This window comes from Enterococcus sp. AZ091, assembly GCF_051714805.1.
Lineage (GTDB): Bacteria > Bacillota > Bacilli > Lactobacillales > Enterococcaceae > Enterococcus_D > Enterococcus_D gallinarum.
On the sequence record NZ_JBIOSO010000001.1, the window covers coordinates 550,344 to 608,014 of the forward strand.

At 41.8% G+C, this 57,671-nt stretch carries 61 protein-coding genes (2 of these 61 cut by a window edge); 56 read left to right on the plus strand and 5 right to left on the minus strand.

Annotated elements, in window-relative coordinates; genetic code table 11:
• Window positions 1–268 carry the 3' portion of a methyl-accepting chemotaxis protein gene (locus tag IGJ28_RS02810; RefSeq protein ID WP_438845121.1) on the plus strand. It extends 1,775 nt beyond the left edge of the window, so the window shows 268 of its 2,043 coding nt (coding positions 1,776–2,043); the start codon falls outside the window, past its left edge; the stop codon is at window positions 266–268.
• Window positions 269–451: 183 nt separating this feature from the next.
• Here IGJ28_RS02810 and IGJ28_RS02815 read toward each other — a convergent pair whose 3' ends face one another.
• Both IGJ28_RS02815 and motA read right to left on the minus strand, forming a co-directional pair.
• Window positions 452–1,222 (minus strand): OmpA/MotB family protein, encoded by a 771-nt coding sequence (locus IGJ28_RS02815; RefSeq protein ID WP_113848985.1) that lies wholly within the window; start codon window positions 1,220–1,222, stop codon window positions 452–454.
• 13 nt (window positions 1,223–1,235) lie between these two features.
• Window positions 1,236–2,000: a flagellar motor stator protein MotA gene (motA, locus tag IGJ28_RS02820; RefSeq protein WP_060813697.1), complete on the minus strand. Its 765-nt coding sequence runs from the start codon at window positions 1,998–2,000 to the stop codon at window positions 1,236–1,238.
• Between the two features lie 608 nt (window positions 2,001–2,608).
• Between motA and flgB the strand changes: the two genes are divergently transcribed.
• The 50 genes from flgB (at window position 2,609) to IGJ28_RS03070 (ending at window position 48,895) form a co-directional block, all read left to right on the plus strand.
• Window positions 2,609–2,968, plus strand: coding sequence for a flagellar basal body rod protein FlgB (gene flgB, locus IGJ28_RS02825; RefSeq protein ID WP_060813696.1), 360 nt, complete (start codon window positions 2,609–2,611; stop codon window positions 2,966–2,968).
• Window positions 2,969–2,986: 18 nt separating this feature from the next.
• The gene (gene flgC, locus IGJ28_RS02830) at window positions 2,987–3,403 is read left to right on the plus strand and encodes a flagellar basal body rod protein FlgC (protein ID WP_081131844.1); all 417 of its coding nucleotides are present in this window, start codon (window positions 2,987–2,989) and stop codon (window positions 3,401–3,403) included.
• 6 nt (window positions 3,404–3,409) lie between these two features.
• Window positions 3,410–3,733: a flagellar hook-basal body complex protein FliE gene (fliE, locus tag IGJ28_RS02835; protein WP_060813694.1), complete on the plus strand. Its 324-nt coding sequence runs from the start codon at window positions 3,410–3,412 to the stop codon at window positions 3,731–3,733.
• Window positions 3,734–3,760: 27 nt separating this feature from the next.
• On the plus strand, window positions 3,761–5,359 hold the full coding sequence (fliF, locus tag IGJ28_RS02840) for a flagellar basal-body MS-ring/collar protein FliF (RefSeq protein WP_219645397.1): 1,599 nt from the start codon (window positions 3,761–3,763) through the stop codon (window positions 5,357–5,359).
• Window positions 5,360–5,373: 14 nt separating this feature from the next.
• Window positions 5,374–6,378, plus strand: coding sequence for a flagellar motor switch protein FliG (fliG, locus tag IGJ28_RS02845; protein WP_438845122.1), 1,005 nt, complete (start codon window positions 5,374–5,376; stop codon window positions 6,376–6,378).
• Window positions 6,362–7,153 (plus strand): FliH/SctL family protein, encoded by a 792-nt coding sequence (locus tag IGJ28_RS02850; RefSeq protein WP_171917813.1) that lies wholly within the window; start codon window positions 6,362–6,364, stop codon window positions 7,151–7,153. Before fliG ends, IGJ28_RS02850 begins: the two co-directional genes overlap by 17 nt.
• A 2-nt stretch (window positions 7,154–7,155) precedes the next feature.
• Window positions 7,156–8,511 carry a flagellar protein export ATPase FliI gene (gene fliI, locus IGJ28_RS02855; RefSeq protein WP_081131841.1) on the plus strand — a complete coding sequence of 452 codons (1,356 nt, stop codon included), beginning with the start codon at window positions 7,156–7,158 and terminating at the stop codon, window positions 8,509–8,511.
• A gap of 18 nt (window positions 8,512–8,529) precedes the next feature.
• Window positions 8,530–8,952, plus strand: coding sequence for a flagellar export protein FliJ (gene fliJ / locus IGJ28_RS02860; RefSeq protein WP_060813690.1), 423 nt, complete (start codon window positions 8,530–8,532; stop codon window positions 8,950–8,952).
• Between the two features lie 43 nt (window positions 8,953–8,995).
• Complete coding sequence (locus tag IGJ28_RS02865) at window positions 8,996–10,321, plus strand: flagellar hook-length control protein FliK (RefSeq protein ID WP_438845123.1); 1,326 nt, start codon at window positions 8,996–8,998, stop codon at window positions 10,319–10,321.
• Between the two features lie 18 nt (window positions 10,322–10,339).
• Window positions 10,340–10,819, plus strand: coding sequence for a flagellar hook capping FlgD N-terminal domain-containing protein (locus IGJ28_RS02870; RefSeq protein ID WP_060813688.1), 480 nt, complete (start codon window positions 10,340–10,342; stop codon window positions 10,817–10,819).
• The gene (locus IGJ28_RS02875) at window positions 10,816–11,184 is read left to right on the plus strand and encodes a flagellar protein (RefSeq protein WP_071870112.1); all 369 of its coding nucleotides are present in this window, start codon (window positions 10,816–10,818) and stop codon (window positions 11,182–11,184) included. Before IGJ28_RS02870 ends, IGJ28_RS02875 begins: the two co-directional genes overlap by 4 nt.
• Before the next feature lie 75 nt (window positions 11,185–11,259).
• Entirely contained in the window at window positions 11,260–12,156 is an 897-nt protein-coding gene (locus IGJ28_RS02880; protein ID WP_060813687.1) for a flagellar hook-basal body complex protein, read from the plus strand.
• Between the two features lie 32 nt (window positions 12,157–12,188).
• Entirely contained in the window at window positions 12,189–12,386 is a 198-nt protein-coding gene (locus tag IGJ28_RS02885) for a flagellar FlbD family protein (protein ID WP_060813686.1), read from the plus strand.
• 12 nt (window positions 12,387–12,398) lie between these two features.
• The gene (locus IGJ28_RS02890) at window positions 12,399–12,911 is read left to right on the plus strand and encodes a flagellar basal body-associated FliL family protein (protein ID WP_060813685.1); all 513 of its coding nucleotides are present in this window, start codon (window positions 12,399–12,401) and stop codon (window positions 12,909–12,911) included.
• Window positions 12,912–12,925: 14 nt separating this feature from the next.
• Window positions 12,926–13,291 carry a flagellar biosynthetic protein FliO gene (locus IGJ28_RS02895; protein WP_060813684.1) on the plus strand — a complete coding sequence of 122 codons (366 nt, stop codon included), beginning with the start codon at window positions 12,926–12,928 and terminating at the stop codon, window positions 13,289–13,291.
• Window positions 13,288–14,049 carry a flagellar type III secretion system pore protein FliP gene (gene fliP, locus IGJ28_RS02900; RefSeq protein WP_060813683.1) on the plus strand — a complete coding sequence of 254 codons (762 nt, stop codon included), beginning with the start codon at window positions 13,288–13,290 and terminating at the stop codon, window positions 14,047–14,049. The genes IGJ28_RS02895 and fliP overlap by 4 nt, the downstream gene beginning before the upstream one ends.
• 25 nt (window positions 14,050–14,074) lie before the next feature.
• Window positions 14,075–14,338 carry a flagellar biosynthesis protein FliQ gene (fliQ, locus tag IGJ28_RS02905; RefSeq protein ID WP_060813682.1) on the plus strand — a complete coding sequence of 88 codons (264 nt, stop codon included), beginning with the start codon at window positions 14,075–14,077 and terminating at the stop codon, window positions 14,336–14,338.
• Window positions 14,339–14,349: 11 nt separating this feature from the next.
• Entirely contained in the window at window positions 14,350–15,102 is a 753-nt protein-coding gene (gene fliR, locus IGJ28_RS02910; RefSeq protein ID WP_279282597.1) for a flagellar biosynthetic protein FliR, read from the plus strand.
• Window positions 15,103–15,115: 13 nt separating this feature from the next.
• Entirely contained in the window at window positions 15,116–16,183 is a 1,068-nt protein-coding gene (gene flhB / locus IGJ28_RS02915) for a flagellar biosynthesis protein FlhB (RefSeq protein ID WP_060813680.1), read from the plus strand.
• 15 nt (window positions 16,184–16,198) lie between these two features.
• The gene (gene flhA, locus IGJ28_RS02920) at window positions 16,199–18,274 is read left to right on the plus strand and encodes a flagellar biosynthesis protein FlhA (RefSeq protein WP_103300692.1); all 2,076 of its coding nucleotides are present in this window, start codon (window positions 16,199–16,201) and stop codon (window positions 18,272–18,274) included.
• A gap of 32 nt (window positions 18,275–18,306) precedes the next feature.
• Complete coding sequence (locus IGJ28_RS02925; RefSeq protein ID WP_081131836.1) at window positions 18,307–19,017, plus strand: sigma-70 family RNA polymerase sigma factor; 711 nt, start codon at window positions 18,307–18,309, stop codon at window positions 19,015–19,017.
• Entirely contained in the window at window positions 19,014–19,715 is a 702-nt protein-coding gene (locus tag IGJ28_RS02930; protein ID WP_113848983.1) for a flagellar hook-basal body protein, read from the plus strand. Before IGJ28_RS02925 ends, IGJ28_RS02930 begins: the two co-directional genes overlap by 4 nt.
• A 10-nt stretch (window positions 19,716–19,725) precedes the next feature.
• Window positions 19,726–20,508, plus strand: a complete 783-nt coding sequence (locus IGJ28_RS02935; RefSeq protein ID WP_081131834.1) for a flagellar hook-basal body protein — start codon at window positions 19,726–19,728, stop codon at window positions 20,506–20,508.
• 11 nt (window positions 20,509–20,519) lie between these two features.
• Complete coding sequence (locus IGJ28_RS02940) at window positions 20,520–21,230, plus strand: cell division ATP-binding protein FtsE (protein WP_081131833.1); 711 nt, start codon at window positions 20,520–20,522, stop codon at window positions 21,228–21,230.
• 153 nt (window positions 21,231–21,383) lie between these two features.
• Window positions 21,384–22,676 carry a methyl-accepting chemotaxis protein gene (locus tag IGJ28_RS02945; RefSeq protein WP_081131832.1) on the plus strand — a complete coding sequence of 431 codons (1,293 nt, stop codon included), beginning with the start codon at window positions 21,384–21,386 and terminating at the stop codon, window positions 22,674–22,676.
• Window positions 22,677–22,694: 18 nt separating this feature from the next.
• Entirely contained in the window at window positions 22,695–23,147 is a 453-nt protein-coding gene (locus IGJ28_RS02950) for a chemotaxis protein CheW (RefSeq protein WP_060813673.1), read from the plus strand.
• The gene (locus IGJ28_RS02955) at window positions 23,117–23,650 is read left to right on the plus strand and encodes a chemotaxis protein CheD (RefSeq protein ID WP_156248252.1); all 534 of its coding nucleotides are present in this window, start codon (window positions 23,117–23,119) and stop codon (window positions 23,648–23,650) included. The genes IGJ28_RS02950 and IGJ28_RS02955 overlap by 31 nt, the downstream gene beginning before the upstream one ends.
• A 15-nt stretch (window positions 23,651–23,665) precedes the next feature.
• Window positions 23,666–24,670: a chemotaxis-specific protein-glutamate methyltransferase CheB gene (gene cheB / locus IGJ28_RS02960; RefSeq protein ID WP_438845124.1), complete on the plus strand. Its 1,005-nt coding sequence runs from the start codon at window positions 23,666–23,668 to the stop codon at window positions 24,668–24,670.
• Window positions 24,671–24,674: 4 nt separating this feature from the next.
• The gene (locus tag IGJ28_RS02965; RefSeq protein WP_438845125.1) at window positions 24,675–25,448 is read left to right on the plus strand and encodes a CheR family methyltransferase; all 774 of its coding nucleotides are present in this window, start codon (window positions 24,675–24,677) and stop codon (window positions 25,446–25,448) included.
• 21 nt (window positions 25,449–25,469) lie between these two features.
• Window positions 25,470–27,494 carry a chemotaxis protein CheW gene (locus IGJ28_RS02970; RefSeq protein WP_438845126.1) on the plus strand — a complete coding sequence of 675 codons (2,025 nt, stop codon included), beginning with the start codon at window positions 25,470–25,472 and terminating at the stop codon, window positions 27,492–27,494.
• Window positions 27,491–28,072 (plus strand): chemotaxis protein CheC, encoded by a 582-nt coding sequence (locus IGJ28_RS02975; RefSeq protein WP_438845127.1) that lies wholly within the window; start codon window positions 27,491–27,493, stop codon window positions 28,070–28,072. Before IGJ28_RS02970 ends, IGJ28_RS02975 begins: the two co-directional genes overlap by 4 nt.
• A 14-nt stretch (window positions 28,073–28,086) precedes the next feature.
• A complete protein-coding gene (locus IGJ28_RS02980; protein ID WP_060813667.1) occupies window positions 28,087–28,449 on the plus strand; it encodes a response regulator in 363 nt (120 codons plus the stop codon).
• 20 nt (window positions 28,450–28,469) lie between these two features.
• On the plus strand, window positions 28,470–28,862 hold the full coding sequence (locus IGJ28_RS02985) for a chemotaxis protein CheW (protein ID WP_438845128.1): 393 nt from the start codon (window positions 28,470–28,472) through the stop codon (window positions 28,860–28,862).
• Window positions 28,863–28,880: 18 nt separating this feature from the next.
• Window positions 28,881–29,891: a flagellar motor switch protein FliM gene (gene fliM / locus IGJ28_RS02990; protein ID WP_311828353.1), complete on the plus strand. Its 1,011-nt coding sequence runs from the start codon at window positions 28,881–28,883 to the stop codon at window positions 29,889–29,891.
• Window positions 29,888–30,931 carry a flagellar motor switch phosphatase FliY gene (fliY, locus tag IGJ28_RS02995; protein WP_438845129.1) on the plus strand — a complete coding sequence of 348 codons (1,044 nt, stop codon included), beginning with the start codon at window positions 29,888–29,890 and terminating at the stop codon, window positions 30,929–30,931. The genes fliM and fliY overlap by 4 nt, the downstream gene beginning before the upstream one ends.
• 99 nt (window positions 30,932–31,030) lie before the next feature.
• Window positions 31,031–31,306 (plus strand): flagellar biosynthesis anti-sigma factor FlgM, encoded by a 276-nt coding sequence (gene flgM, locus IGJ28_RS03000; protein WP_060813663.1) that lies wholly within the window; start codon window positions 31,031–31,033, stop codon window positions 31,304–31,306.
• On the plus strand, window positions 31,307–31,663 hold the full coding sequence (locus IGJ28_RS03005; protein ID WP_081131823.1) for a hypothetical protein: 357 nt from the start codon (window positions 31,307–31,309) through the stop codon (window positions 31,661–31,663).
• Window positions 31,664–31,674: 11 nt separating this feature from the next.
• Window positions 31,675–33,189 (plus strand): flagellar hook-associated protein FlgK, encoded by a 1,515-nt coding sequence (gene flgK / locus IGJ28_RS03010; protein ID WP_081131822.1) that lies wholly within the window; start codon window positions 31,675–31,677, stop codon window positions 33,187–33,189.
• A 4-nt stretch (window positions 33,190–33,193) separates the two neighbouring features.
• The gene (gene flgL, locus IGJ28_RS03015) at window positions 33,194–34,114 is read left to right on the plus strand and encodes a flagellar hook-associated protein FlgL (protein ID WP_081131821.1); all 921 of its coding nucleotides are present in this window, start codon (window positions 33,194–33,196) and stop codon (window positions 34,112–34,114) included.
• A gap of 399 nt (window positions 34,115–34,513) precedes the next feature.
• A complete protein-coding gene (locus IGJ28_RS03020) occupies window positions 34,514–35,599 on the plus strand; it encodes a flagellin N-terminal helical domain-containing protein (protein ID WP_103300682.1) in 1,086 nt (361 codons plus the stop codon).
• A 338-nt stretch (window positions 35,600–35,937) separates the two neighbouring features.
• Window positions 35,938–37,353 carry a flagellar filament capping protein FliD gene (fliD, locus tag IGJ28_RS03025; RefSeq protein ID WP_081131819.1) on the plus strand — a complete coding sequence of 472 codons (1,416 nt, stop codon included), beginning with the start codon at window positions 35,938–35,940 and terminating at the stop codon, window positions 37,351–37,353.
• Between the two features lie 34 nt (window positions 37,354–37,387).
• Window positions 37,388–37,717, plus strand: coding sequence for a hypothetical protein (locus IGJ28_RS03030; protein ID WP_103300681.1), 330 nt, complete (start codon window positions 37,388–37,390; stop codon window positions 37,715–37,717).
• Window positions 37,718–37,730: 13 nt separating this feature from the next.
• On the plus strand, window positions 37,731–38,105 hold the full coding sequence (gene fliS / locus IGJ28_RS03035) for a flagellar export chaperone FliS (RefSeq protein WP_113848979.1): 375 nt from the start codon (window positions 37,731–37,733) through the stop codon (window positions 38,103–38,105).
• Between the two features lie 334 nt (window positions 38,106–38,439).
• Window positions 38,440–40,158: a hypothetical protein gene (locus IGJ28_RS03040; protein WP_438845130.1), complete on the plus strand. Its 1,719-nt coding sequence runs from the start codon at window positions 38,440–38,442 to the stop codon at window positions 40,156–40,158.
• A 221-nt stretch (window positions 40,159–40,379) separates the two neighbouring features.
• Window positions 40,380–40,820 (plus strand): MarR family winged helix-turn-helix transcriptional regulator, encoded by a 441-nt coding sequence (locus IGJ28_RS03045; RefSeq protein ID WP_438845131.1) that lies wholly within the window; start codon window positions 40,380–40,382, stop codon window positions 40,818–40,820.
• The gene (locus IGJ28_RS03050) at window positions 40,817–42,532 is read left to right on the plus strand and encodes an ABC transporter ATP-binding protein (RefSeq protein ID WP_252712070.1); all 1,716 of its coding nucleotides are present in this window, start codon (window positions 40,817–40,819) and stop codon (window positions 42,530–42,532) included. The genes IGJ28_RS03045 and IGJ28_RS03050 overlap by 4 nt, the downstream gene beginning before the upstream one ends.
• Complete coding sequence (locus tag IGJ28_RS03055; RefSeq protein ID WP_287036358.1) at window positions 42,525–44,294, plus strand: ABC transporter ATP-binding protein; 1,770 nt, start codon at window positions 42,525–42,527, stop codon at window positions 44,292–44,294. Before IGJ28_RS03050 ends, IGJ28_RS03055 begins: the two co-directional genes overlap by 8 nt.
• A 288-nt stretch (window positions 44,295–44,582) precedes the next feature.
• Window positions 44,583–46,019: a glycoside hydrolase family 1 protein gene (locus tag IGJ28_RS03060; protein WP_060813651.1), complete on the plus strand. Its 1,437-nt coding sequence runs from the start codon at window positions 44,583–44,585 to the stop codon at window positions 46,017–46,019.
• Window positions 46,020–46,204: 185 nt separating this feature from the next.
• Window positions 46,205–48,667 carry a heavy metal translocating P-type ATPase gene (locus IGJ28_RS03065; protein WP_438845132.1) on the plus strand — a complete coding sequence of 821 codons (2,463 nt, stop codon included), beginning with the start codon at window positions 46,205–46,207 and terminating at the stop codon, window positions 48,665–48,667.
• Window positions 48,668–48,694: 27 nt separating this feature from the next.
• Window positions 48,695–48,895 (plus strand): heavy-metal-associated domain-containing protein, encoded by a 201-nt coding sequence (locus IGJ28_RS03070; RefSeq protein WP_103300656.1) that lies wholly within the window; start codon window positions 48,695–48,697, stop codon window positions 48,893–48,895.
• A 157-nt stretch (window positions 48,896–49,052) separates the two neighbouring features.
• Here IGJ28_RS03070 and IGJ28_RS03075 read toward each other — a convergent pair whose 3' ends face one another.
• Both IGJ28_RS03075 and celB read right to left on the minus strand, forming a co-directional pair.
• On the minus strand, window positions 49,053–49,769 hold the full coding sequence (locus tag IGJ28_RS03075; protein WP_060813648.1) for a GntR family transcriptional regulator: 717 nt from the start codon (window positions 49,767–49,769) through the stop codon (window positions 49,053–49,055).
• Window positions 49,770–49,882: 113 nt separating this feature from the next.
• Entirely contained in the window at window positions 49,883–51,154 is a 1,272-nt protein-coding gene (gene celB, locus IGJ28_RS03080) for a PTS cellobiose transporter subunit IIC (protein ID WP_103300655.1), read from the minus strand.
• Between the two features lie 157 nt (window positions 51,155–51,311).
• On the opposite strand from celB, the gene IGJ28_RS03085 reads away from it, so the two are divergent.
• From IGJ28_RS03085 to IGJ28_RS03105, 5 genes are all read left to right on the plus strand, one after another.
• Window positions 51,312–52,700 (plus strand): glycoside hydrolase family 1 protein, encoded by a 1,389-nt coding sequence (locus tag IGJ28_RS03085; protein ID WP_103300654.1) that lies wholly within the window; start codon window positions 51,312–51,314, stop codon window positions 52,698–52,700.
• A gap of 198 nt (window positions 52,701–52,898) precedes the next feature.
• The gene (locus IGJ28_RS03090; protein ID WP_060815438.1) at window positions 52,899–54,179 is read left to right on the plus strand and encodes a PTS sugar transporter subunit IIC; all 1,281 of its coding nucleotides are present in this window, start codon (window positions 52,899–52,901) and stop codon (window positions 54,177–54,179) included.
• 175 nt (window positions 54,180–54,354) lie between these two features.
• Window positions 54,355–55,095: a GntR family transcriptional regulator gene (locus IGJ28_RS03095; RefSeq protein ID WP_003129115.1), complete on the plus strand. Its 741-nt coding sequence runs from the start codon at window positions 54,355–54,357 to the stop codon at window positions 55,093–55,095.
• 145 nt (window positions 55,096–55,240) lie between these two features.
• Entirely contained in the window at window positions 55,241–56,077 is an 837-nt protein-coding gene (locus tag IGJ28_RS03100) for a glycosyltransferase family 8 protein (RefSeq protein WP_438845133.1), read from the plus strand.
• A gap of 165 nt (window positions 56,078–56,242) precedes the next feature.
• The gene (locus IGJ28_RS03105) at window positions 56,243–56,710 is read left to right on the plus strand and encodes a TspO/MBR family protein (protein ID WP_060815440.1); all 468 of its coding nucleotides are present in this window, start codon (window positions 56,243–56,245) and stop codon (window positions 56,708–56,710) included.
• Between the two features lie 42 nt (window positions 56,711–56,752).
• Here the strand turns inward: IGJ28_RS03105 and IGJ28_RS03110 are convergent, their stop codons facing one another.
• On the minus strand, window positions 56,753–57,671 hold the 3' portion of the coding sequence (locus IGJ28_RS03110) for a M3 family oligoendopeptidase (RefSeq protein ID WP_438845134.1). 887 nt of this gene lie beyond the right edge of the window; 919 of the gene's 1,806 nt are visible here — the last part of the coding sequence; its start codon lies beyond the right edge, outside the window — the gene reads right to left on this strand; the stop codon is at window positions 56,753–56,755.

Here is a 57,671-nt window from a genome sequence, read left to right on the forward strand (position 1 = left end):
AGTCTATAAACGCAGTATGTTCATGATTGATGGCATTCGTGATGTAGAAGAAGCAAGTAAGCGGATCGAACAGATCCAAGGAAATGTTTTAGTTGATCTTGAAAACATCTCTGCTTCGACAGAGGAAAATGCGGCTGGTACACAAGAAGTTTCCGCTAATTCAGAAGAAGTTCTAGCGACAATGGATGAATTTACCAACCATGTTTCTGATCTTAGAGATATCTCAAAAGTATTGAAAAAATTGACCGATCAATTTGAATTGAAATAAATGAAAAAAACACCGCGACAGTCTTCGTCAGCAGAAGAACTGTGTGGTGTTTTTTGCGAGGGATCGCTTTTATAGAAAGACAAAAAACGAAGACTGTTTTCCTGTTTTTCACTGATCCAGGATAGTCAGTCTTCGTTTTTTTGTAGTAAATCACTTATCAATTTATTTTGGTTTGAACATGGCTTATTCATCTATTTGCGAGCGCTGGATGATCATTTCTACCCGTCGATTTTCAGAACGTCCGGCTGCGGTGTCATTGCTTGCTTTAGGTTGCGTATCAGCATAGGCTTGGATAGCAGCATTTTGTTCGGAGATAATCTTCTTGTCGATTAAATAGTTCATCACTGTGATTGCACGAGCCGCACTCAAGTCCCAGTTAGATTCATAAAGACCTGTGCCTTTCTCCGGTACGTTGTCAGTATGACCAGCAATAATAATTTTATGTGCTTTCAACTTTTTTAAAGCAGAAGCAAGGGTATCCAGAGACTGGCTGGTTTGGGAAGTGATCCCAGCACTACCAGAAGCAAATAGGATACTGCTGTCTAATGTGATGTGAAGACCGTCCGCTTCTAAACTGACCTCGCTTTGTCCGTCTAAAGCAGATTCGGCTAAGTCTTTTTGTAATTGTTCACTGATCTTTTCCAGTTGTTGGTTTTCTAGTTGCATGCGAGTTGCTTCTTCTTGTGCCTGTGCTTCAGAAGCATTGGTTGCAGCGCTGTTGCCTGTTTTACCAGAGGCGCCCATATCGATGACAGAACCAATGACTGGGGAGCCACTATGATGATTGGAAAGAATTGATCCAAATTCACTACGAATCTCCTGAAACTTCTCATCATCGACCTTCGCCATGGCAAACATAACGATAAAAAGGGCCAAAAGCAGTGTCAGCATATCAGAGTAGGGCAGAAGCCATGCTTCATCAACGTGTTCTTCCTTTTTCTTTTTTCTTTTCATGTTGAGTTAACCTCTAGGATCTTTCTTCTCGTTTGTTTGGTTCAATCAAACTATAGAGTTTCTTTTCAATACTCTTAGGAGATTGTCCTGCTTGGATCGCCAATACACCTTCAACAATAATCGACATCACTTGTACTTCTTGTTCCGATTTCAAATTCAGTCGAGAACTGAAAGGAATAAACAAGACATAGCCAAAAAAGATTCCGTACAGTGTTGCCACAAAGGCAGCTGAAATCATATGCCCCAATGCTTCGACATCTTCTAAGTTGCCGAGAGCACCAATCAGACCAATAACAGCCCCTAGAACTCCTAGTGTCGGTGCACTTGTTCCGGCTGTTTTAAAAATATTAGCGCCAACGTGATGCCGCTCTTCGATACCGTAGATCTCATTTTCCATGATTTCTTTGATCTGATCTTCAGGAATTCCATCTACTACCATTTCCAATCCTTTTTTTAAGAATGGTTCTTCCAAGTTTTGAATGGCATTTTCTAAAGACAGTAATCCATCGCGCCGTGCTTGGTTGGCCATATCTACGATACTATTGATCGTTTTTTTTACATCGTACTCTTCGTTTTTAAGTAGAATACCGAAAATTTTAGGTATTCGTTTGATGTCACTACTCGGAAACGAATTGACAACAGCTGCGATCACTCCAACGAAAATAATGATAGCTGCTGCTGGGTTGATCAAAACCGCTACGTTTGCCCCTTTTACGATCATTCCGACAACGACGGAAATAACGCCTAATACTATACCGATCAGCAAGAAAAAATCCATTTGTTGCTTCCTCCTATAACTTCTATTACCTAAATATGTACCTTATTTTATTATCGGATAAAAAAAATGAGAAATTAAGATGTGGAAAAAATATTTTTAATATAACGTCTTTATGAAACTTATTTTCGTTTTTTCCTTTTTTTAGGTGATTATTTGTGTAAAAATGCGCAAAAATAAAGTTAATTTAAAAGTGGCTTGACTATTTTAATAAACCGCTTTATTTAAACAGCATTTAAGTTATTTAAATTATTTAATATCCTTTATTTTAAAGAATAGTTTATTTTGTTGATTATTTTTTAATCATGTTTTCAGAAATATCATTAATCATTTTGTTTGCTGCTTCTTCCAGTTTCCTTTGTGAATAAATGATTTAAAAGAAAGGATAACAGCTATTATAAAATGACTATCAAATAACACACTATCTCCATAATCAAAAGATAATAACAGTAAAATTTAAAAAATCAAATTGTAAAATAATTTTAATTACTCTATAATTATACCGCGCGATGTTTTTTTAATTATATCAAAAAAAAATGATTATTTTGACAAAAGATTGAAATTCTTATCGGATGATCATCTGATACAGACTGAAAGGAGTACTGAAAAGATTGGATAGTTATGAGTTGTTAAAAACGACGCTTGCTGTTTCTGCTAAAAGAGCAGAGCTGATTTCTTCAAACATAGCCAATGTGAACACGGATGGTTATAAAGCGAAGCGAGTAGAATTTGAAAGCGAATTGAAACAAGCGTTACAGGCTGCTGGGAATCAATCTTCACAAGAAGACATTCTTTCACAAGTACAGCCCCGAGTAACTCAAAATGCGAACACAAGTCTTAAGGACAATGGCAACAATGTAGATTTAGAAGTAGAAATGCTGGATCAAGCAGCAAACGGATTATATTACAGTGCATTGACTGCACAAATCAATGGGCGTTTGCAAATGATGAATTATGTATTGAGTAATTAAAGAAAGTAGGCAAATGTAGTGGGTGTTTTTGATGGACTGACGATCAATGCAAGTGGTTTAGCGTTGGAACGATTAAAACTGGATACGATATCGACCAATATTGCGAATGTCAATACCAACCAAACAGAAAATAGCGAAGCATACCAAAAGAAAAGCATTCTTTTTTCTGAAAATCTTAAGACGGTTCAAGATGGAAAGACAAAGAATTATGGTGTTAAAGTGACGGGGATCCAAACGGACGAAACATTGAAATTGACTTATGATCCGACTAACCCTGCTGCGGATGAAGACGGCTATCTTGAACAATCAAATGTGGACATCGCAGATGAAATGGTGGCAATGATCCAAGCAGTGCGTACATATGAAGCGAATGTTTCTGCCTCCGAAATGAATAAAACAATTCTCAAAAAAGCACTAGAAATATCAAAGGGGTAGAAAAAAATGAATGAATTATTATCAACACAAGGATTAACCGAATATCAGAATTCCTTACGGGCACTTGGTGCTTCAGGAACTTCTGCAACTGAAGTTGATTCTTCATCAGGTGCTGCATTCGGTAATTATTTGTCTGATGCGCTTGAAAATCTTAATCAAAAAACTGCAACAATGGATCAAGACACGATCAAAATGATCACAGGAGATGAGAGTGATCTAGGAAATATAATGATTCGAATGACAGAAGCACAGTTAGCGCTCCAAACAGCCGTGACCGTGCGCAATAAATGCTTAGAGGCATATAACGATGTTAAAAATATGCAGTTTTAGCAGTTGGCGAGGGAATAAAGCGAAATGATGGAAAAATTGAAAGAATGGCCGGACCTGATCAAAGAACGATGGCAGGCTCAAAGTTCACTGAAAAAATTGATAGCAATTCTTTCCGTTATCAGCGTTATTGGTGTCGCGGCAACAATGTATTACTTAAATACAAGAGTCGAATACGGTGTTTTGTTTACAGATTTAAGCGAAGCTGATGCAGGAGCGATCACCAATGATTTGACAGATCAGAAAATCGACTACAAGTTGACAGATAATGGAACGACCATTTTGATTGCCAAAGAACAAATCGATGAATACCGGATTGAATTAGCAGTCGAAAATAAATTACCGAACACAGCAACGGGATTTGAGCTTTTTGATGATGCTAGCATGATGACTACCGATGAAGATCGGAAAATCATGTATCAGCGTGCCGTTACCGGAGAGTTGCAACGGGCAATCGAGACATTAGATTCTGTCAAAACAGCGAAAGTTCTCCTAGTGATGCCAGAAGACAGTGTTTTTTCGAGTGAAGAAAGCAAACCTACTGCTTCGATCATTCTAACACTAAAAAATCAACAGATTTCTGAGGAAGCGGTACAAGGAATTGTGACGCTGACTTCGGGTGCCGTTGAGAAGCTTGAGCCAGAGAATGTCAAAGTCGTCGATAGCTCAGGAAATACATTGACGATCGAAAAAGATGAAAATAGTCAGCTCAGTAGTTTGAACAGTAAGTACATTGCAATCAAAAATGAGTATGAAAAAATTCTGGAAGAAAAAGTCTCGAAATTGTTGGCACCAATCTACGGTGAAGATAAATTTCAAGTCTCCATCAATTTAGATCTGAACTTTGATTCGATTGAAAGTACCAAGGTGACTTACGATGATCCGGAAATAAGAAAAGAAACAGTTCAAGCAGCTGGATCTGGCGAAGCGATCCAAGAAGCCCAAACGGGTACAGTCGATGACAATGTTTCTAATGTGACCGGAGATGATGGGGATGCAGGCAGTTCATACAGCCGCTCAGTCGAAAATGAATTGAACACAGAAACGACCAAAAGAATTACAGCACCGGGTATGATTCAACGAATGACAAGTTCAGTGGTCGTTAATGCAGACCTTTCGCAAAATGATCAGGCGGAACTGCAGTTGCTGATTGCCAGTGCTGTAGGATATGATGCTGATCGCGGCGATGATATTGCTATCCAAGGCTTTGACTTTGCCCAAGCAACAGCAGAGGTGGAAGAAACGGAAGGTACGGAACAATTAGCAGCGGCAAAAGGCTATCTGAAATATATCATTTTCGGTGGTATCGCATTGGTCGTGATTTTGTTAGTGCTATTCGTGATTGGATTGGTTCGAAAGCGTCGCGAAGATCAAATTTCAGTAGATGTAACACAAGAATTGCCGGTTGCACAGCCAGCTGATTCAGAACCAGCACCAGTTATGGAAGAATCCGAAGAAGTTGTCTTTGGCGGTCTAGGGCACAACGTTGATACTTCAGTTGAAGAATCAAATGAGCCTGAACAAGAGCCGGTCGAGGAAAATTCTTTAAATCATTCAGCAAAACAACATGCCGATTCAAATCCGGAAGTGGCTGCTGAATTGATCAAAGCTTGGATGAAGGAAAAATAGAGGGGAAAGAAACGATGGAAACACTCGATGGTGTCAAAAAAGCAGCAATACTCTTGATCTCATTGGGATCGGAAACCTCTGCGAAGATCATGAAACTTCTACCGGAAAATTATATTCAAAAAGTGAGTTATGAAATCGCCAATATCGATTTTGTCAGTCCGGAAGAACGCGATCAAGTATTAGAAGAATTTTCAACGACATTCACTGCTAGAAAATATGTTCTTGATGGTGGGATCGATTATGCAAAGAATTTATTGAATCAAGCATTAGGTTCCCACAAAGCAAAAGAAGTGATTGATGTGTTGACGCAGATCCAATTGCGAGAACGCCCATTTAATATTGCACGTAAAGCGGATGTGCAACAGTTGACGAATCTCTTGATTGGTGAGCACCCTCAGACGGTCGCTTTGATTCTGTGTTACATGCAGCCCGATAAAGCAGCCAATGTGTTATCGCAGTTTCCAGATCATCTCCAAGTAGAAATTGCAGAACGGATCGGTACGATCTCCAGCACCTCGCCATTGATCATTGAGCGAATCGAAAAAGTGATCGAGAACAAGTTCTCTAACTATGTAGAGAATGACAGTGAAAACGTGGGCGGCGTGCACACATTGGTAGAGATCTTGAATTCAGTGAGTCGAAGCACCGAGAAGAATATTTTGACCGATCTGGAAAAGCGGCAGCCTGAGCTTTCAAATGAAGTCAAATCAAGTCTGTTCACATTTGACGATATCGTTACACTTGACCGATTGGATGTTCAAAAAGTGCTGCGGGATGTACCAAATGAAGTGCTTGTCCTTGCACTCAAAGGTGCTCCAGAAGATATCAAAGCTTTCGTTTTCTCAAATCTTTCATATCGTGCAGTGGAGAATTTACAAGAAGAGATTCAATTTATGGGACCAACTCGATTGTCTGCTATTGAGGAAGCACAGCAAAATGTGGTCGCTGTGATTCGCCGTTTAGACGAAAATGGTGAGATCTATCTTGGAAGGGGCAACCAGGATGCAGTGGTCAAATAGTAGCTTGTTGAAACATGAAACGGTCAAAAACCTTGATACCGAAAAATCAATTTTAACTGAAGCTGTAATTAAAACGCCTTCTCCGTTGCTTTCTACTACTGATTCGACAGAAGCGGGGCGTCAAAAGCGGCAAGCAGCGCAACGGGAACGTGCGTGGAAACTTGAGATGGAGCGTCAGCGTAAAGAAATTGAAAGGTTGAAACAACAAACACTAGAAGCGGCTCAAGCAGAAGCCCAACAAATTAAACAATCTGCGCAAGAAGAAGGCTATGCTAACGGATTTGCAACTGGACAAAAGGAAGGCTATGAGCAAGGGTATCAAGAAGGCATGTCTGTAAGTAAAGAGACAGCTGCCAAGCTTATTGCACAAGCCGAGCAGAATGTACAGCAGGCAGCAGAAGAGATTAATGCTTTTCGGTCAGAGAAAAAAGCTGAGATGATTTCCTTCGGTGTACAGATCGCCGAAGCACTGATCAACCAGCGTTTCGAGCAAAGCAATGCTGCTTTGCTTGCTTTTTTGGAGCCTATTTTACTGCAGTTTGAACAACCGGACCAGTTCTTGACGATCCGCATTCATGAACAGCATCTGCATGTCCTTAAAGATATCTTGGAAAGCCGGAAGCAGGCGATCAGTAATTTTCGCTATTTGCTGTTACCGGATGATCAGCTTTCAGCTCACGATTTTGTGATTGAATCAGATGATTCGATCGTTGTCTTCGAGTTGGAAAAAGAAATTCAACTTTATCTGCAGCATCTTTTAGAAAGTAGTGAATAGCAATGGTGCTTGAATTACCTGTTGGACCAATTGTCCAAAAAGCAAAAAAACGTAGATTTTACTCCATTTATGGGAAGGTCAGCGAAGTGGTTGGTCTATTGATCAAAGTGGAAGGATTAGCCGTTTTTGTAGGAGAAATCTGTGAAGTGAAGATCCGCAACAGTTCTCACGTTGCGTTAGCCGAGGTTGTCGGTTTTGTTAAAAAGACTGTTCTATTGATGCCGTTAGATCAATTAGAAGGTATTGGACCTGGCTGTTTAGTGAAGCCTACCGGCACAACACTGACGGTCAAAATCAGTGACTCGCTCCTAGGGCATACATTAGATGGATTAGGACGTCCAATGGATATGGCGATCGATTTAAGTGATGCTGACGAGTACCCTGTCAGTCAAGAATCTCCTGATCCATTTCAGCGGAAAAAAATCTCTGAAATCATGAGTACAGGTGTACGAGTGATCGATGGTTTGTTGACCGTTGGCCAAGGACAGCGGATCGGTATTTTTGCCGGAAGTGGTGTAGGGAAAAGTACGTTGCTTGGGATGTTGGCTCGCTATTGCGAAGCCGATATTATCGTGATTGGACTTGTAGGCGAACGTGGCCGAGAAGTAAAAGAATTTATTGAAAACGATCTGGGTCCAGAAGGCTACCGCAAATCAGTCGTTGTTTGTGCAACTTCCGATATGCCGCCTTTAGTACGTTTGAAAGGGGCTCATGTGGCAACCGCTATTGCCGAGTATTACCGAGATCAAGGAAAGAAAGTTGTGTTGATGATGGACTCCGTGACTCGCTTTGCGATGGCGCAACGAGAAATTGGTCTATCCACGGGTGAGCCGCCGACGACTAAAGGGTATACGCCTTCGGTATTTACGGCGCTGCCAAAACTGTTGGAACGCAGCGGGATGTCCGATCAAGGATCCATCACTGCTTTTTATACGGTTCTGGTTGAAGGGGATGACATGAATGAACCTATCGCGGATGCCGTCAGGGGGATTCTCGATGGTCACATTATCTTATCTAGAAAAATTGCCGCTCAAAATCATTATCCGGCGATCGATGTTCAAAACAGCTTGAGCCGTTTAATGAAGACATTAGTTACGCCTGAACACTACAATGACGCTGGTGAATTAAAAGAAAATATGGCTGCTTACGCTGAAGCGAAAGATTTGATCGATATTGGTGCATACAAATCAGGTGCAAATGCCATCACCGATCATGCTATCGCATTGCATCATCCAATCAATAGTTTTTTACAACAAAGAGTAGATGAACGAAATTCATTTGAAGAAACACGGGCTGCATTGGCTGCTTTGTTCAATGAGGATGCAGCTCTTGAACGACAGCGAAATGCCCTGCAATAAGAAAGAAGGTAACTGAAGATGAAAGCTTTTCATTTTTCATTGGAAAAGGTATTGGATCACCGTGTGAGTGTAGAACAAGAAGCAAAACGAGCCTACGCAGAGAAACAAAAAGCAGTGATCCAAAAAGAACAAGTTCTTACTCAAATGATCAATGAAAAAACCGCATTGATGGACGTCAATGAAATGACTCTTGGTCGTATGCAAGTTCAGCATCGCTATCTTACTGCTTTAGAGTCTGGCATTCATGAGATGTATCAGCAAGTGCGTCAGCTGAATCAGGAAGTTGAAGTTGCTTTGACAGCTGTCGTTCAAGCACAGCAAGAACGAAAAGTCGTTGAAAAGCTAAGAGAAAAGAAACTCGAAGAATACAATTATGAATTGCTTCAAGAAGAACAAAAACAATTAGATGAAATGGGCAGCCGTAGTCTAGCAATGCGCTGAGTTGCAGCTGCGGATTCACAAAATCAGTGAGAGGAGGTGAAAAATGAAACAAGTGGCTATCACGCCAGCACTTATGAAAGTTGCTGACAAACAACAACCTGCTGCTGTCAAAGATCCAGGCAATTTCATTCAATTCCTGCAACAGTTTTCCCAAAATCTTGAGGATAACTCAGCGAATGAAGATGGAGTGCCGCAAGGGGATCTTTCTTGTGCAGAACAGGGAAATCAGCTAGTGGACGACAAAGAAGATGAATCAGTCGCCGATTCTGAAAATGCAACCGACACACGTATACCAGAAGCAAATTCAGAAATGACGAAACAGGCAGAAATCGTAAATGAAGGAGCTTTGGGGTGGCTAGGTTTTTTCGGATCGCAAATGACTGAATCGAAGGGAAGCATTTTGGGAGGCTACCCATTGCAACTGCCAAAGGAAGACCCATTAGTGGTGGATTCGGTCAGTGAGCAATCTGTCACTTCAGTAGCGACCGATCAAGTATTTCAGTCAACAGGAGGAAATCCGTTAAAAGACACTGCTTCAGAATCAATTCTGAGCAAGCCAGACACACCTGTAGCAGCGATTCTGCCAGTAGGAGAACTGACTGCGGACGGAGAAAAAATCCACTTGGATTCTGGAACAGAGAGTATCTCACAAACAGATGCCCCAGTAGATGCAAAAGGAAATACAACCAGTGAAAAGACACTTCTGGTTGATGAACCTTCAAAGGGGAGTGCACAGCCTTTCATTCCACAGCAAGCACTTGAAAGAGTCGCTATTTCCGAGAGTTCCACAATCGACAACTCAATGAAGCCAATCGATGGATCTAACGGTTTGCAGCAAACAACGACACTAGACTTGTCCAAGTTGTTGATGCAGAACGATCAACGTCCGACACCAGCTGCAGTCAAAACAGTCGTAGAACCATTGACGCAGAAAATTGAACAGTTAGTACAGACTCCAGAGAAAAAAATCACACTCCAATTAGTGCCGGAAAAACTTGGCAAAGTCCGAATTGCATTGGAAGTTACTGCGCAAGGGAGCCGTCTGGAATTTACGGTAGAGCAGCAACAGACCAAGCACTTATTGTCATCGATCAAGACAGAACTGGAGCAAGTCCTTCAAAAACAAGAAAATCAACTGATTTCTGGGAAAGAAGGCGTCTTGAAAGAAAATCCTGCCACAGCGGTTGAACGTGCTGCTTTGACTGATTCACTTGCTAGTTTTACTTCGACGACTGATGGACAAACAGCACAACAAGGCTTCTCACAGCCTCAAAGACAATCGGGAAAAAAAAGCTACAATCAAGTTCCTTTACCTAAAGAAGAAGAGACAGCAGAGCAAACAAATCATGCCATTAGTATTTTGGCTTAATGCAAAAGGAGAAGAAAGATGCCTAATGAAATTACACAATCGGCTGCGGGGATCGCAAATGCAACTTCTTTAGCTCAAACCCACCGAGCTTCCGATATTTCAATGGATGATTTCCTTAAGATTTTAGCAGCTACTATGAGTAATCCTTCTTTTAGCGGTGACTCTTCAGGCGGCGGAACGGATTACATTTCTCAATTGGTCCAGTTTACTACATTGGAACAATTGAATGAATTAAGTGAGACGGTAATGACGTCAGTGATCCTTCAGCAGCAACAACAGGCTTTTGGTCTGATCAACAAAGAGGTCACAGTATTAGATGGAAAAGAAAAAGTTACAGGAGTCATTGAGAAAGTTCGCTTTTCGAATGGGTATGCCACGATCGTTGTCAATGGGAAAGAGTACAACATGAGTGCAATTGAAGAGATCGGCGGCGATCCTAAAACTTCGGATGGATCAGAAAGTGAATCAGAGAGCGAATCGAAAGGTGAGTCAGTATGAATCAAATAGGCCGCAATTTACCATTACAAGCTGCCACCTCTGAAAAAACGCCTAGAACCGCACCCTATCAAGCAAGAAATACCGATTTTTCGGAGATGCTGCAAGACAAGCAAAGAAGTATCAAAGTTTCCCATCATGCACAAAAGCGGCTGACGGATCGAGAATTAACACTTCAAGAGACCGATTATGATTCGCTTTCAACTGCAATGAGTGAATTAGCAGCTAAAGGTAGTAAAGAATCATTATTAGTATACAAAGATATGGGTCTGATTGCAGATGTTCACAGCCGTACGATCATTACAGCAATGGGAATGAACGAATTGAACACAGTCACCAATATCGATAGTGCAACATTTATTAAATAACAGCTGGACTGAAAAGGGGCTGTAGTATTTTCTGAATGACAGAGGAAAATACGTCAAATCGAAGGAGGAAAACAAATGTTACGATCATTATATTCAGGTGTTAGTGGAATGAAAAATCTTCAAACGAAAATGGACGTGGTATCAAATAATATTGCCAACGTCAATACGATTGGTTTCAAATCAAGTCGGGTACTTTTCCAAGACATGATGAGTCAAACCACATCAAATGCAACCGCACCAGGAAATGGTTCAGGTGGTGTCAACGGTACACAAGTCGGTTTAGGCGTGCAAGCTGGTTCGATCGACATGATCAATACAGTCGGAGCACCTCAATCTACTGGGCGAGCAATGGACTTTTACATCAGTGGGCAAGGGTATTTCATGGTCAAAGGTTCTGGCGAAAATGGCGAAACTTATTACACACGTGATGGATCTTTCGTACGAGACAGTAACGGCACGCTGACTAACAGTGATGGAATGCAAGTATTAGGACGTACTGGCAGCACAAATCCGCCACTCGTTTACGATGACAAATATGAAGAGGGTGCAGGACTTAGCGGCGAAACAGAGATTGGACCGTTAGAAATTCCTGCAACAATCACTGTGGATGGCAAAGAACTTACTTATAATTCAATGGCCATCGATGCCAATGGACTAGTCGTTGCAAAATACGGCGACAAATCATTCGTCATGGGGAAAGTCTCTATTGCAACTTTCAATAACCCTGAAGGATTGGAAAAAGTCGGCGGAAATAACTACATGCAATCGAACAACTCGGGTGCCCCAATTGTTGCGGGTGCAGGTCAAAATGGCTCAGGTCGTCTACAAGCAGGCGCATTAGAAATGTCGAATGTCGATCTATCGACGGAATTTACAGAAATGATCATTGCCAGCAGAGCGTATCAAGCAAACTCAAGAAGTATCACCACTTCTGATGAAATGCTGCAAGAATTGTTGAACTTGAAACGTTAACAGAATCCCTCATAAAAAATAGGAGGTACCGGATGATTTTATTGACGGCACTGAATGGCAGAGAGTTTTATCTAAATCCGGAACTGATCTATCGGGTCGAAGAAATGCCCGATACGTTGATTACACTAATCGATGGCAAGACACTGGTTGTAACTGAGTCTGCGGCAGAAACGGCACAGCGTGTCATTGACTATAAACTCTTGATCAATTCGAAACAAATAAATAACTAAGGGTGGGTTAAGATGGCTAAAGTGAAAGAAAAGGAAGAAAAAGAACAAGGGAAAGAAAAAAGCAAAGAGAAAGGAATCAATTTGTTTTTACTGATCCCGATTCTGTTGGTTATCGTGATCGGCGGGACGATTGGCGGGACATTGGTAACCAATCACTTCCTAGTAGAAGACAAAACCGTTGCGCCGAAAACGAAAGCAAAAGGCATTGCTTCTGATGAATCGATTGTTGCTTTAGAGGAATTTCTTGTAAATCTTGAGAAAGAAGAAGGGCAGGAACAGCAATACATGAAGGTCAACCTTTCGATTCTCGTTGATAATGAAGAAAAAAGCGAAGAAGTGACGAAGAATGTTGCTGTTATTCGGGATAGCATCGTTAACTTGTTGCGCCAAAAGAAAGCCAGTGACATTTTAAGTTCGGCAGAAAGTGTTCCGAATTTGAAAAAAAATTTGAAGGAAGCAATTAATCATGAGTATGGATCAGCAATCGTCAATGAAGTATATGTCACTGATTTAGTGATCCAATAGAAAGAGGAACGTTGATGGAAACATTTTTTTCATTGATTAAAATGATCGCTTTTTTGTTAATCATTTTGTATCTGATCAATGTCAGTTTGAAGTATTTGAATCGCTACACGAACCAACAGAATAATCAGCTGCGGATTCTACAAAAAGTCGCCGTCAGCAAATCCTCCTCCATTGGGATCATTCAGATTCTGGACAAATATTATGTGATGAGTTTTTCGGAACAGCAGAACCAGATCTTAAAAGAACTTAGTGCCGAAGAAGCAGCTATCTTGATGTCCAGAACTGGGGAAACGTCAGAATCATTACGAGTGACAGATTTCTCTGAATGGGTAAAGAAAGCAAAGAGCCAATTAGAAACGAAACGAGGCAAGCAAAAATGAGCGCAAAACGAAAATGGACGCTAGTAGCAGCGATCCTTTTAAGCAACTTATGGATGCCTCAAACTGCGTTTGCCTTAGACATTGGGGATATGAGTACCACGATTAGTGATTTGCTCTCTAACGGCAGTGGATCAAACGATACGATCAATACTTTTTTGCTGGTGACTTTGCTATCTTTGATTCCTGTTTTACTGATCATGATGACCTCGTTCACCCGCATCATTATGGTACTTTCTTTTGTACGAAGTTCATTAGGAACCCAGCAGAATCCGCCCAACCAAGTATTGATCGGTCTTGCTCTGTTTCTTACTTTCTTTATCATGAAGCCCGTCTATACGGATATTTATCAGCAAGCCATTGAACCTTTTGACCGGCAAGAAATCACGCAAGCCGAAGTTTTTGATCGCTCAGAACGTCGAATCAAAGAATTTATGATGCTCCAAACACGAGAAAAAGATATTCAGCTTTTCGCCGAAGCTTCTGGGGCAAAAGAAAAATATGAAACTTCAGATGAAGTGCCGCTAACCGTAATGGTCCCGGCATTTATCATTAGTGAATTGCGGACGGCCTTCAGTATTGGATTTTTGATCTTTATTCCTTTCTTGATCATTGATTTAGTTGTTTCGAGTATTTTGATGTCGATGGGGATGATGATGTTGTCCCCGATCATGATCTCACTGCCATTTAAGATCCTACTGTTCGTCTTAGTTGACGGTTGGTATTTAGTGGTGGAATCACTGATCAAGAGTTTCCAATAATTCACAGGAAAGGAGCAGAAAACCAATGTCTGTTGCAACGGTACTCGACATATTGCGAGAAGCATTCATTCGGATCTTATTGATTTCTGGACCGGCGCTACTTATCGGGATGCTTGTGGGGTTAGTGATCAGTATTTTTCAAGCCACTACCCAGATTCAAGAGCAGACGTTAAGTTTTGTGCCCAAACTGATCGCTATTTTCTTAACATTGATTCTTGCCGGCAATTTTATGCTGAATCTTTTGCTTAATTTCACTAAAACCATCTTTAAGATGATCGCGGCATTGTAAGGAGGCAAAGCATGGCACTGATCCAAGCAAGTATCCTGATTTTTTGCCGCATGATGGCATTTGTTATCTTGTGTCCCATATTTTCACAACAAAATTTTCCTTCGCTTGCGAAAGTGGTTCTAGGCGTTGCCTTCACCTTTCTTTGTTTACCTGCGGTCGAACCATTGCCAGAGGCGACATCGTTTATGTTTGCGATTTTGGCTCTCAAAGAGATTTTACTGGGAATGGCGATGGGTTATTTGAGTCAGTTGGTTTTTACTGGCGTGCAAATCGCTGGTCAAATGATCGACTTTCAAGTGGGGTTTTCGATGGCTCAGGCCTATGACCCGACGATCCAAATGAACGTCTCTCAATATGGAAAAACGTATTATTGGTTAGCCGTAGGAACCTTTTTCACCTTGAATTTGCATCATCGCTTGATTTCAGCGCTGCTTCTATCTTTTACGATTGTTCCCTTAGGAACAGTTCAAATTAGTGGTACCACCATCGAAGGTATCGTGAAACTATTTGGACAGATGATGGAAATGGCACTCAATTTAGCTGCGCCGATGCTCATAGCACTACTGATGGTAGATCTGGTATTAGGGGTGATTTCGCGGTCGATTCCGCAAATCAATATCTTAATGATGAGTCTTTCCTTAAAAACAGCAATCAGTTTTATGATCTTTTTGCTACTACTGCCAAACGCCATTACTTTTTTGAGTAAGCAGCTTCCAGATACAATCAAGTATTTACAAGAGTTCATGACATCACTGAAATCATAGAGAGGTGAAAAACGTGTCAGAAAAAGACGGCAAAACAGAACAACCCACGGCCAAGCGTTTACGGGATGCCCGTAAACGCGGAGAAGTTCCTAAAACGCAAGAGTTAGCGGCTGCGGTCTCTCTGATGGTCTTTTCTTTTATGTTGTTGCCCCTTTGGCACTTTTTTGCGCAGCGCTTTTTACCTTATCTCACTCGAGCGTTGGAGCATCTGTATTTGTTTGAAGCCAGCGTTGCGGATTTACCTCGTTTAGGACTTCAAAGTATTTTGCTATTTTTTTTGCTTTGCGCACCTGTCTTTGTGATTGCTTATGCGGTTGGTTTAATTACTAACTATGCTCAAGTGGGAATCTTATTTTCTGCTAAAGCAATCAAACCAAATTTCAAGAAGCTGAATCCGCTGGCTGGATTAAAGCAACAATTCAGCACTCGAGCGCTTGCCAATCTCGCTAAAACGTTAGCAAAATTTGGCATTATTGTTTATCTTTGTTACCAGAAATTTTTGGCGGCTGTCCCAACATTACTGGGTGTCAGTGAGGTCGGTTTAGAAAAAACAGTCTATTTTCTGATTGAACGGGCAAAGGATCTATTTTTTCAGATCTCACTTTTTTTGATTGTTTTAGCGGTAGGAGACTATGTGTATCAACGCTACAGTCATCGCAAGAACTTGAAGATGAGCAAGCAAGAAATCAAAGATGAATACAAGCAAATGGAAGGTGATCCGCAAGTCAAATCTCAGCGGAAAGCAAAATACCGAGAGATGACACGCAACGCCATCGCTCACGTCAAGGAAGCCACTGTCGTTATCACTAACCCGACGCACTTTGCCATTGCGATTCGCTACGATGCGGAGAATGAAGGAGTGCCGAGGGTTTTAGCAAAAGGTGCTGATCAGTTGGCACAGCGAATGAAAGCAGAAGCAGCAAAAGAAAACATTCCGATGATCGAAAATCGGGAAATTGCTCGAGCTCTTTATAGACAAGTAGAGCCGGGAGATTTGATACCAGTAGAGATGTACGAAGCGATCGCTGAGATCATTGCACTGGTTTATCAATTGGAAGAAAACGAACGCGGAAAGATTTAAAACGGAGGCAACAGCATGAATGAGGCAGTAGCAAAATCTAAGAAAAAAATCGGTTATGCGGATGTCCTAGTTTCTTTTTTAGTGATCGGGATTATTGGATTGATCATTATTCCTTTACCAGCAACTATTTTGGACTTTTTAATCATTGTCAATCTAACGATTGCTATCAACATTCTGCTGATCACCCTGTTTACCAAAACAGTTTTGGAATTTACCACCTTTCCAACACTTCTTTTGATTACGACGATGTTCCGGCTAGGATTGAACCTGTCTTCTACCCGCTTGATTCTGACACAAGGGAATGGGGGCCATGTCATTGATGCCTTCGCGAATGTCGTAGCTGGAAGTAATTACATTGTCGGAATCATTTTGTTTGTCATCATCATGGTGGTACAACTAGCTGTCGTGACTAATGGTGCGGGACGAGTGTCAGAGGTTACTGCTCGTTTCACACTAGATGCGATGCCAGGAAAGCAAATGGCCATTGATTCGGATCTGAATGCCGGATTAATCACGGAAGCCGATGCCCGGAAACGTCGAAAAGACTTGCAGCGGGAAGCGGACTTTTTTGGCTCGATGGATGGTGCCAGCAAGTTCGTTAAAGGAGATGCGATTGCCGGGATCATGATCACGGTCATCAACTTGGTCGGCGGCGCGATCATCTTTTCCATGGGAGGGCAAATGACAGTCATGGAAGCTTTCTCCCAGTTTGGTAAATTAGCTATCGGAGACGGTTTGGTTAGTTCGATCCCCTCCCTGCTGATCTCCATCGCATCTGGTGTGATGGTCACTCGTTCAGACAATGACAGTTCCTTTGGTTTAGACATTGCAGCCGATATCACAAGAAATCCGCAACTCTTCCGAATCGTCGGTATGATTCTTTTTGTTTTGGCGATCGTGCCAGGGTTTCCACCGATCCCTTTTCTCCTGATTGGTGGCGGTTTATTTGCCGCTAGTTTCATGATTACACAGCAAGAAGAAAAGCAACGGACAGAACAAAAGAAATTGGAACAGAAACTCGCTTTGGAACGTAAAAAAGAAGCCCAAGAAGAAGACGATTCTGTCGCTTCCTTCCAAGTAGAACCGATTGCAGTTGAAATCGGCTATGGACTAATCCCAATCGTCGACAGTTCCATCGATAATAGTCTGATGAATCGTATCGTCGCGATTCGTAAACAAAGCGCCCGAGAGTTAGGGATCCTAGTCAGTCCGGTACGTATCCGAGACAATCTCTACCTTGAGTCAAATGATTATGTGATCAAAATTCGAGGGAATGAAGTGGGACGGGGCGATATTTATCCGAATAAAGTAATGGTCATCAGTCCTAATGAAGAACCTTTCCCATTTGAAGGAATCGCAACCAAAGAACCAGCCTTTCATTTAGATGCGATGTGGATCGATGAGAAAGATAAGGAATTGGCTGAATTGCAAGGCTTTACGATTATTGAACCATTAACGGTGATTGCCACGCATCTCAAAGAAATCATTTACAGCCATGCGCCAGAATTACTAGGCCGACAAGAAGTGAAGAAATTGTTGGAAGGAATCAAAGAACAGTACAACGTAGTCATTGATGAATTGATTCCTGAGATTCTAAGGTTGGGTGAAGTACAAAAAGTATTACAAAATCTTCTAGATGAACAGATCCCAATCAATGATCTGGCAACAATATTAGAAACATTAGCCGATTACGGCGTTGTAACAAAAGATGTAGAAGTCTTGACAGAATATGTTCGTCAAGCACTGAAACGAACGATCGTGGCGAAATATATTGGGGAGCAGCATGAACTGAAGGTCGCTGTCATTCATCCAAAATTAGAAGAAATGATTGCTCAAAGTATTCAGAAGACAGCAACCGGCTCTTACCCAGTCTTAAAGCCAGAGACAGTGACGAAAATTTTGGATTCAATCAATACGATCCAACATGCAGCGATCGCTCAGAATGTTTCCTTCGTAATTCTAGCTTCACCAAAGATTCGTCTTCCGTTCAAGAAAATGATCACATTCAATTTTCCGGATTTGGCAATCTTGTCACTGAATGAGATACCTAACGAAATCGCTATTGAGACGGTAGGCAGTATTGAGATATGAGCAAAGAGTGCGAAGTGAAAGGAGAATAACCGATGTACGAAGTGGATAGAGAAGCAGAAATCATTAAATACCTTCCTCTAGTCGAACGCGTGGTTCAGCGAATGTCAATCAAAACGACAGATTACGAACAAGGAGATCTATTCAACATTGGGGTCATCGGATTGATGGATGCGTTAAACAAATTTGATCCGACGAAAAAAGTGCCTTTTGAAAGTTATGCGGTCCTTCGTATCAAAGGAGCGATCATTGACGAAGTACGCAAGCATGCAAAAATCTCACGTTATAAAATGGCGGCAGTTAACCAATTTTATCAAGCACGACAAGAGTTAGAGCAAACCTTGAAGCGAGAAGCGACTGATACAGAAATCTCTAAACAGATGGGAATTAGTCGCGGACAGTTGGCAGATATTTATGAAAGCCTACATTATTTAGCTAGTGTGTCATTAGAGGATACATTGTTTTCTGCTCAAGATGAAGGTATGACGATCAAAGATTCTATCAGCGATAAAGAAGCGGTAGATGTGGAAGAAGCGTTATTAGAAACAGAACGTCTGCAAGCATTGACTACCTGTATCAAAAAGCTTGGGGAAAGAGAGCAGTTGATTTTGAGTTTGTATTACACCGAAGAATTGACACTCAAAGAGATCGCAGAAATTTTAGAAATCTCAATTCCAAGGGTTTCACAGATCCACGGCAAAATGGTAGCTAAATTACGATTATTGATCAAGGAGGAACTAGCATGATTCGAGGATTAGATATTCTTTCCCGCAACATCAATGTCTTACAGAAACGGCAAGAAACGACTAGTGGGAACATCGCCAATGTCAAAACCACTGGGTATCAAGCAAAAAAACTATTTCAATCGACATTAGATGAAGTAGCATTACATAATTATCAAGGCGGTGCTCAGGCAAACACTCGTCATGATATTGGTGGACTGGCATTCGGGAATCAATTAGCCGGCACCAGTTTGGAACAGGCAGCTGGGGCGATAAAACAAACGGATCAAGCAACAGATTTCGCACTGCTTTCTGATGGCTACTTTACTGTCCGAACACCTGCAGGTGAAACATTATACACGCGAAAAGGGGACTTTACCCTTAATCAGCAGAATCAATACGTGACCCAAGAAGGATACGTTGTTTTAGGCAATGGCAATCAGCCAGTGACCGCAGCAGATAATCCGCAATTCCAAGTCCGTTTGTTTGAACCAGACCAGTTGATGGCCAATGGGGAAACTTACTATACCAGCGACAATGCAGGGACGATCGCTGCACGGCCGACGGTGCAGCAAGGGTATCTGGAACAAGCCAATGTGGTCGTGGCAGACGAGATGGTGGCAATGATCCAGACATCAAGAGAATTTGAAGCAAACCAAAAAGTATTGAACTCCACCAATGAAACACTCCAAAAAGCAGTGAACGAATTAGGAAAGATTTGAGGATAGCAGAATGAATATGAACGGTTTATTAGGGATCAGTCGTTCAGGAATGAACAGTTTACAAAAGAATTTGGACAATGTTGCTAACAACATTGCCAATGTCAATACCAATGGTTATCAAACGCAAACGACTCATTTCAAAGAACTGATCAACAATGCAGTATCAACTGAGGAAGTCTATTTCAGTGGTAATGCGGCACAATACGGCTGGAACGTTGGTTCTTCAGCTACAACTGGAACTAGCTTTGGTCAAGGTGTGTTGACAGCTAGCAGTCAGCCGCTAGATGTGGCGATCCAAGGTACGGGATTCTTTGGCGTCCGCAATGGAAACAATGAGTTGCTTTTGACAAGAGCTGGGAATTTCCAGTTAGATGCTGAAAAAGGACTAGTCACCAGCGATGGCTACCCTGTCGCTATGACTACTATGGTACCCGCTAATCAATGGCCAAATGCCCAGAACATCCAAATTGATTCTGCAGGCCGATTAATGACCCAACAAAATGGACAGGCAGTTCTACTAGGGCAATTGACACTTTATAACCCAACCAATATGAATGATCTGGTTCCTGTGGGAAGTCAGCTATTTCAAACACAAAATGCCCAGCTAACAAGTTCTCAAGCAGACCCAACCGCTTTTGGAACGATCAATCAACATTATTTGGAGGGATCGAATGTAGACTTGGCCGGTTCAATGACAGAACTGCTGACGACACAAAGAGCATACGCCCTTAATACAAAAGCAATGCAAACAACGGATGATATGTTAGCTGTTGTCAATCGTTTTACTAATTAGAGGAGAGACCAATGATCCGATTAACCAAAGTCAGCAAGCAATTCCAAAATGGCACGCTAGCATTAGCAAATATTACCGCTGAGATCTCGCAAGGCGAATTTATTTATGTCGTAGGACCGAGCGGCTCTGGCAAATCGACACTGTTCAAGTTACTGCTGAAAGAAGAAGAGCTTTCAGCAGGGTCGATCCAAATTGGCAATGTGCTGCTAGAAGGGCTGAAAGATCGTCACTTATATATGATTCGGCGACAAGTAGGCATTATCCAGCAGGAAGACCTGCTGTTGGCACATATGACGGCTTATAAAAACATTGAATATGCATTACAGGTATTGGGCGTGCCACGGAAAATACGCAAAGAAAAAACCGATAAAGCATTGCAAATGGTGGGAATGACGGCTTATCAATCTTGCTATCCCCATGAATTGTCGGTAGGACAATGCAAAAAGATCGCGATCGCCCGTGCCATCGTAACTGAACCGGCAGTCTTGATCGCAGATGAACCTACAGCAAATTTAGATATTAAATCCGCAGTAGAAATCATGAAATTATTCATAAAGATCAACCAGTTAGGGGCCACCGTGCTTCTTGCTACCCATGACAGCACCATGGTCAATACTGTTCGGAATCGTGTTTTTGAGCTTAAAGAAGGACGATTGATACGGGACGATCGCAACGGCGGCTATACCCGTTATGCAGACCCGAAAGATACATATGTCTGGTGACAAGCCTTAAATTTCCAGTTAATTATCCGATTAGGGAACTAGAAGATTGTTTTCATAATCGGATAAAGAAGGAGTGACACTGCGATTATCAAGTGAAGAGCGAATCTTGATAAAAATCATTGACGATCATATCGCATAGGAAAGGATACTGTCATGAAGAAGAAGTTACAAGCTATTATCAAAAAAATCCGCCTCGCTACGCTGCTTCCCTTAATTATTACGTTTGTCGTTTTATTGGGGTGCTATTTCTTTGTTTTACGGCCTCACGGAGACGATCAGTTGAGTCATGTGTTCTTTATTTTTTCAATAATCGTTCTCTTATTGGAATTTATTGGAGTTGTCGTACTCTCTTTTGTGGTGAAACATAAGGATCCAGGAATGGATACATTACTAGCAGAATTGGAAATTGTTAGTGGAGGAGACCTCTCGCACATTGATGCTATGGGGAATGACGGAAATGATCCCCTCTTTGAAAAGGTCAAAAATAGTTTTAAAGGTGTCTTGAATACATTTAAAGCAGTAATCGTGGGAATGCATGAAGAAAGCACCCGCATGACGGAAATGGTTGGAAATTTGACCAATACGTCCAAAAATGCCAAAACATCTATCGAAAATGTTCGCCAAACGATGAACGCTATCGCCAACGCAGCCAGTTCTCAAGCCTCTGAAGCAGAACAGACCTCTGTTGACATGGACGAATTAGCAACAAGCATCGAGGAAATCCACAAAGAGATCGACCTCATGAATGGCTACGTGCAAAAATCTCAAGATAGCAATTATCGAAATTCTGAAGTGATGATGTATGTCTCAGAAAGTTGGGAAGTCGAACGTCAAAATCAAGCTGATTTGGTGGATGGTATGAATGATATGAATGAAGACATTCAAAGTATCGGCAAAATCGTTCAGTTGATTAATGATATTTCTGATCAAACCAATCTTTTGGCATTAAATGCTTCGATCGAAGCAGCTCGTGCAGGGGAAGCAGGCCGCGGATTTGCCATTGTGGCAGAAGAAGTTCGCAGTTTGGCAGAACAGAGCAGTCAATCGACTAAAAGTATTCGGACGATCATTGAAGCAATCCGCAAAAAATCTGAGAAAGTTGTTTCAGCAGCGATGAATTCTTATGAGGGCGGGAAAAAACAAACAGACAATATCAATAAGGTGATTGATTTAGCCAATGAAATCTCTGATATTGTTGAAAAATTAGTAATGAGTATCCAAACAGTCGAGTCACATATTACCGGCATCGTGGAGAAAAAAGATATGGTGCAAGTCTCTGTCAGCAATATTTCCTCTGCTGTTTCAGAAACCTCTGCCGGCACCCAAGAAGTGACGGCCAACTTGGAAGATTTCTATTTGGTCATCGAAGAATTTGAATCGAATGCGCAAGAAATCGAAACGATCGCGAGCATTCTGAAGTTCCAAGTAGATAGCTTTAAATTCTAGAGAGAGGAAAAGATGCTGATGGAGCAATATGTAATATTTAGAAGTCATGACCAGCTCTTTGCAATCCGAGTCCAGCAAGTGACACGAGTGATTGAAGCCCAATCCTTTATTCAGTTACCGGAAGTGGCTGATTTCGTTTTAGGTGTCTATGAATTTCAAGAAAAAATGATCCCGATTATTGATGTTCGCCGTAAACTATTCAAAGAGCCCACAACGGTTTCTGAACGGAACAATGTCATCTTATGTCATTGGAATGATCAAGATCTTGGGCTGTATGTCGATGAGATCGTGGGGATCTCTACGCTGGAAGAGACGGATTATGAAGCTCAGCTTGATCGTTCGGGACTTAAACAAAGTTATATCGAGCAATTTTTGAAAAGCGATGAATCCGTCGTACTATTATTGGCGCTCTCCTTTTTATTTGACTATGAACCGGAGGAATGGCAGGACACGTTCGGAGAAACGAGTTGACCCGTCTATTGAAAACAAAACAGGAGATTCATGTAGGCATCTCAGAGTATAAAATTGCCCAGTATCCGGACAAATTAATGACCGTTGGACTGGGATCCTGCGTTGGCACGATCATTTATGATGAAAAAAGCAAAATTGGCGGACTGAGCCATATTATGCTGCCAGATAGTCAACCATTTTCCCACAAGCGGGAGATCAAGCCGGGAAAATTTGCTGATCTGGCATTGCCAAACATGGTTGCAGAATTGCAGCGTAAAGTACGTGCTCCGCGATTCAAAGCCAAAATCGTTGGTGGTGCCAATATGTTTCAATTCCAAACAATCACGAATACGAGTAATATCGGACAACGCAATGTTGAGGCAGTTGAACAATCTTTGGCCAAGTTGGGAATTCCCATTGTAGCCAAACACGTTGGTGGTACGACTGGAAGAACAATGATCGTTGACTTAGACGATTTTACAACAATGGTTCGGATCGTAAATCAAGAAATCATCTATCTATAAAGGAGTTTGAAAAAAATGAAAAGAGTATTGATCGTAGATGATTCTGCTTTTATGCGGAAAGTGGTGACGGATCTGTTGGAACAGATGCCCCACATCAAAGTAGCTGCTGCTGCTCGTAATGGCAAGCAAGCACTAGATCATCTTGCGAAAGAATCTTTCGACCTTGTAGTGATGGATGTAGAAATGCCTGTATTGGATGGATTAGAGACATTGCGGATGATCAAAGAACAGTACACCGTTCCGGTAATCATGCTCAGTTCAATGACAAATCAAGAAACAACGATTGAGTCATTAGAGCTCGGGGCGGCAGACTTCGTTGAAAAGCCTGTTAATCTATCTCAGATTCAACAAGACTGGATCGATGATTTCTACAAAAAAATCGATTCGCTTGATCAAAACCATTCTAAGGGAATAAACCATAGTATAGCTGAACAAATAAAATTAACGTCACACCATTTGCCACGGACAGTTGAAGCAGTCGTGATTGGCTCTTCCACCGGTGGCCCCAGAGCTTTGTTGGGAATCATCCGCGGCTTGCCTAAACGGCTGCATTGCCCAGTCATGATCGTTCAACACATGCCGGCTGGATTCACGGCATCTTTCGCTCAACGTCTGAACTCGGAAACAACAGTACCAGTCAAAGAAGTGACCGACGGCATGCCGATTGAAAACCAAGTCTATCTTTGCCCAGGAGATTACCATATGACAGTGGGACAAGGGCGTTTTCACCTGAATCAACGGGAGAAGCTTCACGGAACTAGGCCGGCGGTTGATTATTTATTCACTTCAGCAGCCAGCGCTTATCAAAAGGGTCTAGTCGGTGTTTTATTGACTGGAATGGGTAAAGATGGTGCCAAAGGAATGCGAGCGATCCAACAAGAAGGTGGTTATACCATCGCTCAGGACAAAGACAGTTGTGTGGTCTTCGGGATGCCGCGATACGCCATCGAACAAAAGGCAGTCGATGAAGTTCTAGCACTAAGCAAGATTGAAACAAAAATCGGACAGATAGTCGGGTGAGAACATGGAGACAGATTTTGTTGTTTTTAATCAATGGGTCAGTGATCGGCTGGGGGTACAGCTAGCGGCCTACAAAGAAAGTCAAATGCAAAGACGGATTTTGACCATCATGGAACATTCAGGTGCTAAAAATTTGCAGGAATACCAGCGGCTTTTGGAGAAAGATATGGTTGTCAGAGAAGCTTTTCTAGCCCATATCACGATCAATGTTACCGAATTTTATCGTAACAAAGAGTTATTTGATGCCTTTGAAAAAACGCTGCTGACTAAGATCGTGCCACAGTTTGCATTGCCGAAAATTTGGAGTGCGGCTTGCTCGATAGGTGCGGAGCCTTATACGATCGCCATGCTGTTAGAGAAAAATCGCTTGGCAGCGCCCGCTGTTTTAGCAACGGATATCGATCAGCAGATTTTGACAAAGGCAAAACAAGGGGTGTATCGCGAGCACGAGCTAAGAAATGTTCCTATTGAAGAACTAGCGAATTATTTTGAGGTCAAAGAGAGAAACACTTATCAGATCAAACCAGAACTCAAGCGGAAAGTTCATTTCAAGAAACATGATCTATTGAAAGATCCCTATGAAAAGAATTGTCACGTGATCGTCTGCCGCAATGTAACGATTTATTTCAAAAGTGATGCCAGAGACGAAGTGTATCAGAAGTTTAGTGATGCCTTAGTACCAGGTGGGATTTTATTTACTGGAGCAACAGAAACGATTAATTTTTCGGAAAAATTCGGGTTGAAAAAAATCGATTCCTTTATTTATCAAAAAATATAATTTCGCAAAGGAGGGATTCATTTGGATGATAATAGCGTATACCGTACGCTTTTCTTCGAAGAGACAGATGACCATCTGCAACAGCTGAACGACCATGTATTGGCATTAGAAAGCAATCCGCAAGACACAGCACTTTTAAATGATATTTTCCGCTCAGCTCATACACTGAAAGGGATGGCAGCGACGATGGGGTACGATGTGATGACACAGTTGACCCACAAGATGGAAAATATTTTTGAGCTATTCAAAACAGCAACGTTGTCAGTGACGAGTGATTCCATCTCGCTGATTTTTAAATGCTTGGATCGGTTATCCGAATTGGTGGAAGACTTGCGGGAAGAAAAAGAACTGCAGCCGAATCAAATCACAGATTTGCTGCTGGAATTAGATCAAGTAGAACAGCAAAGCCAAAATCAATCCGATCAACAACATTCGGAAACAACAACCTCCGATACACCGCTTGCGCAGTTATCGCTGGCATTTGAGCAATTAGATTCTTCGGATCTTTTTGTGATCGAACAAGCGGTAGCCGGGGATTACCACGCCTTCAGCATTGCGGTCCGCTTAGAAAAAGATTCCATGCTCAAGGGGCCTAGAGCCTTTTTGATCATGGAAAAACTGGAACAATCTGGTGATATCCTGCATACGGAACCGAGTGCGGAACAATTGGAAGAAGGTGATTTTGATTCTGATTTTAGGCTAGTGTATCTCACTCAGAATGAGTTGGCGGAAGTCCAAAAGAATATTGCTAGTAATAGTGAGATCGAAGAGTTTCGAGTTGAGCCTTTTCAAGCAAATCCGTCTCAAGCAACAAATGAGACTCTAAAAACAGACACCACGAAAGAACCAACACCCAAAACCAAAGAAACAATGACACATCATGCGTCTGTTTCTAATCAATCGATCCGGGTGGATCTATCGCGACTCGATTCTTTTTTGGATCTAGTTTCGGAATTAGTCGTCTATCGCAACCAGCTGGAAGATGTCAGCCATCGCGAAAACATCGAAGCAATCAAAGATCCGCTGGAACAAGTCTCCCATCTGACATCTGAATTGCAGGACTTGGTATTGCGGATTCGTATGCAGCAGGTCAATGTCGTTTTCAGCCGCTTTCCCCGAATGGTGCGGGATTTATCGACTGAACTAGGAAAAGAAATGGATCTGGTAATCATTGGAGAAGAAACAGAGTTGGATAAGACGGTTGTTTCTGAACTGAGTGAGCCATTGGTCCATCTCCTGCGTAATTCTGTCGATCATGGGATCGAAAGTCCAGAAGAACGGGAAGCATTAGGAAAATCCCGTAAAGGAACGATTCGGTTAGCTGCATACCAGGAAGGCAATCGAGTCATCATCACGCTAGAAGATGATGGCAAGGGATTAGACCCACAAGTGATCAAAGCAAGTGCGGAAAGAAAAGGCTTAGCCACAGAAGGCTTATCTGATGAAGAGATCCAGCAACTGATTTTCCATCCGGGATTTTCGACAGCAGAAAAAGTTACGAATATCTCGGGTCGAGGTGTAGGGATGGATGCGGTACAATCGAAGATCGCTAATTTAGGCGGCACGATTGAATTATGGAGTCGGCCCAATAAGGGGACGCGCTTTACGATCAAACTACCATTGACCTTATCGATCATTCAAGCACTAATGGTGCGTGTAGGAACCGAAACCTTTGCGATTCCGCTTGATTTAGTTGAACGTGTAGTGATCATTAAAGAAGAAGAAGAAGTGATTCAGACCGTTTCTCAAGAAGTTTATCGTTTCCAGGAAGATTTGATTCCGATTATTCGGACCGATCAGCTTTTAGGAATCGAGGGAAACACAGTCGGAAAAAAATTCGCCATCATTGTCAACAGCGAACAGCAATATTATGGCTTGTTGGCAGACGAGTTAGTTGGTCAGCAAGAAATCGTGATTAAAAAGATCGATCCGCTCCTCCAGCAGCTGGATCGCTATCAGGGGGCGACGATTTTAGGAAACGGCTCGATTGCACTGATTTTAGATGTCAATGCGATTTGTGGAGAAAAAAAGGATGAGCGGCAATGAAATACACCGACTTGCAATTAGACGGATTAAAAGAACTGATCAATATTGGAGGCGGAAATGCTGCCACAAGTATTTCTAAGCTGATCGCGCAACCTATCTCAATGAGTGTACCGAAAGTAGCGGTCTTGGATTATCAAACTCTCTATACACAGATCATGGAAGAAGACAAAGAGGTCCATGCAGTGATCAGTTCAATCAGCGGTACATTCAGCGGCGTGTTTCTCTTTGTACTTTCAGATGTTGCTGCCGATCGACTGGTCCATCTGGTCATGGAAGATGCCACTGAAGAAATGAAGCAGTCGATCATTAGTGAGCTGACGAATATCATTTTTAATTCGTTTCTAAATGCGATCAGCCAACTATTGTCTGCTGAATTAGCGGCGTCGCTACCGATGGCTCGTTATGATTTCTTTGGTGCTGCAATTAGTAGCCTTTATCTAGCATTAAATCAGTTTGATGATCACGTTTTGGTCATTCGCAATGAGTTTTCTTATGAACAAGAAACACTAGACGCCTCGCTGTTCTTTATTCCAGAAGAGGGTGTTCTAGAAGAAATATTTGGTACATTAGGTATTTGAAGGGAGTAACAATTATGTCAAAAAAAGTATTAATCGTCGATGATGCGGTGTTTATGCGCATGAAATTAAAAGATATTCTTGAAAAAAACGGCTATGAAGTAGTCGGAGAAGCACAAAATGGGAAAGAAGCTTATGAAAAATACCAAGCCACTGCACCCGATCTAGTAACAATGGATATTACAATGCCAGAAGTAGATGGCTTAGAAGCGTTGAAAATGATTCGTTCGTCTGATCCATCAGCGAAAGTGATCATGTGTAGTGCCATGGGTCAACAAGGTATGGTTATGGATGCTATTCGAGCAGGAGCAATGGATTTCATCGTGAAACCATTTGATACCGATCGAGTGATCGCGTCTATTGATAAAGCTTTTGCTTAGACTTCAGAGGATGTGTTGAGATGCAAATGATTCTTTTTAAAATGGCGCAGCAACATTATCTGATTTCTGCTGAATCGGTTGAGGAAGTTATCGATGCACCAGAAATCACTAAAGTCCCATTAGCGCCTGAATGGGTCGAAGGCTTGATCAACTTGCGAGGGACCGTTTTGACAGTGATTCGGCTCTCGAAATTGATCGCAGTATCAAGTTCTGCAGAGGATCGGAATGTTTTGATCATGAAGCAAGGCGATGATCGCAAGGGCGTTTTAGTCGAAGAAGTCATCGAAGTGCTGGAATTACAAGAGTCAGATCTGCAATTGAGTGATCAAGAAGGCAGCAGTCATGCCATTGGTGTCGTATCATTGTCAGATAAAGTAGCAAGTGTAATCAAAGTTGATCAGTTGATTTTTTAAGAAAAATGGGGGATTAGTGTGGATCAGGTATTGACGCAGCAAGAAATAGATCTCTTACTGAATGCGATGAGCACAGGAGAGATCGATAAAGAGGTAATGAATGAAGAAGACAAGCAGACAAAAGTAAAAGCCTACGACTTTCGCAGACCAACAAAGTTATCCAAAGAGTACGTCAATACCCTGCACATGATCTTTGAAGACTTTTCTAAAATGAGCAGCAGTATGCTGTCTACCCAATTGCGTACCAACGTAACTTTGCAGTTGGCTGCTATCGAACAAGTAAGTTACGATGAATTTATCCATTCGATCCCTAAGTTTACGTTGTTAGGACTCTTTCGTTCTCAACCGCTAAATGGGATTCAATTCATCGAGATGAACCCTCAACTGTGCATGTTGATGGTGGAACTATTATGTGGAGGATTGGATGCGTATCAAAGCAAACAATCAGAGATTGATTTAGAAGACAAGACGAATTTCACGGATATTGAAACAGCCATTCTGGAAGAAGTAGTCAAACTATTCGTACGGGTCTATGAAAGTGTCTGGCAAGATATCGTCAAGTTAGATTCAGTCTTGGATGGGTTGGATACTAATCCGCAGTTGCTGCAAAATATGTCACCCAATGAACCTGTTGTGTTGGTGACCTTCACATTGAAAATTTTCGAAACCAAGAGTTTTATCAACTTATGTATTCCTTATGTCTTCTTTGAAGGAATCATTGATAAACTAAGTTTTCGTAATTGGTTCGACAGCAATCAACCAGCCAGTTCTGAGGATAGCCGCGAGCTGCAAAAAAGTTTGAATGGAGTCGCGTTAAATCTGGAAGCTTTGTTAGGATATGCCCAGATGAGTTTGTCAGACTTCATTCATTTAGAAGTCGGGGATGTCATCAAATTAGATAAAAAGATCACGGAACCATTAGAGACCTTTGTTGATGGAAAACCGTTTTATCGCGCGAAACCTGGCAAGCAGGGAGATAAGCTAGCCATTGAATTATTAGACAAGTTAGAAGAGGAGCAAGAAGAATGAGCGAAAGTTTTAGCCAATCAGAGATCGATGCATTGATGAATCACGATACCTCTCAGCAAAATGTAGATGAACAAGTAAAAGTTGATATTATCGGAGAAGTCGGGAATATTTCGATGTCCCAAGCGGCAACGACCTTATCGTCGATCTTGAATCGCCGTGTCAGCATTACAACGCCTAGAGTTGTCAGAGTCAAACTTCAAACGATTTTAGATGATCTAGTGGCACCGAAAGTGGCCACGATTGTTGAGTTTAAAGAAGGACTTGTCGGCAGCAATTTGATGCTCTTGGAAGTCAAAGATGCAATCATCATTGCAGATTTGATGATGGGAGGCACAGGTGAAACAACAAGTACTCAATTCACAGAACTAGAGCTAAGTGCTGTTGCCGAAGCAATGAACCAAATGATCGGTACCGCATCTACCTCGATGGCAACGATGATCAATCGCAAAGTGGATATTTTACCACCGATCGTCAAACTATGGAGCGAATCAGAAGCTCTGGAATACGAGGCAGTTAAGGAAGAAGAAATTTACTGTATTTCATTCTCACTAAGTGTGGAAGGTGCGATCGAGAGTGAGATCATGCAAGTTTTTAGCGATCCAGTCGTCAATGATATCGTAGCCGCGATGTTAGCAGATCAAGCAACAGTTGTGGAACGGGAAACACCGGCAAAACCGCAGCCCGCTGTAGAAGCAAAACCAGAACCTGCGGTTAACCAACCGCAAGTGGAAGTCAGTCAACCAGCATTCCAGCCATTAAATGCAACATCAACCACAGATGGCGATAATCTGGATTTGATTTTAGACGTGCCATTGGATCTAAGTGTTGTTTTGGGACGCAGCAAAAAAACAGTCAAAGAAATTTTATCTTTCAATGCTGGATCGGTCATCGAATTGGACAAACTGACAGATGAACCGTTAGAAATATTGTTGAACGGGAAATTGATCGCTAAAGGAGAAGTTGTCGTCATCAATGAGAACTTTGGTGTCCGGATCACCAATATCTTGTCCCAAAAGCAACGGATTCATAACTTGAGTTAAGTGAATCTTCTTAGAAAAAGTTAAACAAAAAGGTTTAACTTTTTTTCTTTTTATCCGATAGTATAAAATAGAAGAAGCACCGAGAATGGAGGAACTCTCATGAAAATCGCAAGAGGTTATGCAGAGTATAGCGACAAAGCCATCCAACGAGAAACAATCAAGCCAACCAAAGCAGAGCAAACCGCTGCCGAAAAAAAGGTTGACGTCCAATTGTCAAAAACAGCGCAAACGATCAAAAACAGTGGCGGTAACGAAGCGAGCCGTGCTGATCGTGTCGCTGCATTAAAACAATCCATCAAAGATGGCACTTATCAAGTATCAGCAGAAGCAATTGCCACTAAAATGCTTGCTAGCGATGTAAAGAAGGCGGATTAGATGACAGAACGTGAATTTGAACGACAATTACAACGTTTTTTTCGACTTTTGGTCAAAGAGAAAGAGTATTTGATCAAGGGCCAAGGTGAAAAACTGATCGAGCTGGTAGAGAAAAAAGAAGGATTTGTCCCAGTCATCGAATCTTATGAAGGCAATCTGACAGACAAATGTCGTGAATTGATCCAACAAATCCAAAGACAACAGCAAGAAAATCTCTTATTGACTGAACAAGCCCTCAGCTACCAAAAAACATTGATGGATGCCGTTAAAGACAACATCCAGCCGGCAGCAAATACGTATTCGAAATATACGGAAAAGGCCACTGTTCAGACAGCGATCATTGACCAAAAAATTTAAGGAGAACTTTTATGACAGGATTATTCGGATCACTTGGGACCGCTACTGGCGGTATGAGCGCAAACCAAGTAGCACTACAAACGAGCAGCCATAATATCGCCAATACGAATACAGACGGGTATTCACGGCAACGTGTCAATCTACAGACTCAGCAACCTTACTATCTACCAGGAGCAGGTACGATCGGTACAGGGGTCAAGGTTAGCAGTGTGCAGCGCGTTGTTGATGATTTTGTGATTGGGCAAGTACGAAATGCCAATTCCAAATATACATACTATGAACAAAAAGCAGATATCCTTGGTCAATTGGAAGGTATCTTAAATGAGCCTTCAGATAATGGTTTATCGAAACAGCTGTCTACGATGTTTGACTCTTGGACTGCGCTAGCCAACAATCCCGAATTAGAAACGGCCAAAAGTCTAGTCCTCGAAAACAGCAGTACCCTGGCTGACATTATCAACCAAATGTCTTCGCAAATGAAAAAATTGCAAGGTGACACGGTAGATGACATCGAAAAATCTGCATTGGATTTCAATGAAAAAATCAAACAGCTAGAATCATTGAATGAACAGATCTATGCCTTAGCAACTGACGGACAAACCTCCAATGACTTACTGGATCTGCGGGACAATCTACTCAAAGATATTTCAAGCTTGGCACCGATCGAAACGACATTTGATCAATATGGCCGAGGCTATGTAGCGATTGGCGGCCAAACGATCCTAAATGCAGACGAACGCAATACGATCAGTGTAGTGATGGGTAAAAACGAGCAAGGAACCATCGTTTCCAAAGACGGTAACAGCTTGAATCCACGGGAGACAATCAGTGGGGATTACCCTCCAGGGACGATTTTGATCAATAAGCCAACAGAAGACGGTCAAACAAACTACGAGGAGTTGCCGATCAAAGAAGGATCGATCGGGGGTCTGCAAGTTTCGGTCACTGAGATTGACAGTCGCTTAAGCGAATTGAACAATTTTGCCACAACCATTGCCAAAGCAGTCAATATGATCTTTACAGATGGAAAATCCAGTACTTCCGGTCTCTTTGAATTCGGAGAAGATACTGCCGGTACGATCAAAGTCTCTCAAAGTATCATTGATAATCCTAGCTTATTGCAAGCCGGTAAAACAGGTGAATCTGGAGATGGTTCAAGAGCAGCAGCGATTGCGAAGCTTCGCAATGCAAAATTGGATTTTCCGCTGTCAGATGAAACGATGGCTTCTTTTGATCCCGACACACTTACCTTCAAAACAGATGGTTCAGGTATGACGTGTGACAGTTACTTCAATAGTATCGTCACGAAGAACGGGATCTCAAAACAGCAAGCAGATAATACTGCTAGCGCTCAGCTATCACTGCTAAATCAATTAGAATATAGAAATCAATCCGTTTCAGGGGTTTCGATCAATGAGGAAATGTCTGACGTGATAAGGTTTCAACAAGGATTCCAGGCAAATGCACGAATCATTTCTGTGGTTTCGGAGATGCTGGATACCTTGATCAATCGGACAGGAGTATAGATAAATGCGTATTTCAAATAATATTACTTATAGTGATTTTATTCGTAATTTAGGCACTAACGCCTCGAATGTTCACAAGACACTTAACCAGTTATCTAGTCTGAAAGAAGTCAGCAAATCATCAGAGAACCCATTGCTGATCTCTAAAATCATGAATCTAACTGGATCCATCAATCAGAACGCAACATTTGGCAGTACGATCAAAGACAGTATTTCTTGGTCAAAAGTTCAAGATTCAACATTAGACAATGTCAGCAAATCGATGCTGCGAATCCGTTCGTTGATCCAATCTTCTGCCAATGGTACGAATGGTGATGATGAGTTAAAGGCCAATAAAGCAGAGATTGAAGAAGAAATCGAAGGGATCGTAGAAGCGCTAAATACCAATTACGATGGCCGATATATCTTTGGCGGTACCAGTACGACGACCCCGCCATTTGAAATCGTAAAAGAAGATGGCGAAATCGTTGGGATCAAATACAATGGGACTAGCAAAGATTTGCCGCGAGAAATCGCGAATGGTGTTTCTGTCGATTTACTATCCGACGGCAGTCGTCTAATGAAGGAAACCGGAACAGAAACAGATCCAGAAAATTTGAGCACCTATTTCAATGATTTATTGTCTGCATTACGCAATGATGATAAGGAAGCTTTAGGGGGGAAATTGCTGGAAGCCCATGATGAATATGCAAATAACTTTGTCAATGTGCGTTCCCAAATCGGCGCTTTGTACAATCGGCTAGAAGCTGCCTCAGATCGTAATGAAACAGAGAAACTGAATTTGACAGAAACACTTTCCAATAAACAAGATATTGATTTTGTGGAAAAATATATGGAGTTTTCTAATCAAATGACTGCTTACCAAAGTACACTGGCGATGGGAACAAAAATCATGCAGTTGACGATCCTTGATTACGTTAGATAATCGTTTATAGATGTCACCGTAAGATGCAAGAGAGGAACAACAAACTCTATGGACTCTACTTAGAAAAGGAAGTTGCAGGCGGCTATGCTCCGCTGCAATTTACGAATAGCTAAGTAGAGTTTTTTGTTTAAGATGTTTTTTTGATGGTTGACTATAGCAGTTTTATTGCCAGATTGGATAAGAATAACTCCCACGATAGCTGGAGCAATAGAAGATGATTTCTTAGATCCTATCGTTTACCAAGAATGAACGTGGGTTTCTCTTGTTCAAGAGCAGCTGTTTATACGGAGCATAAATTTTTTTTGATTTTTTTTATTTCCCTATCTTAACTAACGGTTTTTTCTTCCGATACATATAAACAGAGGGAAACCTTAGCGAAAAATTAGGAGGAATAATCAAATGAGAATCAATACAAACGTGTCTGCGTTAAACACTTACTCTCGTTTAACAGCAGCAAATGCTTCTAAAAGCAACTCTTTATCAAAACTATCTTCAGGTATGCGTATCAACAAAGCCGGCGACGATGCGGCCGGACTAGCAATCTCTGAAAAAATGAAAGGCCAAATCGGTGGATTGTCTCAAGCGAAAAGCAATGCACAAGATGGTATCTCATTGATTCAAACAGCTGAAGGTGCATTGAATGAAACCCACAGCATCTTAGGCCGTATGCGTGATCTAGCAGTTCAAAGTTCAAACGGAACTTTGAGTACAGATGACCGTGAAGCAATCTCAAAAGAATTTTCTGCTTTGTCTGACGAAATCGATCGTATCAGTACAACGACAGAATTCAATACTAAGAGCTTATTAAAAGGTGGAGAAAGTGGTGAAAAAGCTTCTTTCATCTTCCAAATCGGTGCCAATGCGAACCAAACAATGAGCGTAAAAATCGGTGATATGGGTGCCAAGGCATTAGGCGTAGACGCTTTAAAACTTGAGGAAGCAAAAGATGCTGAATCTGAAATTGCTAAAAAAGTTGAAACGGCCTTTTTAGATGCAGCTAATTCAGATAAGTATGATGCTGACGGTAAAATTGATGCATCAGCTGGTAAAACAGCTGCAGAACTTAAAGATGCAATTGAAAATGCGGCTGATGATACTGCAAAAGCAGCAGCACAAAAAACATATGATGCAGCTTTAGAAACTTTTAAAGCTTCTACTAATGGCCAAACAGCTATCGCAACGGCTAAGACAGAAGTTGAAGAAGCTTCTAAAAACAGCACAGTCAGCAAAATCGATGAAGCCATCAAAACTGTTTCTGCACAACGTGCGGACCTAGGTGCGGCTCAAAACCGTCTAGAACACACAATCAACAACTTGGGTACAACGCAAGAAAACCTTTCTGAAGCAAACTCACGTATCCGTGACGTTGACATGGCGCAAGAAATGATGAGCTTTACTAAGAGCAACATCCTTTCTCAAGCAGCAACTTCTATGTTGGCACAAGCAAATTCAATGCCAAACAGCGTATTGAGCTTACTTCAATAATTTTGGGGAAATCACAGCCAAGGACCAGACGGGGAAGCAAGGTCCTTGGCTTTACATAGCACCACTAAGAACATCGGTCGCTGGATGACCGCTCACATAATCAAGAGGCACCAAACAAGCAAATTCACAGAGCTGGTCCAGTGTGAAACGCTAGTTGACTGGATGGTCGCTGTTGTCTGCACCACAGCTTTTGAAGAATATCGTCCAAATCAGGAAAAGTGAACAACTTGTTGGAAAGCCCGCCACTATGGTGCAACAGATGATCAGCGTAATTGAAGACTTTAGAGAATAGATCTCTGAAGTCTTTGAAAGGTTGCGCACTAGAAAGGGATGAGGAAATGGCAAGTATTACAAGTGCTTCAGGAATCAGTACGACATTAGGGAGTTATTCGGGGATCACTGCAGAAGATATCGAAAGTTTATTGGCAGCAGATGCCATTAATAAAACCCGCGCCCAGAATCAAATCAAAACCATCAACTCGCAAAAGACTGCCTGGAGCGACATCAGCACTCGTTTGACCAACTTTTTGAACAAAATCGATGCCCTGCAAAAAGACGAGGCATTTCAAACGAAGAAAGCAGCGTCGTCAAACAGTGGGATAGCGTCTATCTCAGGAACAGCCGAAGCATTGGAAGGTTCCTACGATCTAAAGGTAAAGCAGTTAGCTACTGCTACTAAAGTAACAGGAACGAAAGTTACTGATAATAGCAAAGCTGCATTGAATGTCGAAGGCACGCTTTCTTTGACAAGTTCCGAAGTAGATAAAGACGGCAATCCTATCACGGTAGACATTGAGATCACTAGTGAAGACTCACTAAAAGACATTGCAGATAAAATCAATAAACAAAGCAAAAATTCCTCTGTGAGTGCCAATATTATCGATAACCAGTTAGTATTGACCAATACTAAAATGGGGGACAAAAATTTTACTATCTCTGGTGATGTTGCAGAAAGTCTAGGGATCGGTTCCACTGCGAAAACGACGCAAGGGCAATCAGCTATTTTTGAGTTAGACGGTATGGAGATCACTCGTGACAGCAACACGGTCAGCGACGTAATCGATGGTGCAACACTGACGCTATCCAAGGTCAGCGACGAATCCGTAAAAGTATCTTTGACCAACGACACTTCCAAATTGGTAGATGCGGTACAAGGATTAGTTGATCAATACAACAGCTTAATGAGCTTTATTGGTGAAAATCTATCTGTTGGTGATCCTAGCAGTGAAAACAACAAGACGGGTGCGTTGGCTGGGGATACTGCGCTGACTCGGCTTCAAACCCAATTACGTAATTTGATCACGATCCCTTCTGTCAAAGGTTCAGATCTAAAACCGAATGATCTGGGAATTTCGACAATCGACAATAACGGCACTTTAGGCTTTGATAGTGAGAAATTTAAGAAAGCTTTAGAAGAAGATCCTTCAGCGATCAAAGATTTCTTTTATGAAAAGACCAAAAGCAAAGACAGCGACGGGACCACATCAACGACAGAATCTGGCTATACATTAGCGATCAAGGAGTTAGTCAATAGTTATGTTGTTAATACTTCTACCAATAAAGGGGTCATCGCTACAAAATCAGCCACCTATGATTCCACCATCAAAGATCTGAACAAGCAAATCACACGTTTTGACAAGATTTTAGAGATGAAAAGAGATCGGTATATCACGATGTTTACCAAACTTGATGAAGCAATGATGCAAGCTGAGAGCCAGTTAGAATACTTAGCTAGTCAATTCTCATCTAAATAATTCTGGACAATCAGAGTAAGAGAGGAAGAGTGGAATGGAAAATAGCCTGCCTACACTGGACGAACGATTAACACGGATTTTACAAGGGTTGACGGATTGGAACGGTGAAGTGGAGCAAGCAGAAGTACTGCTGGCAACCAATGCTGAGCTTTTAGCAACTCTGACAGATAGTCCGAATCGCACAAAACAGACACAAGCCCTAGTTGAAAAGGTCGTGGCTGCGTATCAAACATTTCTTACACAAGTGCAAGCACAACAAACACTGATCAAACAAGAACTGGGACGTTTGAATCGACAAAATAATTTGGTAAAAACCTATCTGCAGCAGGAAGATGTTGCTGGATTTGTCGAATTCGACTATTAGTGAGGGAAAGAAAATGAATTATCAGCAAATGCAATCAAATTATTTAAAGAATCAAGTGATGAGCGCGTCTCCTAACAAATTGATCGAAATGCTTTTGCAGGCAGCAATCAAGAATATCAAGTTGGCCCAGTTAGCGATTGAAAAACAAGAACTAGCAAAAGCCCATGAATACTTTATAAAAACACAAAATATTTTGTTGGAGCTGCGTACGTCGTTAGACGAAAAACAAGGCGGTGAGATTGCTGAAGGTCTTGCAACGTTGTATGAATACATGTATCAGCAGCTGATTGAAGCCAATATCAAAAAAGAAGTGGCTCCTGCCCAAGCTGTTGCGGAACTGCTGAGCGAGTTATTAGAAAGTTGGCAGGCCATTACCCAATCTGCTTGATCAAGTCTACCACCAGCTTGCTGACGGTAGCAAAAGCAAGTATGTATATAGAAAAAACAACGACATGCTGCTTTCAGCCGGGCAAAGTCGCAAACATTGGGTTTGCGACTTTTTTATTGCGTTGAAGCACTACATCACTACTCTTTCTAAAAAAATTATCATAAAAGGTTATTGAACCTGTCATTTTTCTGTGTGTAGTTGAATTTAACTCCCATTAGGGGACGCTTCATTAAATTTTTACAATGATACCCTTTTCAAAAAGGCTTATTTTTTACCTTATCCGACAATTCTGTTATTCTAAAAAATAAGAACTGTTTTGCAAGGAGGTCATTTAGTGAAAAAAACAGTTTTATTCAAGCCGACAGTTCTGCAATTGCTCGTTATTTTCTGTGTAAGTATGCTGCTATTGTTGCCGCAATTGTTCGGTCGTGGCTTGATTTTAGGTTCGGACGCCGTCTTTCATTTTAATCGTTTTTATGAGACGAGTCAGCAAATCAAAGAAGGAAACTATCAATACTTTCTTTCCATTTATGGTTTTCAGCAATCTGGTCGGATCGTCAATGCATTGTATGGACCATTTTTTGCCTATTTTCAAGGATTATTAGTTTTGATCAGTCGTTCTTGGTTCCAATACCAACTCTTATCAAATGGATTGCTGTACCTTTTGGCAGGAACATCAATGTACACGTTACTGCGAAAATTGAAAGTTTCGGGCTGGTTATCTGTAGGCATGGGCATCCTTTTTATGACCACGTATTCGATCCAATATTGGGTCGAACGACAAGGGTTTTCGGCTTGGGGAGCAGCAATATTGCCTTTTTGTTTCATTCCATTGATCGATATGACGCGCTTTCAACGGATCCGTCCGTTTGCTGTGGGCGTGTCAGTAGCTGCGCTGTTTCAAATCCATGTTTTTTCGAGTATTTTATTGGTTTTGATCTATATCCCTTTCTTTTTGCGCACTTTTTTGAAAAGCCAAGGTAAAAAGCGGCTCTTGCTTCATTTATTCGCCGCCATTGGAATTTTTCTGCTGTTGACTGCCAATATTTGGCTGGCAATGCTTGATCTTTATCAAAGCAATCAGTTACTGCCACCATTCGTCAATCACCACATGGAGCGAAATACGATTACGGGTACCAGCAGTTACTGGTGGACATCGCCCTACCTTTTCCCATTGGTCTGTGGGCTATTTTTTGCCGGAGCTTTAAAAAAATGGCAAGAGATCCCCAATGGATTGAAGCTGTTGACTGTCGTTGCCGGTATTTTTTTCCTGTTATCGTCTAACTATTTGCCATGGCAATGGTTATCTAGTCTCGAAAATCCATTGATTGAACTGATTCAATTTCCGTTTCGCTTTTTTGTTCCTGCGACAGTGCTGATTCTTGCAGGCTTGTGTCTTTTGCGGCCCTATTTAGCGGATAGCCGTCTGAATCGGCCGATTTGGCTGATTTTGCTTTTAGTTGTCAGTGTGGGCCAGATTATGTTTCAAACCAGTACCAAGATGAGTGAGTGGCAATACAGCGATTCCGCGGTGAAAATCAGAAACCACTCCTATCTGTTTGTTTCTGATCAGCAGACGCTGAAAGAGGCTTATTTCAGTCCAGACAAAGCGAAGGCACTGGTGCTGTTCCAACGGTCAACCCCCGATTATGTTCCCATCTATCGTGACACAAAGGAAAATAAATACGATGCTTACGGGGAACAAATCATCAAGCAGAATACGATAGTGCAAAAAGCGGTTGTTAATGGACAGTTGATTTTGCGCTGGCAAGGAGAAGATTCTAGCTGGAAGGCGTTGCCGGTCATCAATTACCAACGAACGACCTTACAGCTTAACGGACAGCCATTGAAGCGTTCTGACATCAAAGTGAGTACGATAGGGGCAGTGACTGTTAAGCAACAGACAGGGCTCAACGAGCTGATCGTGGATTATGATGCGCCGTGGTATTTTGACTGGGGACTGTGGTTGACAATGGCTGCATGGGTCTTATTGGCTCTCGGTTTTCTTTGGAAAAAACGGCAGCTGTTTGCTGCAGTTAGACGCCAAAAATGATCAAGAGAACGGTTGTCGACGGCTTTTTTGTAGACAGCAATGAATGATTAACGGACTTAAACGAAAAAGAAGCAGCTGTGGTGTGCAACACTTTAGCTGCTTCTTTTTCGCTTAAGATTTTTTAAGTAAAAAAATTTTTAGGAAATTAGTTGCGTGCGCAACTAATTATCTTTATACTGAACCTACTGTATTTACCTTACTGCATGTAAAGGAGAAAAATTATGGAGTCAATCATTCGTTCAATCAACCACATTGCCCGTTTAGCCGCATTGTACCGGGAAAGGGAACTAAAAAAATATGGGTTAGGTCCCATGCATCATACGTACATTTTAAATGTCTGTCGTAACCCTGGGATCAGTCAAGAAGCTTTAGGTCAGTTGATTTTTGTCAATAAAAGCAATGTTGCTCGCCAATTAGCAGTCTTAGAAGAAAAAGGGTATGTTCGTCGGCAAACGAGCAGTTTGGATGGGCGGCGACAGCTTATTTATCCAACTGAAAAAGCCTTGGCGATGCAACCTATCCTCCAACAATTGTTGAAGCAGTGGAACGAACAAGTCTTAGAAGGGTTTTCTGAAGCAGAACAGCAAAAATTGCTGGCAGATTTGCAACTAGTAAAAGAAAACTCACAGCGTGCTTTAAAGAAAGAAGATGAGGTTCAGTGAAGTTACTAAAAAAATATTTGCACCCGTATATTGGGCGTATGTCTCTCGGGGTCAGTATCAAGTTTTTTGGGTCTTTGATGGATCTGCTGTTGCCATGGATCTTAGCCTATATCATTGATGCAATCATTCCTACAAAAAATGTTTCCGCCATTTTCTTGTGGGGTGGTGTGATGCTGCTGTGTTCTGTGATTGCTGTTGTAACCAATATTCTTGCCAATCGGATGGCTTCCAGTGTTGCCAGAGACGCTACTGGCAACATACGTCATGATCTTTTTGCCAAAGTGGCCTATTTATCGATTCCGCAGATCGAACAAGTCGGTATCCCTTCGCTGGTTTCGCGGTTGACTACGGATACTTACAATATTCATCAAACGGTAGGCATGATCCAACGACTTGGCATTCGGGCGCCGATCCTCTTATTAGGAGGAGTGTTGATCACAGCAACCTTAGATCCGGTGCTGACACTCGTATTAGTTGGAGTTTTACCATTCACATTAGTTGCCGCCGTTATTATTTCTAAGCGAGGGATTCCTTTGTTTGCCCAATTGCAAAAGCGAGTAGACACGCTAGTTCGCACCGTCCGGGAAAATGTGACGGGTGCTCGTGTGATCAAAGCATTATCGAAAGCAGACTATGAAAAACAACGATTTCAGCGAGTCAATCAGTCAGTCGTTGCGGCAGAAACAAGGGCGAATCGGACGATGGCTGCCACACCACCTTTAATGGATTTTTTTCTGAATGCGGGATTGACATTGGTGATTTTAGTGAGTGCTTATCGGGTGAATGCCGGGTTGACGCAGCCAGGGGTGATTATTGCTTTTCTCACCTACTTTACGATTATTCTCAATGCGATGTTAAGCATCACGCGAATTTTCGTGATCGTCTCAAAAGGTTTGGCTTCCGCAGACCGTATTCAAGCTGTACTGCGCCTGCCGCAGGATATGAAGGTCGTTCCCCTTCCGGCAAGAGACGAAGAAGCACACATTGTATTTGACCACGTTTCTTTTACTTATCCTGATGGTACGTCCGTTCTGAAGGAAATCGATTTTTCTCTAGTCAAGGGGCAGACGTTAGGAATCATCGGAGCTACCGGCAGTGGTAAATCAACGATTGTACGCTTACTGCTGCGTTTATACGATCCGACCAATGGACAGATCCGCATCAATGGCCGTGATATCCGCTCACTGGATCCCGAAGAGCTGCACCAATATTTTGGCATTGTTTTGCAAAAAGACATCCTTTTTGCTGATACGATCGAAGAAAATATTGATTTTGGGCGCCGCTTTTCAAAAGAACAAATCGAAGAAGCTGCCGCTAGGGCACAAGCAAAGGAATTTATCCAGCAATTGCCACAACAACTGGCCTATGAACTTCATGCGAAAGGAAGCAATCTAAGCGGTGGTCAAAAGCAACGAGTCCTCCTATCCCGTGCATTAGCTGGTGAACCACAAATTTTAGTCTTGGATGATTCAGCCAGTGCATTGGATTATCAGACAGACGCCAAACTACGCCAAGTACTTAAACAACAATTTGCGGACACAACGACGATTTTGATTGCACAACGAATCAGTTCGATCCAGCATGCAGATAAGATTCTTGTGTTGGAAAATGGCCGCATGAGTGGATTCGGCGATCATGCCACATTACTGGCGACGAATACCATCTATCAGGAAATCTATCATGGACAGACAGGAGGGAAAATCAATGCCTAGCAAGACAGTCGCCGAAAAACCAAAAGAGACGAAAAAAACTGTGAAGCGTCTCTGGCACTATTTGTATGAAACGAAATGGCTTCTTCTATTATCAGCAGTTTTAATGATGGCTAGCAATCTGTTTTCCTTAGTAGGTCCACTGCTTTCCGGTTATGCCATCGATGCGATTCAGCCAGGACTAGGAAAAGTCATTTTTCACCGGGTCTTCTTTTATTGCGGATGGATGATTGTTTTTTATCTTTGTTCAGCGGTGTTAAGTTATCTGATCTCATTATTGATGATCCGTCTGAGTCAACGTGTCGTCCAGTCCATGCGCAAAGCGATTTTCGACAAAATTTCTGAATTGCCGATCGGCTACTTTGATCGTGTCCAAACAGGCGATATCATTAGTCGAATCAGTTATGATGTCGATACGATCAATACATCATTAGCTAGTGATGCCATCCAAGTGCTGAGTAGCTTAGTCACCATTATTGGTTCGTTTATTATGATGTTGCTGATCTCTCCAGTGCTCGTTTTGATTTTTGTAGTGACAGTGCCTGCCTCGGTTCTATTGACTCGTTATTTAATGAAGAAATTTCAGCCATTATTTCGGCGTCGTTCGCGAAAGCTAGGGGAATTGAACGGATTTGTAGAAGAAATTCTTTCGGGTCAGCAAACGATTAAGATCTATAACCAAGAAGAACCGATCATTGAACGATTTGATGAAAAAAATCAGGCCGCAGTTTCCTCTTATTACAATGCAGAATATTATGGCAGCATGACGGGACCGTCCATCAACTTTATCAACAATGTTTCGTTGTCACTGATCAGTGTCTTTGGCGCACTGCTATTTTTATTCGGTCGTCTCTCTTTAGGAAGCGTCTCCTCCTTCGTGTTGTACTCTCGTAAATTTTCTGGACCGATCAATGAGCTGGCCAATATCTTTAGCGATTTGCAATCCGCATTGGCAGCAGCAGAACGGATCTTTCGCTTGTTGGATGAAGAACCGGAAGTCTCCGATGTTCCTGATGCCTATGAGTTTACAGAAGTAACCGGGCGTATCCAATTGGATCATGTCTCCTTTGGGTATCAAAAGGATCGCATGATCATTAAGGACCTATCGCTGGACGTTGCCCCAGGCAGTTTAGTCGCTATCGTTGGTCCAACCGGGGCAGGTAAGACCACGATCGTGAATCTCTTGATGCGTTTTTATGATCCGGATCAAGGAGTGATTCGTTTAGATGGACAGGACATCAAAAAAGCGACGCGCAGCAGCTTGCGCAAAAGCTATGCGATGGTGCTGCAGGATACTTGGTTATTTACTGGAACTGTCTTTGAAAACCTGGCTTACGGTAAAGCATCCGCGACTCTTGCTGAGGTAGAGGCAGCGGCTAAAGCAGCCCATGTCCATGAGTTCATTCAACAATTGCCAAAAGGGTATGACACACTGATCACAGAAGATGGTGGCGGGATTTCGCAAGGACAAAAGCAGCTTTTGACCATTGCTCGTGCGATGCTTTTGGATGCGGATCTCTTGATTTTAGATGAAGCCACATCAAATGTCGATACCCAGACCGAGGGGTTGATCCAAACGGCAATGACTGAGCTGATGAAAGGCAAAACGTCCTTTGTGATCGCTCATCGTCTCTCCACTATCCGTCACGCAGATGTGATTTTAGTGGTCCAAAACGGTAATATCGTCGAACAAGGGACTCATGATGAATTATTAGCTAGAGCAGGTGCGTATGCAGCCCTTTACCAAGCACAGTTTGATGAATAAACGACGAATAGCTAGGATCTATGAAGTAGCAGCTTAACAACTGGACTAGAGATCTAAGCATAGTAGCAGAACAATCGGTATTGCATCTAGTTGCAACGAAGATTTATTGAATCTCAGAATTACACAATGACTAGGATAGGCAGTTTGTTGCAGGCCTCTCGTCACAGCTGCTTCTTTTTCAAGCAAGCAGTTACAAAATTATGCAGCGTTTCCATGACAAACCGCTTTTTTATCGGTATACTTAGAAAGGAAACATTCTGAATTATCGAAAGAAAGAAGGGAACCTGTGTGTTTCATAAACAATTAAAAGATTTCCCCAAAGATTTCTTATGGGGCTCTGCGTCTGCAGCGTACCAAGTCGAAGGGGCTTGGCAAGAAGATGGGAAAGGCGCATCAGTATGGGATGATTTTGTGCGCATTCCTGGAAAAACATTTAAAGGAACGAATGGGGATGTCGCAGTCGATCATTACCATCGATTCAAAGAAGATGTGGCATTGATGAAAGAACAAGGGTTGAAAACCTACCGCTTTTCTGTCGCTTGGACACGGATTTTTCCAGAGGGCCGAGGAGAAGTCAATCAAGCAGGGCTAGATTTCTATTTGGCTTTGATCGATGAATTGCTTGCAGCAGGAATTGAACCAATGGTTACGCTCTATCATTGGGACTTGCCTAAAGCGTTGCAAGAAGCTTACGGTGGTTGGGAATCTCGCCAAATCATTGAAGACTTTACAAATTATGCTGCGACACTTTTCGAAGCATTTCGCGGCAAAGTCAAATACTGGGTCAGTCTGAATGAACAAAATGTGTTTACCTCATTAGGTTATTTATTGGCTGCTCATCCGCCAGGTGTCACTGATCCAAAGCGGATGTATGAAGTGAATCACATTGCCAACTTAGCCAATGCTTCTGTAATCAATACATTTCATGAGATGGAGATTCCGGGTAAAATCGGACCTAGTTTTGCTTACACGCCAAACTACCCGATCGACAGTGATCCCAAAAATATTTTGGCAGCAGAAAATGCGGAAGATTTGATGGCGCATTATTGGATGGATGTCTACCTATGGGGCGAATATCCGATCGCAGCAATGAACTTCTTGAAAGAACAGGGGATCGCGCCAACGATTGAGCCAGGAGATATGGAACTGTTGCGTTCGGCAAAACCGGATTTCTTAGGGATTAATTATTACCAAACTGCCACTAACGCAGCAAATCCGTTAGATGGGGTAGGCGCTGGTAAAATGAATACAACTGGAGAAAAAGGCAGTTCAGAAGAAACAGGAACACCTGGTATGTTCAAAAAAGTCGAAAATCCATTTGTTGATCGTACCAATTGGGATTGGGAAATTGATCCTCAAGGGTTGCGAGTGGCGTTACGCCGTATCACTAGCCGCTATCGGATCCCAGTGATGATCACTGAAAATGGACTTGGCGAATATGACAAGTTGACAGACGATCATCAGATTCATGATCAATACCGCATCGATTATCTGTCAAGCCATGTTCATGCAATCAAAGAAGCAATCAGTGATGGTGCAGAGGTGCTAGGTTACTGTACTTGGTCATTTACTGATTTATTAAGCTGGTTGAATGGCTACCAAAAACGTTATGGTTTCGTTTATATCGATCAAGACGAAAATCAAGACGGTAGTTTGACCCGTTATAAAAAAGACAGCTTCTATTGGTATCAAGAAGTGATCAAGACCAATGGACAAAATAGTTAATTCATAGCAAAATAAAAAGTACGTTTCTAAAAAAGAAGCGTACTTTTTTTGTAGAATGAAAATCGTTGACAAATGTAAACGGTGGAGGTAAAGTAGAAGAGTAGAGATTACAGTTGTAATCAAAAGGTAGCCTCTTTCGCTTATTTGAGGAACCCAGTACGATATTTCATTAAGGAGGAATAAAAATGGCTGAAGGAAACTATGCAATCGAAGGAATGACCTGTGCCTCTTGTGCTCAGACGGTCGAGAAGGCCGTCAGCAAAGTCACAGGTATCGAAGAAGCCTCCGTCAATTTGGCGACGGAAAAACTTCACGTTCGCTACGATGAAACTCAGGTAGATGAACAACTCTTAGCAAAAACAGTAGCCGATGCCGGCTACTCTCTTATAGGAAATCAGCAGCAAGCAACATTCCAGATTGAAGGGATGACCTGTGCTTCTTGTGCCCAGACGGTTGAAAAAGCCGTGAACAAACTTGCAGGTGTTCAAGCGGCTACTGTCAATTTAGCCACGGAAAAATTGACAGTTCGTTACGACAAGCAGCAACTTAATACAGCTACCATTGAAGAGGCAGTAGCTAAAGCAGGATATCAAGCTTTTGGCGAAAAAACTGCGGAGCCGCAATCGGCAAAGAAAGACCCAATTCAAAAGTTATGGCAACGATTTTGGTTGTCTGCCATTTTTACCGTGCCATTATTTTATTTAGCAATGGGCGAAATGATCGGTCTGCCGCTCCCTTCCTTTTTGAACCCTATGACACAGCCTGTAGCATTTGTTAGTACACAATTGTTCCTTGTGCTCCCTGTCATGATTTTTGGCGGTGCTTTTTTTAGCAATGGCTTCAAAGCGTTGTTCAAAGGGCATCCTAATATGGACTCTCTGGTGGCGTTAGGAACCAGTGCGGCTTTTTTATATAGTTTGTATGGAACGGTCATGGTTTATTTAGGAGAGACGCATTTCGCGATGCATTTATACTATGAATCAGCTGCGGTGATCCTCACATTAATTACACTAGGCAAATACCTTGAATCCGTATCAAAAGGCAAGACCTCTGAAGCTATCAAGAAATTATTGGATTTAGCACCAAAAACTGCTCGGATCTTAAAAAATGATTCAGAAATGGAAGTGCCAGTCGAGCAAGTCGTGGCTGGCGATATTGTGATTGTTCGTCCCGGTGAAAAAATTCCTGTGGACGGACAACTGATAGTAGGACATTCAGCAGTGGATGAGTCAATGATCACTGGAGAGAGCCTTCCGGTGGAGAAACAACCTGGTGATTCAGTTGTTGGAGCGAGTATCAATAAAACGGGTACGTTTCGCTATCAGGCGACAAAAGTTGGCAAGGATACCACTCTGGCACAGATCATCCAGCTAGTGGAAGATGCCCAAGGTTCGAAAGCCCCAATTGCACGATTAGCTGACAAAGTTTCGGGTGTTTTTGTTCCGATCGTGATTGGCTTAGCGTTACTAGCAGGACTGGCATGGTTTTTCTTCGGACAAGAGTCGTGGATCTTTGCACTGACGATCACTATTTCGGTATTAGTCATTGCCTGCCCCTGTGCCTTAGGATTAGCAACACCAACGGCAATCATGGTGGGAACTGGGAAAGGCGCCGAGAATGGTGTATTGATCAAAAGCGGTGATGCATTAGAAACGACTCGCAACATCACAACGATCGTTTTTGACAAAACCGGGACGATCACAGAAGGGAAACCAGTTGTGACAGATCTTTTACCTTATGGCGAACATACGAAAGAAACGGTCTTGCAGCTAGCAGCTTCTGCAGAAGATGGATCGGAGCATCCACTGGGAGAAGCTATCGTAGCCGCTGCCAAACAACAGAAATTAACATTTTCTTCAGTTAGTCATTTCCAAGCCGTCCCTGGTCATGGAATCACGGGAAGATTGGATGGAAAAGACGTGCTGTTAGGAAACAAAAAGTTGATGGATCAAAAACAAATAGATGTCTCATCTGTAATTGCATCTGCCGAAGGCTTAGCAAACCAAGGGAAAACACCAATGTATGTTGCCATGGACGGCGCATTGATTGGGTTGATTGCTGTGGCCGATACGGTGAAAACAAGCAGCGCACAAGCCATTGAACGTCTGCATCAAATGGGCATCAAAGTGGCGATGATCACAGGGGATAATTCGCGAACAGCACAAGCCATTGCTGATCAAGTAGGTATCGATGAAGTCATTAGTGATGTGTTGCCAGAAGATAAGGCGGCTAAAGTGGCAGAACTGCAGCAAACTGGACAAAAAGTTGCCATGGTAGGTGACGGAATCAATGATGCACCAGCTTTAGCCAAAGCAGACGTCGGTATCGCCATTGGCTCAGGAACGGATGTCGCCATTGAATCTGCAGATATCGTGTTGATGCGTAGTGACTTGCTGGATGTTCCGACTGCAGTGGAATTGAGTCGAGCAACCATCAAGAATATCAAAGAAAATCTTTTCTGGGCATTTGCTTATAATGTTTTGGGAATCCCTGTTGCCATGGGATTACTGCATCTTTTTGGCGGACCGCTTTTGAATCCGATGATTGCAGGGGCAGCCATGAGTTTTAGTTCAGTTTCCGTCTTATTGAATGCGCTACGTTTAAAACGGTTCACTCCAGTCAGTAAACGAGCAGCAAGAAACCAATAACAAAATAGAGAAGAAAGAAGGATCATTATGAAAAAAACATATCAAGTCGACGGCATGAAATGCGAAGGCTGTGCAAAAACGGTACGAGAAACACTTGCTCAAGTAGTCGGTGTTACCGAAGTTACAGTTGATTTGAACAAGAAAACTGCGACCGTCACAGGCGATGCCTCAGATCAAACGGTGACAGCTGCTTTAAAAGATACGCCTTATCGTTTACTTACTATCTGATAAACATCGAGAGGAGAGCAAGTAAAGCAATGGATCAAAAATAAAAACAGTCAAAGCGAGCAGTGAACAAGACTAATACACCCAAAAACCGAAAAATCTCTTCTCTATATTTTGGTTGTTCTTTTGTCTAGTTTTACTGCGCCGCTTTGGCTGTTTATTATCGTTGAACGTCTAAATAGGAATATACCCGCGTATCATAACGGTTGCGACTGCGGGAGTATTCGATCGGTGAGCCATTTTTTTGGTAAACGATTTGTTGAATTTCTAATACTGGATCGGTTGGATCGCAAGCCAGATATTTCTGATCATATAACGAGCTTTTATCCGCAGAAATCGTCCGATAAGCACCGACAAATTGAATGCCTAGTTCTTCTTTTACATACTGATAGATAGAAGTTTCCAAGTGAGAACGTTTTAGATTAGGAACTAAATGGACCGGCATGTACGTATGCTCCAGAATAAATGGTTTGCCTTCTAAAATTCGCAGACGAATGATCTTATAGACGGGTTGTTCTTCTGTCAGCATCAGTTTTTCTTGGATCTCCTTGTTCGGAAAAGCCACTTGAAAATCAATGACTTCACTAGTCAATGGCCGATTTGCTTTGCGCATTTCAGTGGATAAGCCGACATATTCCGTTAATGTTGTCGTATCTCGATCCACGAAAGGATGATTCAAAATCTTAGTTCCAGCTCCTCGCTGAGAATAGACAAGTCCTTCCATAGAGAGAATCCCGATCGCTTTTTTGATGGTCATGCGGCTCACTTGGAACTCTTCAACGAGATCTATTTGATTAGGTAATAAACTATCTGGAGGATAGGTTTTATTTCTGATTCTTGTTCTTAAAATATTGGCAATTTCTTGATATTTTGGCATCTCCTCACCTCGCAAAGAGTATAGCTGAAAAAAGCGATTTCGACAATCCGAATCGGCAGCCTTTTTTTAAAATAAAAGACTGACAGGTTGATTGACCTGCCAGTCTTTTTGTTTTAACTGATTGAAGCTTCTTGTTGACGATCCAAAATACGCAAGAATGGATACCAGATCACACCAACAAGTACTACATCAATGACTTGTAGCAAGCCACCTAACCAAGAGTTGGTTGCTAACACACCGCTAGCGATCACTGGCACGGTCCAAGGTACGGACACACCAGTTGGTGCTGGAACTAGACCAGCTGCCATCACAAGGTAATTGAAAGTTGTCACCACTAGGGGTGCTACTACCCAAGGAATCAAAATCGTTGCATTCAGTACGATCGGCATTCCGAAAATAGCAGGTTCATTTACATTGAAGATACCAGGAGCAAGAGCCAAACGACCAACATCGCGGTATTGTTTTTTCTTTAGGACAAAAGCCATCAAAATCACAACAGCTAGCGTCATTCCAGAACCCCCTAAACCAACCGTGAAAGTTTCCATGAATGGTTTCGTCACGATATGGGGTAAAGCTTCGCCATTTTGATAGGCTTCTAAATTATCCAACATCAATGTGTTCCAGATAGGATCCATGACAGAGTTGACAATGATTTGCCCATGAAGACCAAAGAACCATAAGAACTGAACCAAGAACAGTGCCAATAGTGTAGCAGGTAAGCTGCTGCCAAGACCTGTTAACGGTTTTTGAATCAATTCATAGATTACATCATGAAGGTTCGCATGGAAGACGCCGGTCATGATCGCATTGATCATCAAAAAGATGGTTAGCGTAACGATCGCTGGAATCAAAGCAGCAAATGACTTCGTTACTGCAGGTGGCACCCCATCAGGCATTTTGATTTGCCAACCGCGTTTTGTGACGCGACAATAAATCTCAGCAGCTAAGAAGGCAGCGATCATTCCGATGAACATACCTTTGGCACCTAAGCGATCAAGAGATAGCACGCCAGTAATAGTTTCACCTGATTCTGTAGTCATGAAAAATGGTGTTAGAATCAAAAAGCTTGCAAAAGATACAGCGCCTCCAAAGATCCCTTCAACATCATAAGACTTAGACAAATAATAGCCGATACCAAAAGTAACAAAAACTGTCATGATGCTCATTGTTGCATTTTGTCCATTACCGAACAGGGTACTTAGAGTGCCTTTCGTTGCATCATTGAAAAAAGGCAGATTGTTGATAACCACTACGATTGAACCAAACATCGTAATGGGAAAAGAAAGCATGAACGCATCTCGTAATACAGTGAGGTAGCGGTTTTGCCCTAACGCATTGGCTAGCGGCAAGATTTTTTCAGATATTTTATCCATAAAACCGTTCATTAAAAATCACTCCTAACAACTTTTTGCAATCGATTACAATTCATAATGTATCATGTTTTATTTTAAATGTCTATACATTATCCAATAAAAAGATTGATTTTTGGTAGTGCTTCCTTTATGATTACAGTATCAAGCATGAATAGGGAGTGTAAAAAAGATGACGTATCAATTTCCAGAAGGATTCTGGTGGGGTTCTGCTGCCAGCGGTCCTCAGACAGAAGGAACTTTTCCAGGAGACAAAAAAGGACCCAGTATTTGGGATTACTGGTATGAGCAAGAACCAGAAAAATTCTTTGACCGTGTAGGCCCCGAAAAAACATCCCAAGTCTATAAGCGGTATAAAGAAGATATTCAACTGATGAAAGAAACAGGACACAATACATTTCGGACATCGATCCAGTGGAGTCGCTTGATTCCAGCAGGAACTGGCGAAGTTAATCAAGAAGCTGTGGCTTTTTATCATGATTATTTCGATGAATTGATTGCAAATGGGATTGAACCTTTCGTCAACTTGTATCATTTTGATATGCCGATGGCCTTGCAGGAAAAAGGCGGTTGGTTAAGTCGTGAGACAGTTGAGGCTTACGTCGTTTTTGCCAAAACTTGTTTTGAATTGTTTGGTACAAAAGTCAAAAAATGGTTCACTCATAATGAACCAATCGTTCCGATAGAAGGTGGCTATCTCTATCAGTTCCACTATCCAAACGAAATCAACATGAAGCATGCTGTTCAAGCCGGCTTCCATGAAACCTTAGCGAGCGCGAAAGCAATCAAGGAATATCATGCGCTAGAATTGGGTGGAGAGATAGGGATTATCTTGAATCTGACACCTAGCTATCCGAGAGATGAAGCAAACCCGGAGGATGTTAAAGCAGCCCAAATCGCCGATGCCTTCTTCAACCGTTCCTTTTTGGATCCAGCAGTTAAAGGGACATTTCCTGAAGAATTAGTCACGATCATCAAAGAATTAGACATGATACCGGAACATGAAGCAGAAGATTTAGTGATCATCCAAGAAAACACGATTGACTTATTAGGCATCAATTACTATCAGCCTCGTCGTATTATGGCAAAAGAAACACCGATCGACCACACGAATGGTCCATTACCAGATGATTATTTTGATAATTATGATAAACCTGACAAAAAAATGAACCCTTATCGTGGATGGGAGATCTATGAAAAAGGGATTTATGATATCTTGACCAATACCCGTGAGAATTATGGCAATATCAAATGCTACATTTCTGAAAATGGCATGGGCGTTGAAGGGGAAGAACGTTTTGTCAACGATGAAGGGATCATTGAGGACGATTATCGAATCGAATTCGTTAAAGAACACTTGAAGTATGTTCATCAAGCGATCCAAGAGGGTACCAACTGTGTTGGCTACCATATGTGGACATGTATGGATAACTGGTCTTGGACGAACGCATATAAAAATCGTTATGGCTTCATCTCAGTTGACTTGAATCATGATGCCAAGCGCACAATTAAAAAATCTGGTCGCTGGTACAAAGAGGTTTCTGACAATAACGGCTTTTGATTCAAAACACAGTGAAGATTGCTTCACTGTGTTTTTTTATTGTCAAAAAATGGTGCTGTCTATAGCAAAAGAATAGGACTGTATAATCCATGCTCAGTTTTATAACTAAAAAGACTAGACTTATAAATGTAAGCGTGGTATTCTATAGAGGAAATCGGTTTCACTAAATTATAGGATGGTTTTTGAAAGGAGAAAAAAATGAATAAGTTTATCGCGTTTATGGAGAAGCATTTTATTCCTATTGCTTCCAAAATCGGTTCACAACGTCATCTAGTTGCGATTCGTGACGGTTTTATCGTAACGATGCCATTGATGATCTTGGGATCTTTTGGGGTATTGATCAATAATTTGCCTATTCCAGCTTATATTGATTTTATGAACGGTATTTTTGGTGAAGGCACCTGGCAAGCATTTGGCAATAATTTATCTGCAGGTACATTTTCTATTTTAGCTTTATTGATTGCATTCACAGTTTCTTATAACTTGGCCAAGAGCTATGACCAAGATGCATTAGGAGCAGGAGCAATTTCAGTTGCCAGCTTTTTTGCATTAGGTGCAATGGCCACAGATGCTGATGGTTTGCTGACAGCTGCGGGTCTTGGTTCACAAGGATTATTTTTGGCATTGATCGTTGCTATTATTTCTACTGAGATCTTCCGTCGTTTGGCAGGCAATCCTCGTCTAGTGATCAACATGCCTGATGGTGTACCACCTGCAGTTTCTCGTTCTTTTGCAGCGCTGTTCCCAGCAATGATCACTATTTCGATTTTTGCATTGTTCACAGCAATCTTCCAAGCATTTGGTGTATCAAGTTTGGTTCTATCTTTCTATGAGCTTGTGCAACAACCATTCATGGGATTGGCAAACTCTTATCCAGCTGCATTGCTACTAGGGTTCATTTCTGCTTTCCTTTGGTTCTTTGGTTTACATGGTGCAAATATCATCGATCCATTTATGCAAACGATTAACATTCCAGCTATCGAAGCGAATACGAAAGCGCTTGAAGCAGGAGACAAATTGCCGTATATTGTAAATAAGCCGTTTTTTGATTCATTTGTTAATATAGGTGGTACCGGTGCAACATTAGGCTTATTGATCGCAATTTTCTTGGTTGCTCGTCATCATAAAGCTTATATGACTGTAGCGAAATTATCATTGGCTCCAGGGGTATTTATGATCAATGAACCAGTGATGTTTGGATTGCCAGTCGTGTTGAATCCAATTTTGTTCATCCCTTATGTTTTGACACCACTTGTATTAGTTTCAACTGCATATTTTGCCACAGCAACAGGACTGGTACCAGCATGTACCGTTATTGCGCCTTGGACAACACCACCGATCATTGGTGGGATCTTGTCAACACAAAGCATTGCTGGCGGAATCTTAGCTGCAGTTAATTTGATTATCTCGATCGTGATCTATCTTCCATTCGTGAAGATGGCACAGATCCAAGAAAATCGTCGTCTGAAAGAAATCTAACCGATCAAAATTAGGCTGGGACATAAGTCAGAACAAGACGAAACTACCCGAACGAATGAAAATGACAATCCTGTTGCTTTAGTTGCTAGTTGGTGGCTAAAGCAACAGGATGGGTAGTCGTCTTTGTTGCTTATGCCGCAGTCTTTTTTAATTAATAGGATGTGAGGTGAATGTTGTGCCAAAGTATGTTGAGATAGCAGATGTCCTTCGAAAAAGAATCAAAGATGGAACTTATCCCAAAGAGAGCTTTCTGCCGCATCAAACGGAGTTAGTAAAAGAATTTGGTGTCAGTCGGATGACCATTAAGAATGCCATCAATATTTTGATCATGGAGGGACTGTTGCTTTCGAAACGAGGATCTGGGACGAAAGTGTTGAACCATTCTTTTTGGGATCGTGACACGTCTTCTGTAAACGAATACAAAGGACTTAGTTACCAGATGAAAATGCAAAAAAGAGATTTGCAAAGTCAGGTAATTACCTTCGAAGTCTGTTTCCCAGATAGCAGAGTACAAGAGATGTTGAAGGTTGCTGCGGAAGAGCCGGTATATCATGTGATTCGTTTGCGAATATTAGATGGGCAACCTTATATTTTGGAACATTCGTTTATGCCAGTAGATTTAGTGACGGGATTAACGAAAGAAATCTTGCATCGATCGGTATATGATTATTTGTTAGAAGAGTTGAATTATAAGTTTGCCGGTGCTTATCGGACATTTCAAGCAGCGAAAAGTGATGAGTATGATCGTCAATATTTGAAGTGTCAATCGGATGATCCAGTTTTGGAATTAGAGCAGATTATTTATTTAGAATCGGGAAGACCGATCGATTATTCAAGAAGCCGAAATCGGTATGATGTTCGCGGGTATTCCATGTTAGACATGAAACCAGATCTTTTAAATCATCGAAAACCATAACGACCAAAGTGCTCGCTGCTTTGGTTTTTTTGTTTTTGATGGCCGAATGGTTTGTTTTCGTATAGATTCTGAGAATCAGGTATACTAATAGTACGAAGATAGATACAAGCAGTTTTCAATGATTGCTTAAGGAGTGAAGAAAAGTATGAACCTGCTGTTTGCGATTGACGATACGTTTGTAGAACAATTAAAAACAACCCTCTATTCAATTTGGTTGCACACATCGGCAAGCCGATTGGATGCATTTGTTTTACAAGAGAAGGAACTTGCTCAGACAGAGGAATTGAATCAATTTTGTCATGGACTGGGAATTGTCTACCATCCAGTCATTATCGGTACAGGATCTATTTTTAAACAAGCCCCTGTCAGTGATCGTTATCCAGAGTCGATCTATTACCGGTTATTGGCCCAAAATTATTTGCCGAAAGATCTAGATAAGGTCTTATATTTAGACGCAGACATATTGTGTATCAACGATTTGCAGCCGCTATATGAATTACCGCTTGAAGAACATCTTTATGCGGCAGCAAGCCATTCAAAATTAACAGAGGTTACGACAGTCATCAATAAAGTGCGTCTCAAAAATTATGAGTCTGAAGGATATTTCAATTCGGGCGTTTTGCTGATGAATCTGACTCAGTTACGTCAAGAAGTAAAAGAAAAAGAAATTGCGGCATTTATTCAGAAGAATCAATTGAATTTATTTTTACCGGATCAAGATATTCTAAATGGGCTGTATGGGGATCGGATCTTGGGAATTCCAGACCAACTATATAATTATGATGTAAGAAAAAACCGTACATATGAAACGATCAGCCTAGGACACTGGGACTTAGACTGGGTCATCAATCATACTGTATTGCTGCATTTTTGTGGTAAAGACAAGCCTTGGAAGAAAGGGTACAAGAGCCGTTATGGTTCGCTTTATAAATATGTTGCCCAACAACAAAGCAAGTATAGCAGGTCGTTATTAGACAACTAGAGCTGAAATCGACCAACGATCTCTTTGAGACGAGCATTACTTTTTTGAAATGAAGGTAGGAATGATACCATAATATTAGAAACTAAAGCAAAAGCAGCAAACCGTTGCTAGATTCATTTAACCGAGTAGCGGAAGAAAAGTGGAGAACGAAAGGGAGCGATAGAAATGAAATTTTTGCTTTGGCTTGTTTGTGTGGTAGGAATCGAGATTACTGGGATTATTTCCAGCTTGTTCGCGGGTGATATTGCTGCGACGTATGCCCAAATGGACAAACCGTTTTTGGCACCTCCAGGAGGGATTATTGGTATCGTTTGGACGATTTTATATGCCTTTATGGGGACAGCTTTGTTTTTACTCATCATTGCGAAAGTAAATCCAGCATTTAAGAAACAAGCCTATATCTTCTTTGGTATCCAGCAAGTGTTGAACTTTTTGTGGAGTATTGTCTTTTTTGGCTGGAATCTTTATTGGGTAGGAACAGTGGTTATCGTCTTATTGGTTTTGACAGTCATCGTCTGTATGTTTTTATTTGCCCGAATCGATAAAAGAGCCACCTATCTTTTTGTACCTTATCTGATTTGGTGTCTCTATGCGGGGTATTTAACTATCGGATTAACACTATTAAATAGTTGATAGTAACAAAAAACAAGCGCAGATTTCTGCGCTTGTTTTTTGTTATAAATATTCTTCTGTCAACTCCATGAAGGTATCGATATCTTGTAAGACCCGATCGATTCCGGCTTGCCAGAAATCAGGTTTTGTCAGATCAACGCCTAAATGTTTTTGGGCCAATTCTTCCGTCGGCATAGAAGCTGTGTCTTGTAACAAAGCAATATATTCTTCTTCAAAACTCGTCCCTTTTTGGTTGGCATAAGCATAGATTCCCATGCTGAAAAGATAGCCAAATGTGTAAGGAAAGTTATAGAAAGGAACATCATCAATAAAGAAATGTAGTTTTGCCGCCCAGAAATGTGGGTGATAGCTAGCTAATCCATCGGCGTAACTTTCTTTTTGTGCAGCCACCATCATTTCTGTGATTTGTTCAGCAGAAACCAGCCCTTTTTGCCGTGCTTGGTAAAAACTGTTTTCAAAAATAAAGCGGGCATGGATATTCATGAACATGGCAATGGCATTTTGCATTTTGGCATCTAACAAATTGATTTTTTCTTCTTTTGTTTTTGCTTCTTTCAATGTTGCATCAGCAACGATTAGTTCGGCAAAGGTACTTGCAGTTTCAGCCACATTCATCGCATAATCCTGATTAAGCTGCGGCAAGTCCCAAAGAACACTACTATGGAAAGCATGACCTAACTCATGCGCCAAAGTGGCTACCTCATTGACGGAATTACTATAAGTCATGAAAATACGTGATTCTCTTGTTTCAGGCAGACTTGTACAATAACCGCCAGGACGTTTGCCAGGACGATCTTCTGCTTCGATCCAACTTTTTTCAAAGGCTTCTTGCGCAAAATCAGCCATTTTGGGACTGAATTTTTTAAAGTTTTCTAAAATGAAAGCAGCTGCTTCATCGAATGTATAGGTACGTTCCTTCATTTCACCTAAAATGATCGGAGCATCTTGATCCTGCCACTCC

Coding starts and splice junctions, on each gene's coding strand:
- IGJ28_RS02815 (WP_113848985.1), bottom strand. CDS start 1,222: ATGAAAAGAAAAAAGAAAAAGGAAGAACACGTTGATGAAGCATGGCTT.
- motA (WP_060813697.1), bottom strand. CDS start 2,000: ATGGATTTTTTCTTGCTGATCGGTATAGTATTAGGCGTTATTTCCGTC.
- fliE (WP_060813694.1), top strand. CDS start 3,410: ATGAATGAATTATTATCAACACAAGGATTAACCGAATATCAGAATTCC.
- fliF (WP_219645397.1), top strand. CDS start 3,761: ATGGAAAAATTGAAAGAATGGCCGGACCTGATCAAAGAACGATGGCAG.
- fliG (WP_438845122.1), top strand. CDS start 5,374: ATGGAAACACTCGATGGTGTCAAAAAAGCAGCAATACTCTTGATCTCA.
- IGJ28_RS02850 (WP_171917813.1), top strand. CDS start 6,362: ATGCAGTGGTCAAATAGTAGCTTGTTGAAACATGAAACGGTCAAAAAC.
- fliI (WP_081131841.1), top strand. CDS start 7,156: ATGGTGCTTGAATTACCTGTTGGACCAATTGTCCAAAAAGCAAAAAAA.
- fliJ (WP_060813690.1), top strand. CDS start 8,530: ATGAAAGCTTTTCATTTTTCATTGGAAAAGGTATTGGATCACCGTGTG.
- IGJ28_RS02865 (WP_438845123.1), top strand. CDS start 8,996: ATGAAACAAGTGGCTATCACGCCAGCACTTATGAAAGTTGCTGACAAA.
- IGJ28_RS02870 (WP_060813688.1), top strand. CDS start 10,340: ATGCCTAATGAAATTACACAATCGGCTGCGGGGATCGCAAATGCAACT.
- IGJ28_RS02875 (WP_071870112.1), top strand. CDS start 10,816: ATGAATCAAATAGGCCGCAATTTACCATTACAAGCTGCCACCTCTGAA.
- IGJ28_RS02880 (WP_060813687.1), top strand. CDS start 11,260: ATGTTACGATCATTATATTCAGGTGTTAGTGGAATGAAAAATCTTCAA.
- IGJ28_RS02885 (WP_060813686.1), top strand. CDS start 12,189: ATGATTTTATTGACGGCACTGAATGGCAGAGAGTTTTATCTAAATCCG.
- IGJ28_RS02890 (WP_060813685.1), top strand. CDS start 12,399: ATGGCTAAAGTGAAAGAAAAGGAAGAAAAAGAACAAGGGAAAGAAAAA.
- IGJ28_RS02895 (WP_060813684.1), top strand. CDS start 12,926: ATGGAAACATTTTTTTCATTGATTAAAATGATCGCTTTTTTGTTAATC.
- fliP (WP_060813683.1), top strand. CDS start 13,288: ATGAGCGCAAAACGAAAATGGACGCTAGTAGCAGCGATCCTTTTAAGC.
- fliQ (WP_060813682.1), top strand. CDS start 14,075: ATGTCTGTTGCAACGGTACTCGACATATTGCGAGAAGCATTCATTCGG.
- fliR (WP_279282597.1), top strand. CDS start 14,350: ATGGCACTGATCCAAGCAAGTATCCTGATTTTTTGCCGCATGATGGCA.
- flhA (WP_103300692.1), top strand. CDS start 16,199: ATGAATGAGGCAGTAGCAAAATCTAAGAAAAAAATCGGTTATGCGGAT.
- IGJ28_RS02925 (WP_081131836.1), top strand. CDS start 18,307: ATGTACGAAGTGGATAGAGAAGCAGAAATCATTAAATACCTTCCTCTA.
- IGJ28_RS02930 (WP_113848983.1), top strand. CDS start 19,014: ATGATTCGAGGATTAGATATTCTTTCCCGCAACATCAATGTCTTACAG.
- IGJ28_RS02935 (WP_081131834.1), top strand. CDS start 19,726: ATGAATATGAACGGTTTATTAGGGATCAGTCGTTCAGGAATGAACAGT.
- IGJ28_RS02940 (WP_081131833.1), top strand. CDS start 20,520: ATGATCCGATTAACCAAAGTCAGCAAGCAATTCCAAAATGGCACGCTA.
- IGJ28_RS02945 (WP_081131832.1), top strand. CDS start 21,384: ATGAAGAAGAAGTTACAAGCTATTATCAAAAAAATCCGCCTCGCTACG.
- IGJ28_RS02950 (WP_060813673.1), top strand. CDS start 22,695: ATGGAGCAATATGTAATATTTAGAAGTCATGACCAGCTCTTTGCAATC.
- IGJ28_RS02955 (WP_156248252.1), top strand. CDS start 23,117: ATGGCAGGACACGTTCGGAGAAACGAGTTGACCCGTCTATTGAAAACA.
- cheB (WP_438845124.1), top strand. CDS start 23,666: ATGAAAAGAGTATTGATCGTAGATGATTCTGCTTTTATGCGGAAAGTG.
- IGJ28_RS02965 (WP_438845125.1), top strand. CDS start 24,675: ATGGAGACAGATTTTGTTGTTTTTAATCAATGGGTCAGTGATCGGCTG.
- IGJ28_RS02975 (WP_438845127.1), top strand. CDS start 27,491: ATGAAATACACCGACTTGCAATTAGACGGATTAAAAGAACTGATCAAT.
- IGJ28_RS02980 (WP_060813667.1), top strand. CDS start 28,087: ATGTCAAAAAAAGTATTAATCGTCGATGATGCGGTGTTTATGCGCATG.
- IGJ28_RS02985 (WP_438845128.1), top strand. CDS start 28,470: ATGCAAATGATTCTTTTTAAAATGGCGCAGCAACATTATCTGATTTCT.
- fliY (WP_438845129.1), top strand. CDS start 29,888: ATGAGCGAAAGTTTTAGCCAATCAGAGATCGATGCATTGATGAATCAC.
- flgM (WP_060813663.1), top strand. CDS start 31,031: ATGAAAATCGCAAGAGGTTATGCAGAGTATAGCGACAAAGCCATCCAA.
- IGJ28_RS03005 (WP_081131823.1), top strand. CDS start 31,307: ATGACAGAACGTGAATTTGAACGACAATTACAACGTTTTTTTCGACTT.
- flgK (WP_081131822.1), top strand. CDS start 31,675: ATGACAGGATTATTCGGATCACTTGGGACCGCTACTGGCGGTATGAGC.
- flgL (WP_081131821.1), top strand. CDS start 33,194: ATGCGTATTTCAAATAATATTACTTATAGTGATTTTATTCGTAATTTA.
- IGJ28_RS03020 (WP_103300682.1), top strand. CDS start 34,514: ATGAGAATCAATACAAACGTGTCTGCGTTAAACACTTACTCTCGTTTA.
- fliD (WP_081131819.1), top strand. CDS start 35,938: ATGGCAAGTATTACAAGTGCTTCAGGAATCAGTACGACATTAGGGAGT.
- IGJ28_RS03030 (WP_103300681.1), top strand. CDS start 37,388: ATGGAAAATAGCCTGCCTACACTGGACGAACGATTAACACGGATTTTA.
- fliS (WP_113848979.1), top strand. CDS start 37,731: ATGAATTATCAGCAAATGCAATCAAATTATTTAAAGAATCAAGTGATG.
- IGJ28_RS03045 (WP_438845131.1), top strand. CDS start 40,380: ATGGAGTCAATCATTCGTTCAATCAACCACATTGCCCGTTTAGCCGCA.
- IGJ28_RS03055 (WP_287036358.1), top strand. CDS start 42,525: ATGCCTAGCAAGACAGTCGCCGAAAAACCAAAAGAGACGAAAAAAACT.
- IGJ28_RS03065 (WP_438845132.1), top strand. CDS start 46,205: ATGGCTGAAGGAAACTATGCAATCGAAGGAATGACCTGTGCCTCTTGT.
- IGJ28_RS03070 (WP_103300656.1), top strand. CDS start 48,695: ATGAAAAAAACATATCAAGTCGACGGCATGAAATGCGAAGGCTGTGCA.
- IGJ28_RS03075 (WP_060813648.1), bottom strand. CDS start 49,769: ATGCCAAAATATCAAGAAATTGCCAATATTTTAAGAACAAGAATCAGA.
- celB (WP_103300655.1), bottom strand. CDS start 51,154: ATGAACGGTTTTATGGATAAAATATCTGAAAAAATCTTGCCGCTAGCC.
- IGJ28_RS03085 (WP_103300654.1), top strand. CDS start 51,312: ATGACGTATCAATTTCCAGAAGGATTCTGGTGGGGTTCTGCTGCCAGC.
- IGJ28_RS03090 (WP_060815438.1), top strand. CDS start 52,899: ATGAATAAGTTTATCGCGTTTATGGAGAAGCATTTTATTCCTATTGCT.
- IGJ28_RS03100 (WP_438845133.1), top strand. CDS start 55,241: ATGAACCTGCTGTTTGCGATTGACGATACGTTTGTAGAACAATTAAAA.
- IGJ28_RS03105 (WP_060815440.1), top strand. CDS start 56,243: ATGAAATTTTTGCTTTGGCTTGTTTGTGTGGTAGGAATCGAGATTACT.